This is a genomic window from Streptomyces sp. NPDC006368, from assembly GCF_040612535.1.
In the GTDB taxonomy this organism is placed as follows: domain Bacteria; phylum Actinomycetota; class Actinomycetes; order Streptomycetales; family Streptomycetaceae; genus Streptomyces.
Window position 1 is genome coordinate 285,157 of sequence record NZ_JBEXQK010000003.1, and the last position, 51,721, is coordinate 336,877.

Genomic DNA, 51,721 nt, shown 5'->3' on the forward strand with positions numbered 1-51,721 from the left:
AGCCGGGTGACCGGCGCCGCGCGCGACAAGCTCGCGGCAGACCTGAAGAAGAAGTACGACTCCGGTGCGAGCATCCGGGCGCTGGCCGAAGAGACCGGCCGGTCCTATGGGTTCGTCCACCGGATGCTCAGCGAGTCCGGAGTGACGCTGCGAGGACGTGGCGGCGCGACGCGAGGCAAGAAGGCCCCTTCGGCCTGATATCCGAGCAGGCTCGTCCGGCCCAATGGTTCCGGCAGGGCCACCCGGTCGATCGGTGTATCGGCCGGGTGGTTACTGTGCAGTCACTTATCCGCTGCACCGGACCCGGAGGCGCTCATGACCTCGCTCGACCCAGTCCTCGACGTGCTCGACAAGGACGGCGTACGGCTCACCGTCGAGAACGCCGTCGCCACGGTGACCTTGACCAATCCGGCCAAGCGCAACGCGCAGTCGCCCGCTCTGTGGCGCGCGCTCGCGGAAGCCGGCCGGTCGCTGCCGGGCAGCGTGCGGGTCGTGGTGCTGCGCGGTGAGGGCGTGTCCTTCTCCGCCGGGCTGGACCGGCAGGCGTTCACGCCCGAGGGCTTCGACGGCGAGCCGTCCTTCATCGACCTGGCGCGCGGCTCCGACGAGGACCTCGACGCGGTCATCGCCGAGTACCAGGAGGCGTTCACCTGGTGGCGCCGCAACGACATCGTGTCGATCGCGGCCGTCCAGGGGCACGCCATCGGGGCCGGCTTCCAGCTCGCCCTCGCCTGCGATGTGCGGGTCGTCGCGCAGGACGCGCAGTTCGCCATGCGCGAGACCGGCCTGGGCCTGGTCCCGGACCTGACGGGCACACACCCCCTCGTCGCGGCCGTCGGCTACGCCCGCGCCCTGGAGATCTGCGCCACCGGCCGCTTCGTCCACGCCGACGAGGCCGAGCGCATCGGCCTCGCCAACCTGGTCGTACCGGCGGACGAGCTCGACGGCGCCGTACGCGACCTGGCCGCCGCACTGCTCGCGGCGCCGCGCGACGCCGTCATCGAGACGAAGGCGCTGCTGCGCGGCGCGCAGGAGCGTACGTACGAGGAGCAGCGCGTCGCGGAGCGCGCCGCTCAGGCCAGGCGGCTGCGCGACCTGGCGGGGCTCTCCGACTGACCGACCCCGGTGACCAGCACGGTCACCGGCAACGCCCCACCGACGGCCGCCCGGACCGCCAGCGCCACGTCCAGCGCGCGGTGTTCCGGGGCGGTCGCCAACTCGATCCGGACGTGATCAGCGGCCCGGTGGACCGACGGCCCCAGCACGGACGTGAGCCGCGCCACCCCCGGCACGCCCACGGCCACGACCCCCGCGGGGTCGGCCACCCCGGGGTCCGCGGGATCCGACGCGCCCGCGACCGCGTCACCGGGATCCGCCGCCCCGTCCGCGGCGGCTGCCGGGCCGGCCGCGAGCGGGGAGCCGGACGCGGCGCCCGGCAGCGGGGTCTCCCGTGGATCGTCGGCGCTCGGGGCGCCGTTCCCCGCGGGCGTCACCTCACCGTCCTCCGGTGCGTCCGGTGCCGTGTCGAGCAGGGCCGTCACCCGCAGGTCCACCTCCGTCACCTCCAGGCCCAGCCGGTCCTCCGCCGCCGCGAGCAGGGCGGCGCGCAGCCGGGCGGCCAGGTCCGGGAGCGGTACGTCACCGCTCGTCGCGGCGAACTCCGCCTCGACGCGCAGCGGGCCGGGCGGCAGGGCGCCCGGTGGCGGCGGGACCAAAGGTGCCGGAAGCGCCCCCTCCTCCGTATCCGCCAGGCCGACGCGCAGCCGGCCGGGTGAGACACCCGGCACCCGCCACGCCGTGCCGCGCAGCACCGCGTCCGCCGCACGCTCCGCCAGCCAGGCCCCGTCCGCCGGGCCGCCCAGCGGGAGCAGCCGGCCGAGGCCGAGCCTGCTCCGCACCACCGTCGTCCATCCGTCAGCCGTCATCATTCCTCCAGCCTGCCGCATTCCTGGCGCATAACGGGCGAACCGCACTTAGTGTGGTCAACAGAGCCCAAACCCATCCGGAAGGGGCAAGCGGCGATGAGTGACACATCAGAGAGCGCACAGGGCGCACAGGCGGCGAAGGCCGCCCAGATCAGGGAGCCCGCCGCGGAGGCGTCCCGAAGGACCTCGTCCGTCCGGCGGGGCGGTGGCGGAGATCCGGCCTCACGCGGCCGGACCACCATCGCCGAGGGCGTGGTCGAGAAGATCGCCGGGCTCGCGGCGCGGGACGTCGAAGGCGTCCACGCCATGGGCAGCGGGGTGTCCCGTACCTTCGGCGCCGTGCGGGACCGGGTCCCCGGAGGCCGGGCCAGCGTGACGCGGGGCGTGAAGGTCGAGGTCGGAGAGGTGCAGACGGCACTCGACCTGGAGATCGTCGTCGAGTACGGCTACTCGATCCTCGATGTCGCCGGGGACGTCCGGGAGAACGTCATCTCCGCCGTGGAGCGCATGACCGGACTGGAAGTGGTCGAGGTCAACATCGCCGTGAGCGATGTGAAGCTGCCGGAGGAAGAGGAAGAAGAGCCGGAGACACGGCTCCAGTGACGACAGTTCGGCTGAGGAGCGCACGATGAGCATGTCGGTGGTCGGCCTGCTGGCCGGGATGGCGCTCGGATTCGCCGGTTACTTCGGCGGTTTCGGCGCGTTTGTGCTGGTCGCCGCGTTGGGGGCGGTCGGCTTCGTGGCCGGGCGGTTCATCGACGGAGACCTGGAGCCCGGGGACTTCTTCCGGGGCCGTGACCGCGACGACCGGCGGCGGTGACGCGGTGGCGGGGGCGACGGACACGCGCGGCACGGGCGAGGACGGCGGCACGGGCGCCGGCCCCGGCGACCCGGCCGGCCGCACCGAGGCGGCGGAGCGCGGAGCCACCGGCATCGCCGACCGGGTGGTGGCGAAGATCGCCGCGCGGGCGGCGCGCGAAGCGCTCGACGAGGTACCGGACGGCGGTGTGCCGGACGGCGGCGGTCCGCCGCACGCGTCGGTCGTCGTGCACCGGAACAGCGCCCGCGTCCGGGTCAGCCTGGAGCTGGGCTACCCCTCGGACATCGGCGGGCAGTGCGGGGCGGTGCGCCTCCATGTCGCACGGCGGGTCAAGGCGCTCGCGGGGATGGACGTGCCGGAGGTGGCGGTCCAGGTGGAGCGGCTGCACTCGGCGTACGCGGGCACCGGGGAGAAGCGCGGGAGGGTCCGATGAACGGGCGTTTCTGGTCCGCACGACGCGTCCCGGCCGCGCTGGTCGCCCTCCTGGTACTGGGCGGTGCGGGGGTGCTGCTGTACGACGCCGCGGCGGTGCGGGCCGGACGGCCGGGCATGCGCTGGCGGCGTGTGCTCTCCGAGGAGCTGGCGCGGCGGCCGCTCGACGACGGGTGGGTGCTCGTGGGCGCCGGGGTCGCGATGGCCCTGGGCCTGTGGCTCCTGGTGCTGGCCGTCACGCCCGGGCTGCGTTCCCTCCTGCCGATGCGGCGCGACGCCACGCCCGTACGGGCCGGCCTCGACCGGTCGGCGGTGGCGCTGGTGCTGCGCGACCGGGCGCAGACCGTGCCCGGGGTGCAGTCCGTACGGGTACGGTCACGGCGCCGCAAGGTCGCGGTGCGTGCCGTGGCCCACTTCCGTGAACTCCGGGCCGTGCACGCCGAGGTGAGCGCGGCGCTCGACGAGGGCATCGCCGAGCTGGGCCTGCAACGGCCCCCCGCCCTGTCCGTACGCGTCAGCCGCCCCGCGAAGAGGAGGTGACCGGCATGCTCCGTACCGTCAACCGCGTCCTGGTCGGTCTGGCCGGGCTCCTGCTGCTCTGCGTCGGCGGGGCGGTGCTCGCGGCCGGCCTGGACCTGGGCGTGCCGTCGTGGTGGCCGTGGCGCGGCCCCGACGCGGTGCTGCTCGGCGAGGCGCGGCGCGGCCGGGGCGAGTGGCGGTGGCCGGCCGCCGTCGCCCTGCTGGCGGTGCTGCTGGTGCTCGCGCTGGGCTGGCTGGTGGCGCAGCTGAGGCGGCGCCGGCTGACCGAGGTGCTGGTCGACACGGGCGACGGGGAGGGCGCGGTGCTGCGCGGCCGGGCACTGGAAGGCGCGGTCGAGTCCGAGGCCGCGACGCTGGAGGGGGTGTCCCGCGCCAGTGTCCGGCTCACCGGCCGCCGCACCGCCCCCGCCGCCCGGCTGTCCCTCCTGCTGGAACCCCACGCGTCCCCGGCCGACACGCTGTCGCACCTGACGACCGGGGCGCTCGCCCACGCCCGCACCTCGGCGCACCTGCCCGCCCTGCCCGCCGAGGCCCGTCTGCGCGCCGCCAAGCGCCGGCCCGGCCGCGTGACCTGAAGGCCCCGCCCCGTTGACGGGCGGCGGGGCCGGGGTCCGGTCAGAAACCGTGCCGGGCGCCGCCGTCGATCGGGACCATCACACCGGTCACATAGGACGCCGCCGGGGACAGGAGGAACACGGTCGTGGCGCCGAACTCCTCCGGGGTGCCGTAGCGGCGCATCGGGATGCGGGACTCACTGCCCGCGCGCGCCGCCGCGGCGTCGCCCGACAGGGCGTCCAGCTCGCGGACGCGGTCGGTGTCGATCCGGCCGGGCAGGACGCCCACGACGCGGATGCCGCGCGGGCCCACCTCGTTCGCGAGCGACTTGGCGAACCCCGCGAGCCCCGGACGCAGGCCGTTGGAGACCGTCAGGCCCGGGATCGGCTCGTGAACGGAGCCGGACAGCACGAAACCGATGACCCCGCCCTCGCCCAGCGACGCCGCTGCCGTGCGGGCCATCCGCACCGCGCCCAGGAACACCGCGTCGAACGCCGCCCGCCACTGCTCGTCCGTGGTGTCCGCCGCCGAACCCGGCGCCGGGCCGCCCACGCTGACGAGGATGCCGTCGAAGCGGCCGAAGTGCGTGCGGGCGGCGTCGATGAGACGCTCGGCCGCCGCCGGGTCGGCGTTGTCCGCGGCGACGCCCACCGCCCCGGGGCCCAGCTCGTCCGCGGCCAGGGCGATGGCCTTCTCGTCGCGCGACGACACGACGACCTTCGCCCCGTCCGCCACCAGCGCCCGCGCCGACGCGTTGCCCAGCCCTCGCGACGCACCGGTCACGACGTACACACGGTCCTTCAGTCCAAGATCCATACGCCTATCCTGCCGTGTCCTCCCGTGAGAACGCGAGGGCGGACCCCACCAGCCCGATATGGCTGAACGCCTGCGGGAAGTTCCCCAACTGCCGCCGCGACACGGGGTCGTACTCCTCCGCCAGCAGCCCCACGTCGCTCCGCAGCGTCAGCAGCCGCTCGAACAGCTCCCGCGCCTCCTTCCCGCGCCCCGTCATCCGCAGCGCGTCGGCCAGCCAGAACGAGCACACCAGGAAGGTCCCCTCACCGCCCGGCAGGCCGTCGACCGCGGGCCCGTCCGTGCTGTACCGGCGGATGAACCCGTCATGGCTCAGCTCGCGCCGCACCGCGTCCACCGTGCCCACCACCCGCGGATCGTCCGGCGGCAGGAAACCGACGCGGGGGATCAGCAGCGTCGCCGCGTCCAGGTCCCGCGAACCGTACGACTGCGTGAAAGTGTTCCGCTCGGGGTCGTACCCCTTCTCGCACACATCCCGGTGGACCTCGTCCCGCATCGCCCGCCACCGGTCCGGGTCACCGGGCAGCGACGGGTTCTCCTCCAGGGTGCGTACGGCGCGGTCGGCGGCGACCCACGCCATCACCTTCGAGTGCACGAAGTGGCGCCGGGGCCCGCGGACCTCCCACAGCCCCTCGTCGGGCTGGCGCCATGTCGACTCCAGGAACCCCAGCAGGCTCAGCTGGAGGTTCCAGGCGTGCGCCTGCGAGGGCAGCCCCGCCTCCCGCGCCAGATAGAGCGAGTCGATGACCTCCCCGTACACATCGAGCTGCAGCTGGCGCACGGCCGCGTTCCCGGTGCGTACCGGCCGTGACCCGGCGTACCCGCGCAGCCAGGGCAGTTCCGTCTCCGGCAGCCGCCGCTCACCCGCCAGCCCGTACATGATCTGGAGGTCCTTCGGATCGCCCGCCACCGCCCGCAGCAGCCAGTTCCGCCAGGCCGCCGCCTCCTCCAGGAACCCGGCCGACAGCAGCGCGCCGAGCGTGAGCGTCGAGTCGCGCAGCCAGCAGTAGCGGTAGTCCCAGTTGCGTACGCCGCCGATCTCCTCGGGCAGGGAGGTCGTCGGCGCGGCCACGATCCCGCCCGTCGGGGCGTACGTCAGGGCCTTCAGCGTGATGAGCGAGCGGAGCACCGCCTCCCGGTAGGGCCCCTCGTACGTGCACTGTCCCGCCCACGCCTGCCAGTCCTCAAGGGTGTGCTCCAGCGACTCGTGCGGGTCGATGAGTCCGGGCCGGGGCTGGTGCGACGGGTGCCAGGTCAGGACGAACGCCACCGTCTCGCCCGCGCCGACCGTGAAGGACGAGCGGGTGCTGTACTGCTGGCCCCACGTCTTGACCTCCGGCTCGCTGCGCAGCCATATCGAGTCGGGCCCGGCGATGGCGACCCGGTGCCCGTCCGTCCGGCGCATCCACGGCACGACCGACCCGAAGTCGAAGCGCAGCCGCAGCACCGCCTCCATCTCGACCCTGCCGCTGACCCCCTCGACGATCCGCACGACATCGGGCGCCTGGTCCCGCTGGGGCATGAAGTCGAGGACCTTGACCGTCCCTGAGCGCGTCTCCCACAGTGACTCCAGCACGAGGGAGTCGCCCACGTACCGCCGTCGCGTGCACGTCTTCGCGCCCGCCGGGGCGATGCGCCAGTGGCCGTTGTCCTCGTCGCCGAGCAGGGCGGCGAAACAGGCGGGCGAGTCGAAGCGCGGCAGGCACAGCCAGTCGATCGAACCGTCCTTGCCCACCAGCGCGGCCGTCTGCAGATCGCCGATGAGGGCGTAATCCTCGATGCGTTGCGTCACGCTCTGGCGTCTTCCCGCACCGACGATCGGCCAATCAGCGCCGGGGCCGACGCCCGGTCAGCGCGGGAGGGCGGAGTGCTCGGCCGGGGGAGCGGTGGCCGGCGTCCCGGCGGCGGCCGTGGCACGGTCCCGCTTCTCGCGGCGGACCAGCACCACCCAGCCGACCGGCACGCCCGCGGCGAACAGCCACCACTGGACCGCGTACGCCATGTGCGCGCCGATGGAGTCGTGGTCGGGCTCGGGGATCAGCTCGGGGAGGTCCCCGGACGGCTCGGGCGCGGTCTGCTCCACATAGCCGCCGAGCACCTCGCGGCCCAGGCTCCGCGCCTGCTGCTCGCTGTTGATCAGCATGACCTGGCGGTCCGGCAGACCGCTGAGGTCCTTGATGCCGCTGGCGCCGGACGTCTCATCGGCCTTGAGCCGGCCCGTGACGGTCACCTCGCCCCTGGGGGCGGGCGGTACGTCGGGGAAGGACATCTGGTCGGCGGCGGCCGGGACCCAGCCCCGGTTGACCAGCAGCACCCGGCCGTCGGTGAGGAGGAGCGGGCTCAGGACGAAGACGCCGACCTTGTCGTCGGCGTTGGTGCGGCGGCGTACGACGACCTCGTGGGCGGTGTCGAAGGTGCCCGTGGCGGTCACCTGGCGCCAGTAGTCGGAGCGCGGGACGGTGTGCCCGGGGGAGGTGAGCTCCGTCACCGGTACCGGCTTCGCCTTGAGGTTGTCCGCGATCAGGGCGTTCTGGGCCACCCGGTGCTCGTGCCGGTGGAACTGCCAGAAGCCCAGCTCGATCATCACGGGGATGAGGACGAGGGCGATGAGGGTGAGGATCACCCACTGCCGGGACAACAGGAAGCGGTACACGGCTTCGACCGTACCTCCTGGTGCCCGGGGCCGGGATGGCGGGTCCCGCCCGGGCCGGGTGCGACGGCCGTCGGCGCGGAGCCGGGTCCCGCCCGTACGGCCGGGGTGGCCAACGGGGGCCACGCCCGCGCCGGCGGGGAGCGTGCGCCGCCGGGCCCGCCCGCCGCCGGGGCCGGACCCCGCTCGTCGCCGGGGCCCGCTCGCGGTCACACTTTGTCGACGATGCCCACCTGGCCCTTCTCCGCGCGGGCGCAGTGCCCGCCGCAGAACCACTGACCGTCGACCTCGACGCCCTGGCCGATGATCTGAACCCGGCAGTGTTCACAGATGGGCGCCATGCGGTGGATGGCGCAGGCGAAGCAGTCGAAGACGTGCACCGCGCCCTGCGCGTGCACCTCGAAAGACATGCCGTAATCGTTTCCGCAGACCTCACAACGTGCCATGCGCCACAGGGTGCGACGCGCGGCGGCGCAACGGGCGACGCAACGCCCGGGCCGTCACTCGTCTGCCGACTCCCCGGCGGGTGCCACATCCCGCAGCAGATGGGTGAAGGCCGCCTCGTCGACGATCGGCGTGCCGAACGACTTGGCCTTGACCGTCTTCGACGTCGTCGCGTCCGGGTCGTTGGTGACCAGAAGACTCGTCAGACGCGACACGCTGGACGCGACGTGCAACCCCGCCTCGACCGCGCGGTCCTCCAGCAGCTCCCGGTCCACGGACGTATCGCCCGAGAACGCCACACGCATCCCCTGCTTGAGCGGTTTGTCCGCTTCGTATCGCCCGGGGTTCGGGTACGGGCACGCCGGCCGCTTCCGGGAGGGCCGCCAGCTGTTCTGCCGGTACGGCCCCGTCGCCTGGTGGCCGATGCGCGGCACGGGCGGCGCCGGCGACCACTCGGTGAGCGGGCGGCACTCCAGCAGCGGCAGCCGTACGCCCCGCTCGGCCGCCGCGTGCAGACTCGGCCGGAACGCCTCGGCCAGCACGCGCGCGTCGTCCAGCGCGTGGTGCGCGCGCTGCTGTACGACACCGAAGTGGGCGGCCAGCGACTCCAGCTTGAGGTTCGGCAGCGGGAGCGCCAGCTCCTTGGCGAGTGCGATCGTGCACAGCCGCTGGCGCACCGGCGCCGTGCGCTCCGCGCGCGCGTACTCCCGGGCGATCATCGACCAGTCGAACATCGCGTTGTGCGCGACGAGCACCCGGCCGTCGAGCCACTGCGAGAACTCGGCGGCGATGTCCGAGAAGAGCGGCGCCCCTTCCAGGACGTCGCTCGTGAGCCCGTGGATCCACACCGGGCCCGGATCCCGCTCCGGATTGACCAGCGTGTACCAGTAATCCTCGACGTCGCCCTGGGCGTCGAGCCGGTAGACGGCAGCCGACACTATCCGGTCGTCGCGGGCGAGGCCGGTGGTCTCCACGTCGACGACCGCGTACCCCTGCGGGTAGGCGGTCGGCCACGCTGCTGCTGTCATACGGTCATCAAGCATGGTCACTGAGAATAGAGGCCGCCACTGACAACGCCGCCCCCGGCATCCCCCGCGGGGGCGCCGTGTTGACGCCGGGCGCCCCGACCGCGGCCCGCCGTACGGGCGTTGACGCGGCCCCGCGCCCCGCCCGCGGTGGTCAGCCGAGCGGTGTGACCAGGTCCCCGGCGGAGGCCGGTTCCAGGCCGCAGCCGTCGACCGGCCCCGGCAACAGCCGGTAGACCGTTCCCGACGCGCCCTCCGGCGCCACCGTGCCGTCCACGAGCGCGAGCAGCACGTGCTTGCCGGCCGCGGCCTTCGCGGCGAGCGCGGCGGGATCGTCCGCCGCCCGGCGCACGTCCGGCGCCCGGTTCGCGCGGATACGCCGCGCGTAGTTCCCCGTCGTCTCACCGAGCCGCCGCGAGAAGTACCGCAGCTCGCCGTCGCCCACGACGACCGTCTCCTCCGCCCGCGCGGCGGCGTGCCAGACCGCCAGGTCCCACAGGGTGGTACGCCCCGCGGCGAAGTACTGGAACAGGTCCCTGCCGATCCGGCCCAGGTCGGCGCCGTGCCGCGCGACACTGTGGTAGCCACCGGCCGGCGGCAGGTGCAGGTCCGTCCACAGGAACGTGCCCCGCTCCAGGTCGACCAGCATCGGCACATGGATCCGCGAATCGCCCACCAGGTCGTAGCGCTGGCGTACCGTCCTCGGGTCGTACCGCGAGCTCCTGGCTTCCTTCGATCCCGGCGCCATGAAGCCCGCGAACACGTCGACGAGCCGGTTGAACGGGATGTCGTTGAAGCTGAACACGATGGGCACGGCGAACCGCACCCCCGCCCGCGCGAGCCCCGCCCGGTCGAGGTCGACGTACTCGGTCGCCCCGTCCGGCGCCGGAGCGGACGTCAGGTCGCCGGAGTGTACGGCGGCCCGCCCGCCGTACACCAGGCGCGTGTAGTCGCACAGGCCGACGTACGTCCAGTCCGCGTCGAACAGCGCGACCGACAGGTCCAGGTCGACCCGGGTCGCGGGCGGCTCCGTCCAGTGCAGGAACAGGCGCAGCACCTCCCCCTCGGGCAGCGGCTGCGTGCTGCCGCGCGGAACCGACACCAGGGCCTTGGCCGCCGCGCCCTCCGCCGACGGGACCATCAGCCCGGAGAGGCCCGCGTCCAGCACGGCCAGCCGGAACCGGGACCGGGTGGACAGGCGGCGCAGCGCCTCGCCCTCCAGCAGCCCGCCGACCCGCTCGGTGACGGCGGCCGGCAGGGGCGCGCGCGTGTCGTCGACCGCGTACGAGTGGGTGACCCGGCCGCGCGGGAAGAACACCCGCCGCTCGCCCGGAAGATGGCGGGCGCTCAGCTGACCCAGGGCGGCGAGCAGCGGACCGGGCCCGGCGCCGGGCAGCGCACGCCACAGCGTCGCGGCGAGGTCGTCGCAGACCTCCCCGGGCGCGCGGTCCCCGCGCAGGCCCTTTTCCGGCGCGCCCTCCAGGCGCAGCAGGTGGTCCAGACGGCGCAGCAGCTCGCCGGGGCGCTGCGCGAGCAGCCCGAGCGCCGCCTTGCCGTCCTTCGCGCGCAGCGCCTCCTCGACGCGCCCGCTCCACGTGTTGCCCTTGACGCGCGTACCGTCCAGCCGTACGGCGCGCGGGTGTTCAGCGGCCGTGCGCCGCAGCTCCTCGCCGAAGGAGACCGCGGAGGTGTCGGTGGCGCGCAGCACCGCGAACGCGAGCGCCGCCTTCGGGTGGCGGCCGTGCTCCTCGTACGGGTGGAGCGTCTCGGCCGCCCGCTTCCACAGGCCCGGGTGGCGCAGCACATCCTCGACCAGCGACTCCGCGGCCAGCCCGTCCAGTACGGACAGCAGCAGGCGGCGCAGGGCGCGCGGCAGCGAACGGAAGCGGCACCGCTCCAGCAGGTCCGGCTCGCCCCCGGACAGGACGGCCAGCAGCCGCAGCACATCGGTCGCGGTGGTCAGCCAGGTCTCCAGCAGCGGGCGCACGGTGTCCCGGGTACGCGGATCGAGCAGCAGCCGGCCCAGGAGCAGCGCTTTGGTCTCCCGTACGGGGATGTCGTCCGGCAGCCGGTCGAGCTCGGGCGGCGCGTACGCCAGGAGGACGTCCAGGTCGTCCCTGTCCTGCGGCGGCAGCGGTGTACGGCGGGCCAGCAGGGTGTCCAGCGCCGCGGCGGCGTCGGCGGACCGGTCGGTGCCGAGGTCCAGCAGGCGCAGCGGGCCGGACGGCACGTCGGGTGCCCCGCCGGCGTCCTTCACGCGCGCGTGGTGCGGCTGAGTCGGCATCAGGAAGGGGTCGGCCGGGTCGATACGGCGGTGGCAGACCGGGCAGCCGGAGTAGTCGGTGCCGTCCCAGCAGAGGTGGCACACCAGGTGGGCGCACGGCGCCACCGGGTGGACGGCGCCGACCCGGCCGCACAGCACGCACGGCTGGTCGGGCCACTGGAGCAGCAGCGTGAACACGCGGTCCACGAAGAGCTGGAACGTGTCGTCCGGGACGGACGCCGGGAACCCCCGGAACAACGGCATATGGGTGCGGTCCGCGCCCAGTTCGGCGTCGATGAGGCCCAGCAGCTCCTTGCCCGCGTCCGCGAGCCCGGTCGGTCCGAGCCCGCCGAGGGCGGCGCGCAGCCGGGCCGTCGGGGCGAACCCGCGCTCCAGGAGCTCGGCTTCGAGGGCGACGAGACCCCGGGCGGTCGCGGTGTCGGCCGGGCGTGGCCCGGACCCGTCGACGTACACCGTACGAAGGCGGCGGAGCAGAACGGGCGTCAGCGACGACTGCACGGACAAACACATCCCCCGGAAAGACTGAAGACCGGAGCCGGAACCGGCAACCGGAATCGATGAAGCGGGGACGGAGAGTGAACGCGCTACGGATTCTTCTGGAGAGAAAGAGAGAAGGAAGCACGGTTGCGGAGCCGTCCCCGCTGATCACGACTCTAGGGAACGTCCGTACGGCGCCGCCACCGAATTGGCTGTTCCGCCGCCCGTCGACCGATGCGCCCCAGGCGGGTCGGTGCCCCTCCGGTGAACACCCGGGTGAGACCCTCCCGCGGTGACCGACACAGCGCACGCGGAGGACCACGGCGGAGGCCTCGGCACCCGCCTCAACTGGCTGCGCGCCGCCGTCCTCGGCGCCAACGACGGGGTCGTCTCGACCGCGGGACTCGTCGTCGGCGTCGCGGGCGCCACGGACGACCGCGCCGCACTGCTGACCGCGGGCCTGGCCGGCCTGTTGGCCGGGTCCATGTCCATGGCGGCCGGGGAGTACGTCTCCGTCTCCACGCAACGCGACTCGGAGAAGGCCGCCCTCGCCGTGGAGAGGAGGGAACTGCGCGAGCAGCCGGAAGCCGAACTCGACGAACTCACGGACCTGCTGGAGGCTCGTGGCCTGTCCCGCGACGTCGCCCGCGAGGCCGCCGAACAGCTCACGGAACGCGACGCGCTGCGCGCCCACGCGCGCGTGGAGCTGGGTATCGACCCCGACGAGCTGACCAACCCCTGGCACGCGGCGGCGGCCGGCTTCGTGGCCTTCACGGCCGGCGCCCTGCTCCCGCTCCTCGCGATCGTCCTGCCCCCGTCCCCGGCCCGCCTGTACGCCACCGTGGGCTCGGTCCTCGCCGCCCTCACACTCACCGGCTGGTCCGGCGCCCGCCTCGGCGACGCCCCGCCCCGCCCGGCGATCCTGCGGAACGTCGGCGGCGGAGCGCTCGCGATGGCGGTGACGTACGGGGCGGGGTCGCTGCTGGGTGCGGCGGGCGTCTAGAACCGGACGACCCGGTCGGGCGGGAACCGCTCGGTGCCGGTGACCGGGGTCCGGCGGCTGATTCCGATGGTCAGCTGGTCCATGTCCGCGAGCGGGCCGAGGTCGATCGGGCGGTTGGGCTGGCTGTTCAAAACCCACAGTGTTGTCAACGAGGGCAGGTCCCGCAACGAGTCCAGAGCATTCGGAGCTTCGCACTCCTGCAGGAAGAGTTCCTTGAGCCGGGTGAGGCCCGCGAGCAGGTCCAGCCGGAGCGGATCCACCTGGTGGAGAGTGAGCCTCTCCAGTACGGCCAAGGAAGGTATCCGGGACAGCCGGCGGAGCTGGGTGGTACCTGTGAGGGTGAGTGCGGTGAGCCCGGGCCACCGCTCCAGCCCGTCAAGATCGATGTAACGGGCCTGCTGGAACAGCGCGAGTTCGGTCAGCTGCGGGCCGATCGGCAGTTCGTCCACGCTCTCGATAAGCAACGGGTGGTTGAGCACGAAGGTCCGCAGATCGGGCATGTCGATCAGGGGTTCCACGCAGACGTCCGGATGAACGTTGAAGATGCCCAGCGCTTCGAGTCCTGGTCTGGCGAGGTGGCTGATGTCACGCACCTGGGGACACGAGCTGAGCCTGACGTCCTTGAGCTGTGGGAGGGAGGTGAGCGGGGACAGATCCGTGAGCACCTGGTTGGCGTAGAGGAAGAGTCCCTCGGGATCTTTCAGCACAAGGAGAGGGGTGAGATCGGCATGTGGACCGTTCACACTCACGCGGCGGGCGTGGGCCACGTGCCGCAGGGCGTCGAGCTGTTCAGGGGAATGCACGTGCAGGTAGCTGTTGTCCCACGCGTGCGCCGTCAGCACCTCGCGGGCGTACGGCTCCGTGTCGAAGGAGCCCCAAGCCTGTGATAATTGGAAAGCGACCCGGAGACGGTGATCCCCCCGGAACCGGGAGACGACCGCGAAGGCCGCGTCCCCCTTGAAGCACGCCGCCGTCCGCACCACCGCCGCCGCTGTCTCGTCGTCCAGCCCCTCCGGTCCCGGAAGCAGCTCCAGCACCAGCTCACCGGCCTTCGCGAGCTCCTCCGCGTCCTCGATCGAACGCGGCGGCACCAGCTCCGTGGCGCGGGCTTCCACCTCCCGTCGCACCTCCGGATCGAGCTCTGGGGCGTGCTCAAGGCTCGCCGCGGCCAGGAGGACCAGCCGGTGGCGCAGGCGCGGCGCCCGGTCGGCGCGCCGCAGGAGCTGCCGCAGCAGCCGGGCGCGCTCTTCCACGCGTGCGTGGCCCACGGCCATGCGTACGACGTCGTCCCACTGGTCGTCGTGCGCGTTGCGCACCAGCACGCCGAAGTCCCGGGACTCCACCGCCGCCTTGGCTCCCAGGTAGTCCTGGAAGGTGCGGTGGACGAAGTCGACCGCGTGCGGTACCGGTTCGCGCAGGAGCCCGCTGCGGATCAGCAGATGGCCGAAGACGGTGTCCGGGTCTGCCGTCACCTGCGGCATCGTGGTGAGCCACTCGCCCAGCATCTCGACAACCTCGGATCGGTGCGCCTGCGCCTGGCCGTTGCGGATCAGCCAGTACGCCAGCCGTTGCAACAACGCCGTCTGTTCGTCCCGCGTGAGTGAGACGCCCTCCACACAGGTGATCTCCCGCTCCATGTCCCGCCGGACCAGCAGCATTTCCAGCGCCGCGTCGTACAGCTCCTTGCGGGCTCGCGGCAGATGCATGCGCCGGTCCCGGTTCAGCGCGCAGAGCAGGGCGCACATGAGCGGGTTGGTGGCCAGCCGCCCCAGGTCCCGCCGGGTCGTGACCGCTTCGACGAGGGACTGTTCGTAGGTGTCGAGGAGTGTGGCCTCCGCCGGGTTCTCCAGGCGTGCCGACGCGTGCCAGTGGGCGACGAACGCCCGGGTGTCCTCGCGCTCCATGGGCAGCAGCGAACGGGCCACGAAGCCCTGGGCCGCCAGCCAGTCCTCCGGTACCGCCGACGGCCGCGTGGTGACGACGTACCGTGCCGCCGGGAACGCGGCGATCAGCGACTTGAGCCATGCCTCCGTACGGTTGCGCAGCCGCATCGGCACCTCGTCGACGCCGTCGACCAGCACCAGCGCTCGCCCGGACGCCATCAGCGACTCCGTCCACCCCGCCGGTGCCGAGCCGTGCAGCGGCACGCCCGCCGCGCGCAGGAAGTCGTCCGGCAGGGGCAGTGCCTCCGACGCGGCGAAGGCGCGCAGTCGCAGCACGAACGGTACGCACCGGTTCCAGTCTGCCAGCTCGGCGGGGAAGGTGCGCCGCGCCGCGTTGAGCGCGAGCCACTGCACCAGCGTCGACTTGCCGGAGCCCGCCGGGCCGCGCAGCAGCACCCGATCGGACTCGGCCAGCGCTTGCTCGGCCGTGACCCCTGCGCGGCCCGTGCGCGGCAGGTCCATGCCCTCCCGCCGGTCGGGCGACGCGTTGCTCACCGCCAGGCTGAGGTAGGCCGTGTCCAGCGGCCACTCGCTCGCCGACCGCCCCAGCGTCAGCCCGAACAGCTCCAGCCGCCCGTGCGTGACCGCCACGTAGTCCGCGTACCGCTGCTCGAAGTCCAGCGCCACCGCGTTCGGACGACGGGCCCCGGCAGCCAGGTCCGCCACCAGGGCGTGCGTACGGCCCGCCGCGCGGGACTGCTCGACCGCCGCCCGGGCGGGGAAGGACGGGTGGGCCGTCAGCTGTTCCACCACGTGCGCGCAGCACAGGGACAGCAGCTCCTCGTACAGGTCCAGCGCCCGTGAACTCAACCCGGCTGCGGGGGAGCGCAACTCGTCGCGCAGCCGCTCCGGGTCTAGGTCCAGCCGGAAGAGCCGGTCCGCGTCGATCTCGCCCGCCGCGGCGAAGCTGCCCCGTACCGCGTCGGCCGCCGCCAGCCGCTCGTGCTCGGGCAAAGCGCCGTACGTCTCCGTCAGACGGCCGGACAGGACCTTCACCAGCCGGTCGGGCCCGGCCGGCCGGGGGAGGGGCCGCAGCGGGCGGTCGACCAGGCCGGCCCCGGTTCCCGACCGGGGCGTGATCAGCGACTTCGCGACCGCGCCCAGCACCGCGCCCGCGAGCCGGGTGACGACAAGTTCCATACTCTGCACGGTGGTTGCTCTCCCCATGGACGGCCCGATGGGATCGTACGACGCCGTGACCGGCGCGCACCGCCGAAAGCCCTGACGCGGTGCTGGTCAGGCCCTGAGCCACTCGGCGCGGTCCGCGCCCCACAGCCCGGGCGGCCGGGACCAGTCCGCCGGGCCGCCCTCGTACGCCACCGGGGGCAGTGCGTACCGCAGACGTCCCATCGGGCTGTCCCGCTCCGCCAGCCGGTGCTCGGGGTGGTCCGGAGAGCGATCGTCCGGAGCGCCCGCCGCTGTCGGTGCGTCCGGGGCCCTGGTGAGGCCGTACATCAGCCAGTGGGCGGTCTGCGTCAGGGCGAGCCGGGTCAGCCACGTCCCGCCGGCGCGGTGTCGCTCGGTCAGCGCCCGCAGCACGGCCGCGGCCATCAAGTAGCCGGTGCCGTGGTCGAGGGCCTGCGCGGGGAGGGCGCCCGGCTCGTCGGCCGAGCCCTCCAGCGTGGCGATGCCCGTCGCCACCTGGACCAGGCTGTCGAAGCCGCGCCGCTCGTGCCAGGGGCCGTACCGGCCCCACGCCGAGACCTGCGCGACGACCAGGCCGGGGCGGCGCTCGGCCAGCGCCTCGGGGGCGAGTCCGAACCGGTCCAGCGCGCCGGGCCGGTAGCCGGTCACCACGACGTCGGCGTCCGCGAGCAACTTCTCGAACACCCGGTGGTCCGCGCCGCGCCCCAGGTCCAGGGTCGTGGACCGCTTGCCCAGCCCGGTGTCGTTGTGCGCCTCCTGACTCTCGGGCAGCTGCGGGGCGTCGACGCGCAGGACGTCCGCGCCCAGCAGGGCGAGGGTCCGCGTGGCGACCGGACCGGCCAGGACGCGCGTCAGGTCGAGCACCCGCAGCCCTGAGCAGGGCAGAGGCACGTCGTGGGGGGCCAGGGCCGGGGCGTCACCGATGCGCTCCAGGGTCAGCAGCGGCTGCCGCGCCACCAGGGCGCCCTGGGGGTGCGCGGCCCACTCCTCGGCCCCGCGTGCCGCGACGGCCAGCCCGCCCGCCGCGTACACGGTGTCCTCCACCGCCATGGCCGGCCGCGCGGCGATGGCGCGGGCCACCGCGTCCACCCCGGCGTCGTCCGGCAGGCCGAGCGCGGCGAGCAGCCGGGCGCGGTGGTGCGGGTAGTTGGCGTGGGTACGCACCCACCCGTCGGCCGCCCGCCAGAACCGCGACAGGGGTGCGAACGCCGTCCACGCCTGCCCGTCCAGCCGTACGAGCCGGTCGCTGCGGAAGGCCGTGGCGACCGCCCCGTCGTCGATCCGCACGCGCGGTACGGCACGGCCGCCGCGTACGGCGGTGAGCTCGGCCGCCGCCAGCGAGCACACGGCGACCGTGGCGCGGGCCAGCTCCATGACCGGTAGCCGCGCGGGCAGGCCGCCCGCCGGACCTCCGTACGAGATCCGGTCGAGCAGTGCGGGTTCGGCACCGAGTGCCATCCAGGCGGATGCCTCCGCCCCTGGCCGGAGAGGGGTCATCACCTCACTATGGCACCCAGTGTCACAGGGTGGAAGAGGTCGCTACTTCCGCACCGCGTCCAGGGCGTCGATCATGCCCCTGCCGTAGAACCCGTTCTTGTGCGGGCCGCCCTCACACACCGCGTCGGTCTTTCCGTCCTTGTCGATGTCGTACGGATCGGTGCACGCCATGTCGTCGGCCTGGGCGTACAGCAGCGCCTTCACCTCGGCGGGCGTGGCGTGCGGACGGGCCGACTTGATGAGCGCGGCGACACCGGCGGCGTGCGGGGCGGCCATCGACGTACCGCCCTTGTAGTTGTACGTGTGGCCGCCGACGAACGTCGTCGACAGGATCAGCCCGTTGGTGGCCGGCGCCTGCGGCGGCTGGTACCCCGTCCGGTCGCCGCCCGGCGCCGTGACGTCGACGACACCGAGGCCGTAGTTCGAGTACGACGCCTTCACGCGCTGCGCGCCCGTCGCCGAGACCGTGACGACACCCGGCAGCTGCGAGGGGATGTCCAGGCAGTCACGCGTGTTGATGACCCGCTCGACCGGTGTGGTGTCGTCCGGGCTGGTCTTGTCGGTGAGCGTCTCGGACGCCAGGTCGGTACGGGCGTTGCCGGCCGCGGCCACGTTCACCGCGCCCTTGCGCTCGGCGTAGCGGGCGGCGCGCGACACCGCCTCGACGAGCGCCTTCTGGTCGGCGTCCGTCTTGCAGTTGAACAGCCACGGGTCCGTGTAGTAGCTGTTGTTGGTCACGTCGACGCCGTGCTCCGCGGCCCACATGAAGCCACAGACGACCGCCTCCGTGTAGTACAGGCCGGTGGCGGGCTCCGCCACCTTGAGGCTGGAGACCTTCACCCCCGGGGCGACACCGGTGACACCGGTCCCGTTCTTCGCCGCGGCGATCGTGCCCGCGACGTGCATGCCGTGATCGCTCTCCTCGGCCACCGGCCGCCAGGCGTTGTCCTTCTGCACCGGCACTCCGCCCAGGCAACTGGCCGACGCCGCGCGGTCGAAGTTGGGCGCGATGTCCGGGTGGGTGTCGTCGATCCCCGAGTCGAGCACGGCGACCGTGACGCTCCGGCTGCCCAGGGTCCGCAGGTGCGCCTTGTCCGCCTTGATCGCGGGCAGGTCCCACTGCAGCGGCTGCAGGGGGTCGTCATCGGCGACCGACGCCGCGGCTTGCGCGGCCGCGGCCCGCGCCTCCGCGGCGGTCAGTGGCTTCTCCGTCGCGATGTCGTCGCTGGTCTGGGCCGCCAGCGGAGCGGTCCGCGTCGCACCGGCCGACTCCACGCCCCTCGCCGCCCGGATCTCCTTCGCGAAGCCCGGGTTTCCGGAGTGGACGACGATGACGCCTATCCGGTCGTACGCGATGACCACCGTGCCGCCGGCCCGGGCTATCGCCTTCTTCACCGAAGCGGCGGTGCCGTGCCCGCTTCGCACATTGACGACGTACGACATCGCGGGGCCGTCCGCGGCGGGAGCGACCGCTGCCGGTGCCTCCTGCGCCGATGTCTCCCGCGCGGGTGCTCCCTCCGCCGGAGCGGCCGAAGCCGCCCCCGCAGGGAACAGGCCGAGCGAGGCGGTGAGCGCCAGACCGGCGGGCAGCGCGCGTACACGCCCACGTCCGGATCCCAGATGAGCCATGGGTTCTCCACATCATCCGTGACAGCCGCCCGCACACCGGTGTGTGCGCGGGCGGGTACATGACGAGCGAAGCTATCGCCGATCATCCCGGCTCATCAATGAGTTGGCGCAGTTCGCCCCCCCCCGGGTCCTCCCCCGACCGGGGCCGCGAAGAAAAGACGGCCGAAGGTGAACCGCTTCGCCACGCTCTCCGTGACGTTGTCAGGGGAGGAGCATCACCGCTCCCCACCGTGAGGATTTCCTGTCCCTGCCCAGCTCATCCGCGTCGCGAGGAGTTATTCGTGGCTACCGAAGCACCGCCGCCCCCGGGCGGTACGGACACCAGCCCCATCCAGCCCACGACGGAGTCGTTCGTCGAGGCGCAGGGGAGCGCTGAATTCGGCGAACTGCGCCGCACGTACCGCTCCTTCGCCTTCCCCCTGACCGTCGCCTTCATCGCCTGGTACCTGCTCTACGTGCTGCTGTCCAACTACGCGGGCGGGTTCATGGGCACCAAGCTGTTCGGCAACATCAACGTGGCCCTGGCCCTGGGCCTCGCCCAATTCCTCACCACGTTCCTCATCGCCTGGTTCTACTCGCGGCACGCGGCCGAGAAGCTCGACCCCAAGGCGGAAGCCATCAAGTCCCGTATGGAGGCCGACCTATGAGCGCCGCTCACACCACCGTCCTGCTGGCGGCCGGGTCCGACGCCTCGGAACACCGGCCGCTGATCATCACCCTCTTCGCGTGCTTCGTCGTCGCGACCCTCTTCATCACCGTCTGGGCCGGCCGCCAGACCAAGAGCGCCGCCGACTTCTACGCGGGCGGCCGGCAGTTCACCGGCTTCCAGAACGGCCTCGCCATCTCCGGCGACTACATGTCCGCCGCGTCCTTCCTCGGCATCGCCGGCGCCATCGCCCTCTTCGGCTACGACGGTTTCCTGTACTCCATCGGCTTCCTCGTCGCCTGGCTCGTCGCCCTGCTCCTGGTCGCCGAACCACTGCGCAACTCCGGCCGCTTCACCATGGGCGACGTCCTGGCGTACCGCATGCGCCAGCGTCCCGTCCGCACCGCCGCGGGCACGTCGACCATCGTCGTGTCGATCTTCTACCTGCTGGCGCAGATGGCCGGTGCGGGCGTGCTCGTCTCGCTGCTGCTCGGCATCACCTCCGACGGCGGCAAGATCGCGATCGTCGCCCTCGTCGGCCTGCTGATGATCGTCTACGTCACCATCGGTGGCATGAAGGGCACCACCTGGGTCCAGATGGTCAAGGCCGTCCTGCTCATCGCGGGCACGCTGCTCATCACCTTCCTGGTGCTGCTGAAGTTCGACTTCAACATCTCCGACCTGCTCGGGAAGGCCGCCGAGAACAGCGGCAAGGGCGCGGCATTCCTGGAGCCCGGCCTCAAGTACGGCGCCACGGGCACCTCGAAGCTGGACTTCATCTCGCTCGGCATCGCCCTGGTCCTCGGCACCGCCGGCCTGCCGCACATCCTGATCCGCTTCTACACCGTGCCCACCGCCAAGGCTGCCCGTAAGTCCGTCAACTGGGCCATCGGCATCATCGGCGCCTTCTACCTGATGACCATCGCCCTCGGCTTCGGCGCCGCCGCGATCGTCGGCCCCGCCGACATCATCGCCTCCAACAAGGCGGGCAACACCGCCGCCCCGCTCCTCGCCCTGCACATCGGCGGAGTGGACTCGGCGGGGGGCGCGATCCTGCTCGCGGTGATCTCCGCCGTCGCCTTCGCGACCATCCTGGCCGTCGTCGCCGGCCTCACCCTCGCCTCCTCCTCGTCCTTCGCGCACGACATCTACGCCAATGTCATCCGCAGGGGACAGGCCACCGAGAAGGAGGAGGTCCGCGCCGCCCGCTGGGCGACCGTCTTCATCGGCGTCGTCTCCATCGCGCTGGGCGCGCTCGCCCGCGACCTGAACGTCGCCGGCCTCGTCGCACTGGCCTTCGCCGTGGCCGCCTCCGCCAACCTGCCGACGATCCTCTACAGCCTGTTCTGGAAGAGGTTCACCACCCAGGGCGCCCTGTGGTCCATCTACGGCGGCCTGATTGCCTCGGTGACGCTCGTGCTGTTCTCGCCGGTCGTCTCCTCCAAGCCCAGCTCGATGTTCCCGGACGCCGACTTCGCCTGGTTCCCGCTGGAGAATCCCGGCCTGGTCTCCATCCCCCTCGGCTTCCTGCTCGGCTGGCTGGGCTCCGTGCTCTCCAAGGAGGAGCCGGACAAGGGCAAGTACGCGGAGCTGGAGGTCAAGTCCCTCACCGGCGTCGGCGCGCACTGACGGCACGCGCTGACGGCCCGCGTGGACGGCGCGCGCTGACGGCCCGCACGGACGGGCGGCTCCACCGGGTCGCCCTCCGTGCCCCCACCGACCGCACCCAGCGACCGCACCCACCGACCGCACTCGGTCGGCAACCGTACGGAACCACACCACGGCCGCGTCGTAGATCCCTACGACGCGGCCCTGCCGCTCCTGTGGACAATGGCCCGTGTCGTTGTCGGAGGTGTCGCGTAGGCTCCCTGGTATACGGATCCCAGCGACCGCTGGTATACGGATCCCGGCAACCGGGGAGGGGGCCCAGTGCTCATCGACACCTACGGCCGTGTGGCGACCGACTTGCGGGTCTCGCTCACCGACCGGTGCAACCTGCGGTGCACGTACTGCATGCCCGAGGAGGGCCTGCAGTGGCTCGCCAAGCCCGACCTGCTGACCGTCGACGAGATCGTCCGCCTGATCCGCATCGCCGTCACCGACCTCGGCATCACCGAGGTCCGCTTCACCGGCGGCGAGCCGCTCCTGCGCCCCGGCCTGGTCTCCATCGTGGAGCGGTGCGCCGCCCTGGAGCCGCGCCCCAGGATGTCACTGACCACCAACGGCATCGGACTCAAGCGCACCGCGACCGCGCTCAAGGCCGCCGGCCTCGACCGGGTCAACGTCTCGCTCGACACCCTGCGGCCCGACGTCTTCAAGACCCTCACCCGCCGCGACCGCCACCAGGACGTACTGGACGGCCTCACCGCCGCCCGCGACGCCGGCCTCACCCCGGTCAAGGTCAACGCCGTGCTCATGCCCGGGCTCAACGACGACGAGGCCCCCGACCTGCTCGCCTGGGCCGTCGCCCATGACTACGAGCTGCGCTTCATCGAGCAGATGCCGCTCGACGCCCAGCACGGCTGGAAGCGCGACGGCATGATCACCGCCGGGGACATCCTGGAGTCGCTGCGCACCCGCTTCACGCTCACCCCCGAGGCGGACGAGGCACGCGGCTCGGCGCCCGCCGAGCGCTGGCTCGTCGACGGCGGACCGCACCGCGTGGGCGTCATCGCCTCCGTCACCCGCCCGTTCTGCCGGGCCTGCGACCGCACCCGGCTCACCGCCGACGGGCAGGTCCGCACCTGCCTGTTCGCCCGCGAGGAGACGGACCTGCGCGCCGCGCTGCGCTCGGACGCGCCGGACGAGGAGATCGCCCGGATATGGAAGGTCGCCATGTGGGGGAAGAAGGCCGGCTCCGGTCTCGATGATCCGAGCTTCCTGCAGCCCGACCGCCCGATGTCGGCGATCGGCGGCTGAGCCTCAGCGATCGCCGCCCGGACCCGAGCCCCACTCGGCGAGCGTCACCACGTCCTTCAGGAAGCCGCGCACGCCCAGGAACTGCGACAGGTGCTCCCGGTGCTCGTCGCAGGCCAGCCACGTCTTGCGCCGCTCCGGTGTGTGCAGCTTCGGATTGTTCCAGGCCAGCACCCACACAGCGGGCGCGCGGCAGCCCTTGGCGGAACAGATCGGAGGGGTCTCGTCGCTCACCACACGTCCCAACACGCAGCCACCACACACAGCACCGACACAACACCCCACACAAAGGCGACGCCGAGCAGCCACGGGGGGAGCTGCCCGGCGTCGGTCCGTCGCTCCGACGGGGGATGCGGAGCGCCTACGCAGTATGTCACGGAGACCCAGCTGTGGTGCACCGGAACGTCATGATTGATCTGAGCATTTCTTGAGCTTGGCGAGACTTCGACGGCGGCTCCGCAGCGCGCCGCCCGGCCGCGCCACGCCTCCGCGCAGCCGTGCCGGCGTCGCCCTCTCGGCGTCTTCGCGTCATCTCTGCTCGTACTGACGCGCCTGCCGCGGCGCCTGCTCCGGATCCTCCGTCCGCTCCCGCCCCTGCTCCGCCGCGGGTTCCGCTCGCCCCTCCGCCCGGGCCTGCGGCGCCTCCAGCATCGGCTGCACCGGGGTCGGGGTGACGATGAACGACTCGGGCGCGGCCGGCGCGCTCTCCCGTCCGGCGTTCGCGACCACCACCGCGACGTACGGCAGCACCGCCCCCAGGACCAGCGCCACGATCGCGACATGCCGCTCGACGTTCCACAGCGTGGCCGCCGCGATGACCGCCGCGGTCCGCACCAACATCGAGATCACATACCGCCGCTGCCGGGCCCGGACGTCGTCGGCCAAGCCCTGGCGGGCTCCGGTGATCCGGAAGACCTCGTCCTGACCGTGCTTCCGCATCGCGTTCCACCACCCGACCATCTCCACCGGACGCTCCCCGGACCGGATCTGCTCCCACGGTACGCCCGCCCCGCGCCCGATTCGAGAGAGGGCCCCCACCAGGGCACACGGACGCCGGCGTACCGCCCATGTCACCGCCCCTCACACCGCTCGGCACGCCCCTCGCACCGCCCGACATGCGCGGCGCGACCCGAGCCCGCACACTGTCGATGACCGCTCACGTAGATCTGTACCGCTATGCAGCGAGGAGGCAGCCATGGGCTGGTTGTGGGCAATTATCGTGGGACTCGTACTGGGCCTGCTGGCCAAGGCGATCCTGCCGGGCAAACAGCACAGCCCGCTGTGGCTGGCCACCATCTTCGGCATCCTCGGCGGAATCGTCGGCAATGCCCTCGCCCGGGCGTTCGGCATCGACGCCACCCCCGGAATCGACTGGGGCCGGCACGCCCTGCAGGTCGTGGCGGCGGTCGTCATCGTCGGCGTCGGAGACATGCTCTACATGGCCATGCGCCGCAACAAACAACGCGCCTGACCAGGCCGCACGGCACCGCGCACCGGCCGCACGGCACCGCGCACCCAGCGCGGAGGGAGGCGGCCCGGGTACCTCTTCCCCGTACCCGGGCCGCCTCCGACACGCCGTGCCGGCGGGGCCGGCCCGCACCCGGTTGGACCCGCTACGCGGCGACCTCGATCGCCGCCAGGTTCTTCTTGCCGCGGCGCAGCACCAGCCAGCGCCCGTGCAGCAGGTCATCGGCGGAGACCATTGCGTCCTCGGCGGTCACCTTGACGTTGTTCACGTACGCGCCGCCCTCCTTCACCGTGCGGCGGGCGGCCGACTTGCTCGGCGCCAGGCCGACCTCCGCGAAGAGGTCCACCACCTGGCCCAGCTCGGTGACCCGGGCGTGCGGCAGCTCCGAAAGCGCCGCGTCCAGCGTCGCCGCGTCCAGCTCACCGAGCTCGCCCTGGCCGAACAGCGCCTTCGACGCGGCGATCACCGCCGCGCACTGCGCGGCGCCGTGCACCAGCGTCGTCAGCTCCTCCGCCAGCGCGCGCTGCGCCGTACGGGCCTGGGGACGCTCCTCGGTGAGCTTCTCCAGCTCCTCGAGCTCCTCACGGCTCCTGAAGCTGAGAATGCGCATGTACCCCGAGACGTCCCGGTCGTCCACGTTCAGCCAGAACTGGTAGAACGCGTACGGCGTGGTCATCTCCGGGTCCAGCCAGACGGCCCCGCCCTCGGTCTTGCCGAACTTGGTGCCGTCCGCCTTGGTCATCAGCGGCGTCGCCAGCGCGTGCACCGTGGCGTCCGGCTCCAGCCGGTGGATGAGGTCCAGGCCGGCCGTCAGGTTGCCCCACTGGTCGCTGCCGCCCTGCTGGAGGACGCAGCCGTACCTCCGGTACAGCTCCAGGAAGTCCATGCCCTGGAGCAGCTGGTAGCTGAACTCGGTGTAGCTGATGCCCTGCTCCGACTCCAGGCGCCGGGCGACCGAGTCCTTGGTCAGCATCTTGTTGACTCGGAAGTGCTTGCCGATGTCGCGCAGGAACTCGATCGCGGTCAGGTTCGCGGTCCAGTCCAGGTTGTTCACCATGATCGCGGCGTTCTCGCCCTCGAAGGACAGGAACGGCTCGATCTGCTCCCGCAGCCGGGTCACCCACCGCGCGACCGTCTCCGGGTCGTTCAAAGTGCGCTCCGCGGTCGGGCGCGGGTCACCGATCTGACCCGTCGCCCCGCCCACCAGCGCCAGCGGCCGGTGCCCGGCCTGCTGGAGCCGGCGGACGGTGAGCACCTGCACCAGGTGCCCGACGTGCAGGCTGGCCGCGGTCGGGTCGAAGCCGCAATAGAACGTGATCGGACCGTCCGCGAGCGCCTTGCGCAGGGCGTCCTCGTCGGTGGACTGGGCGAACAGCCCGCGCCACTTCAGCTCGTCGACGATGTCCGTCACGATCTCGTGTCTCCTTGATCGGTTCTCGGTCCGGGGCCCTGGCCAGGGCCCGGGCCAGTCTATGCGGGGGTCACACGCCGCGGCTGACCGAACTCATGTTGAAGTCCGGCACCCGCAGCGGGGGCATGGCGGCCCTGGTGAACCAGTCGCCCCACTCGCGCGGCAGCGTCTTCTCCGTCCGGCCTGCCTCGGTCGCCCGGGACAGCAGGTCCACCGGCGACTCGTTGAAGCGGAAGTTGTTCACCTCGCCGACGACCTCGCCGTCCTCGACCAGGTACACGCCGTCCCGGGTCAGCCCCGTCAGCAGCAGCGTCGCCGGGTCGACCTCGCGGATGTACCAGAGGCAGGTCAGCAGCAGCCCGCGCCCCGTGGAGGCGACCATCTCCTCCAGCGACAGCTCCCCACCGCCGTCCAGCACCAGGTTGCCGATCACCGGAGCCACCGGCAACCGGGTAAGACCGGCGCTGTGCCGGGTGGTGGCCAGCCGCTCCAGGCGCCCCTCGCGCATCCAGTCGGTCGGCGCCAGCGGCAGCCCGTTGTCGAACACCGAGGAGTCGTCGCCCGAGGAGTGCGCGATCACGAACGGCGCCGACTCCAGACCCGGCTCGTTCGGGTCGCTGCGCAGCGTCAGCCCCAGCGGCGACAGCGTCTCGCCGACCCGGGTGCCGCCGCCGGGCTTGGAGAAGACGGTGCGCCCCTCCGCCGCGTCCCGGCCCGCCGACGACCACAGCTGGTAGATCAGCAGGTCCGCCACCGCGGTCGGCGGCAGCAGCGTCTCGTACCGCCCGGCGGGCAGCTCGATCCGGCGCTCCGCCCAGCCCAGCCGCCGCGCCAGCTCCGCGTCCAGCGCCGTCGGGTCCACGTCCTTGAAGTCCCGGGTGGAGCGCCCCGCCCACGCCGAGCGCGTCCGGTCCGGCGACTTGGCGTTGAGCTCCAGCGTTCCCGACGGCTGGTCGTGGCGCAGCCGCAGCCCCGTCGACGTACCGAGATACGTCGACGTCAGCTCGTGGTTCGCGAACCCGTACAGCTCGCGCCCCCCGGCGCGGGCCCGCCCGAACGCCTCGCCCAGGGCGGGCGCGAAGTCCGCGAAGACCGCCGACGACGTCTCGGCCGGCGCGTCAGCGAAGTCCGGCGACGCCTCCCCGCCGGACACCAGCGGCTGGGCGTCCTCGGCGGGACCGGCGGCCCGCGCCGCGGCCTCGGCGGCCCGCACGAGGGGCTCCAGCTCGTCGACGGTGACCGCCGACCGCGACACCACACCCGACGCGGTGCCCTCGGCGCCGTCGACGGTGGCGACGACGGTCAGGGTCCGTCCCCGGGTCACGCCGTTGGTCGTGAGCGCGTTGCCCGCCCAGCGCAGATTGGCGGAGGACTGCTCGTCCGCGATCACCACACAGCCGTCCGCGCGGGACAGCTCCAGGGCGCGCTCGACGATCTCGTACGGCTTGGCTACGCGGCTCATCGGCCACCCTCCTGCGCGGTGTTGAGGATGTTCACGCCCCGGAACAGGGCCGACGGGCAGCCGTGCGAGACCGCCGCGATCTGGCCCGGCTGGGCCTTGCCGCAGTTGAAAGCGCCACCCAGGACGTACGTCTGCGGGCCGCCGACCTTCTCCATCGAGCCCCAGAAGTCCGTCGTCGTCGCCTGGTACGCGACATCGCGCAGCTGGCCGGTCAGCCGCCCGTTCTCGATGCGGAAGAACCGCTGCCCGGTGAACTGGAAGTTGTACCGCTGCATGTCGATCGACCACGAGCGGTCGCCCACCACGTAGATGCCGCGCTCCACGCCGCCGATCAGGTCCTCCGTCGACAGTCCGCCCGGCTCCGGCCGGAGCGAGACGTTCGCCATCCGCTGCACCGGCACGTGCCCCGGCGAGTCGGCGAACGCGCACCCGTTGGACCGCCCGAGCCCCGTCAGCTTCGCGATCCGCCGGTCCAGCTGGTACCCGACCAGGATCCCGTCCTTCACCAGGTCCCAGCTCTGCGCCTCGACGCCCTCGTCGTCGTACCCGATGGTCGCGAGCCCGTGCTCGGCGGTCCGGTCACCCGTCACGTTCATGAGGGGTGAGCCGTACACCAGCTTGCCCAGCTGGTCGAAGGTGGCGAACGACGTGCCCGCGTACGCCGCCTCGTAACCCAGCGCCCGGTCCAGCTCCGTGGCGTGGCCGATCGACTCGTGAATGGTCAGCCACAGGTTCGACGGGTCGACGACCAGGTCGTACCTCCCCGCCTCCACGCTCGGCGCCCGCATCTTCTCGGCGAGCAGCTCCGGGATCCGCTCCAGCTCGCCGTCCCAGTCCCAGCCGGTGCCGGTCAGGTACTCCCAGCCGCGCCCCGCCGGCGGCGCGATGGTGCGCATCGAGTCGAACTCACCGGTCGTGCCGTCCACCGCGACCGCCGTCAGCTGCGGGTGCAGCCGCACGCGCTGCTGCGTGGTGACGGTCCCGGCCGTGTCCGCGTAGAACTTGTTCTCGTGAACGGTCAGCAGGGAGGCGTCCACATGCGCCACCCCGTCCGCGCGCAGCAGCCGCGCGCTCCACTCCGCCAGCAGCCCGCTCTTCTCCGCGTCGGGCACGGTGAAGGGGTCGATCTCGTACGAGGAGATCCACGTCCGGTCCGCGTGCACCGGCTCGTCGGCGAGCTCCACCCGCTCGTCCGACCCGGCCGCCGCGATCACCTGGGCCGACAGCTTCGCCATGGCCACGGCCTGCGAGGCGACCTTCGCCGCGGCGTCCATGGTCAGATCCACCCCGGACGCGAACCCCCACGCCCCGCCGTGCACCACCCGCACCGCGTATCCCAGGTCCGTGGTGTCGGACGACCCGGCGGGCTTGGCGTCCCGCAGCCGCCAGGAAGCGCTGCGCACACGCTCCAGCCGGAAGTCGGCGTGCTCGGCGCCCAGCGCCCGGGCCCTGGCGAGCGCCGCGTCGGCGAGCGCCCGCAGCGGCAGCGCCGTGAAGGCTTCGTCGATGGAATGAGGCACGAATTGTCTCCTGTCGTATGCGACCGGTCGCTCCCGATCATGTCGCGCCGCACTGCTCCGTGCCCAGTGCTTTCTGTAGGGATCCGACAGCGACTCACGTACGCCACTGTCAGGGACCGATTCCCTTTCCCCACGACCGGAACGATAGGTTTTCGGGGTACCACACCGTGCAAGGGAAAGGGTGATCCGTTGAGCCGCTCGGTTCTTGTCACCGGAGGAAACCGGGGCATCGGCCTCGCCATCGCCCGCGCCTTCGCCGAGGCCGGCGACAAGGTCGCGATCACGTACCGGTCCGGTGACCCGGCAGACCTCGCCGGGGAGGGCTTCCTCGCCGTGCGGTGCGACATCACCGACGCCGAGCAGGTGGAGCAGGCCTACAAGGAGATCGAGGAGAAGCACGGTCCCGTGGAGGTGCTGGTGGCCAACGCCGGCGTCACCAAGGACCAGCTGCTGATGCGGATGTCGGAGGACGATTTCACCTCCGTACTCGACACCAACCTCACCGGCACCTTCCGCGTCGTCAAGCGCGCCAACCGCGCCATGCTGCGCGCCAAGAAGGGCCGCGTCGTCCTCATCTCCTCCGTGGTCGGGCTGCTCGGCTCGGCCGGGCAGGCCAACTACGCCGCATCCAAGGCCGGGCTGGTCGGCTTCGCGCGCTCGCTCGCCCGTGAGCTGGGCTCGCGCAACATCACGTTCAATGTCGTCGCGCCCGGTTTCGTCGACACCGACATGACCAAGGCGCTGACCGAGGAACAGCGGAAGGGCATCGTCGCCCAGGTGCCGCTCGGCCGCTACGCGCAGCCCGAGGAGATCGCCTCCACGGTCCGGTTCCTCGCGTCCGACGACGCCTCGTACATCACTGGAGCCGTCATCCCGGTTGACGGCGGATTGGGCATGGGTCACTGATCATATGAGCGGAATTCTCGAGGGCAAGCGCGTCCTGATCACCGGTGTGCTGATGGAGTCGTCCATCGCCTTCCACACCGCCAAGGTGGCTCAGGAGCAGGGCGCCGAGGTCATCCTCACGGCCTTCCCGCGGCCCACCCTGACCGAGCGCATCGCCAGGAAGCTGCCCAGGCCCGCCAAGGTCATCGAGCTCGACGTCACCAACGACGAGCACCTGGCCCGCCTCGCCGACCTGGTCGGCGAGGAGCTCGGCAGCCTCGACGGCGTCGTCCACTCCATCGGTTTCGCGCCGCAGGACGCCCTCGGCGGCAACTTCCTCAACACGCCGTTCGAGTCCGTGGCCACCGCGATGCACGTCTCCGCCTTCTCGCTGAAGTCGCTGACGATGGCCTGCATGCCGCTGATGCAGAACGGCGGCTCGGTCGTCGGTCTGACCTTCGACGCGCAGTTCGCCTGGCCCCAGTACGACTGGATGGGTCCGGCCAAGGCCGCGCTGGAGGCCACCAGCCGTTACCTCGCCCGTGACCTGGGCAAGCAGAACATCCGCTGCAACCTGATCTCGGCCGGCCCGCTCGGCTCGATGGCCGCCAAGTCCATCCCGGGCTTCTCGGATCTGGCGAAGGTGTGGGACGAGCGCTCCCCGCTGCAGTGGGACATGTCCGACCCGGAGCCGGCCGGCCGCGGTGTGGTCGCGCTGCTCTCGGACTTCTTCCCGAAGACCACCGGCGAGATCGTCCACGTCGACGGCGGCGTGCACATCATGGGCGCCTGAGCCCTCGCACACAGCACGCGGGCGTCACGCACGCGACGTACGGTCACGGCCGCGCACTGTCCCCGGACGGTGCGCGGCCGTCCTGCGTCCCGCGACGTGCCGTGCGTCCCCCGAGTCGTAGAGTCACGGCGGGCACGGCACACTGGGTCAGAACGGACATTCGCGTCCGTGGCTCGGAACCCGGGGGTTGACCCCGGCGCCCGGGATGAACGGGGAGGAGGTGTGGCTGTGCGTACGAAGCACCTGGCCCTGGCGGCCGGCTCGGCCCTCCTGATGGGGCTCACGGTCAGCGCCCAGGCATACGCCGACGAGGAACGCGACGCGTACACGGCCTCATGCCGTACGTCGGTGAACGGATCCCGTGTCACCGCGTACTGCCACAACCCCTACCCCCACACGGATCGCGTCCAGCTGCACGTCGAGTGCGACCGGTGGTGGGACATCGACTCCGACAGCGCGCCCGTCGAGGTCGCCCCCACCGCCTACGCCGAGCTGACCGAGCGCTGCTGGAAAGAGGTACGCACCGCCTGGATCACTCACGAGTCCGTACCGGACTGACGCAGGCACACGAAGGGGTAACCCGCCGCCTCCGACGCCGCCGCGTCCGCGTCGCCCGCCCGGATCGCCTCCACCAGCCGCGCGTGGTCCATGTGGTTCTCCGGGCGCAGGTCCCCGCCCACGTCCTCACGCAGCCAGTCCCGTACGAGATGGCCCAGGTCGGCGTAGAGCTCGGTCAGGACGTCGTTGTGCGAGGCGGCCACCACCGCGAGGTGGAACGTCGAGTCCGCCGCCACGAACCGCTCCGCGTCGCCCTGCTCCCACGCCTCCTCGCGCCGCGCGAGCAGTGCGTCCAGCTGCCTCATGTCCCGGTCGGTGCGCCGTTCCGCGGCCAGCCGCGCGGCGGACGACTCCAGGGTGGAGCGCAGCTCGGCGATGTGCCGCGGGTCGGCGCCCGAGAAACGGCGGTGCATCACCCCGGCCAGCTCGCTGGTCGCGATCACATACGTCCCCGACCCCTGACGGATGTCCAGCAGGCCGTTGTGCGCCAGCGCCCGGACCGCCTCGCGGATCGTGTTGCGGGCCACGCCCAACTGCTCGACCAGCTCCGGTTCGGTGGGGATACGGGAGCCGACCGGCCACTCGCCCGACGTGATCTGGTTCCGCAGCTCGGCGATCACCTGATCGGAAAGCCCGGAGCGACGGGGTGAGCTGAGCGCCATGGTGCTCCTTGTCGTGCCGGTGGACGGCGGATTGGACAGCCAATCATCCCATGATTCTATGATGGGTGCATGTCCGACGAGCCGAAGACCCTCACCCAGACGCAGATTCCGGCCCCAACCCCCGCCCGGACACGCCCCTCGGACACGAGCGCCGACCCGGCCGAAGCGATACGGACGAGCGCCGGGCCCGTGCGCGCGCCCGCGGTCTGGCTCACCCGGCTCCTGATCCTCGGACTCGTCCTCGCCGCGCTCAACCTCCGCCCCGCGATCACCAGCCTCGGCGCCCTCCTCGAAGAGGTACGGGTCGGGCTGCACATGAGCGGCAGCGTGGCCGGCGTGCTCACCTCGGTACCGCCGCTGTGCTTCGCCGTCTTCGGGATCACCGCGCCCCGCCTCGCCCGCCGCTTCGGGCCCGCCACCGTCGTGTTCGCCGGCATGGCCGCCATCACGGCCGGCCTGGTCATCCGCCCCTTCACCGGCGGCACGGCCGCCTTCCTCGCCGCCAGCGCGCTGGCCCTCATGGGCATCGCCGTCAGCAACGTCCTCATGCCGGTGATCGTCAAGCGGTACTTCCCCGACCGCGTCGGCTCCATGACCGGCCTCTACTCGATGGCCCTGGCGCTCGGCACCTCCCTCGCGGCCGCCGCGACCGTCCCCGTCACCGACGCGCTGGGCGGCAGCTGGCGCGCCGGCCTCGGCGTGTGGGCCGCCCTCGCCGCCGTCGCGGCGCTGGCCTGGCTGCCGCTGGTACGCGACCGGGGGCGCCGCGACGCGACGTCGCCGACGGGCGCCACGGCCTCCGAGGGGGGAGCGTCCGGCGCCTCCGGCGGGCGCGAGAGCGCCGCCCCCCGGATCACCCGGAGCCGGACCGCCTGGGCGCTGGGCTGCTTCTTCGGGCTCCAGGCCACCGGCGCGTACATCACCATGGGCTGGATGCCGCAGATCTTCCGCGACGCGGGCGTCTCCGCCGGTACGGCCGGGGTGCTGCTCGCCGTCACCATGGTGATGGGCGTGCCGCTCGCGTTCGTCATCCCGCGGCTGGCCGGCCGGATGAAGAACCAGGGCCCCATCGTCGTCGCCCTCGCCCTCTGCGGACTCACCGGGTACGCCGGCCTCTTCTTCGCCCCCGCGAGCGGAGCGTGGCTCTGGGCGGTCCTGCTCGGCGTCTCGAACTGCGCCTTCCCGCTCGCCCTCACCATGATCGGCATGCGGTCGCGGACGGGCGGCGGTGTCGTGCGGCTCTCCGCCTTCGCCCAGAGCGTCGGCTACCTCATCTCCATCCCCGGACCGACGCTGGTCGGAGCCCTGTACCAGCACAGCGGCGGCTGGGGGACCCCGCTCGCCCTCATGGCCGGGCTGATGGTGCCGCAGATGATCGTCGGGATCGTCGCCGGACGGGACCGGACCATCGAGGACGAGATCTGAGGTGCGAGACTGGGGGCATGCAGCAGCCTGTGCTCGACCCGAACCCCCAGAACGGTCAGAAGAAGCTCCTCATCGTGCTCGGCGCGATGCTGGCGATCGGCGTGATCATCGGCATCATCGCGTCCGTCGTCTCGCCATGACCCCGCACGCGGGCGCCGGGGGAGGGGCAGGCGCCCCCATCCCCTAGGGGGCCGGCCTCAGGGTGAAGTGGGTGGATCACCGGATGGGCAAGCGGGGGCGATGATCCGTAGCGTCCGGGGTACATCGACCCACACCCCGGATCTCCACGGAGGCGACCATGGCGGCCCGTACGCACACCCGGACCCGGCCCCCGGGCGGCGTCGACGCCCGGCTGCCGTGGTGGGCGCTGGCCCTGCCCGTGCTCGCCTTCGCCGCCCTCCTTGTTTTCATCACCGGGGGCGGTGAGGCGCACGCGGCGGGTGGTGACCCGGCCGTCGGGCGGATCCTCGAACAGATCCGGCAGACCCTCTCGCGCTGACCGATCCCGGCCCTCACCTCTGCGGGGTCGGGGTGGTCAACACCCTGCGCCCGGTGGCGCGTTTCATGCGAAGCTGGTGAGCATGAGCGTCGATACACCCCGCAGGATCGTGCTACTCCGGCATGCGAAGGCCGACTGGCCCCAGGTGTCCGACCACGAGCGGCCGCTCGCCGACCGAGGCCGCATGGACGCGCCCGTGGCCGGCCGCCGGCTCGCCGAGACCGGAATCACCTTCGACCTGGCCCTCTGCTCGACCGCCGCCAGGACCCGCGAGACATGGAAGCTGGCGGTGCACGAGCTGCCCCGGCGCCCCAGGACCGTGTACGACGAGCGGCTGTACGATGCCTCTCTCGGCGACCTTCTCGCGCTGCTCAACGAGACCCCCGACGAGGTGAACGACCTCCTCGTCATCGGCCACAACCCCGGCATGCACGCCCTCGCCGACGCCCTCGCCGGCCGGGCCGAGGGCGACACCGTGGCCCGGATGAGCCGGGGCGGCTTCCCGACCGCGGCGTTCGCCGTGGTCGAGTTCAGCGGCTCCTGGAAGTCCGTGGAGCACGGCGTCGGCACACTGACCGGGTACTGGGCGCCGCACGAGTAGGTCTTCGGCTCTCTCCCGGCTCCGCACAGGGGAGGGCCCGGACACCGGACCGTTCGATCGGTCGGTGTCCGGGCCCTTTCCTGTTCACGTCTTCCCGTGCACGTCCCGCACTGCTCACGTCCTCCGCTGCCCGGCCGGCGGTCGCGGCCCGGGCGCGGTCTGGATCACCTCGGTGTCCGCCGCCTCGACCTCTTCGCGGGTGATGCCCAGCAGGTAGAGCACCGTGTCCAGGAACGGCACGTTCACCGCCGTGTCGGCGGCGCGGCGCACGACCGGCTTGGCGTTGAAGGCCACGCCCAGACCGGCCGCGTTCAGCATGTCCAGGTCGTTGGCTCCGTCACCGATGGCGACGGTCTGCGCGAGCGGTACGCCGGCCTCGGCGGCGAACCGGCGCAGCAGCCGCGCCTTCCCGGCCCTGTCGACGATCTCGCCGGTCACCCGCCCGGTCAGCTTGCCGTCCACGATCTCAAGCGTGTTGGCGGAGGCGAAATCGAGCCCGAGCCGCACCTGAAGGTCGTCCGTGACCTGGGTGAACCCGCCCGACACGACACCCACCTGGTACCCGAGCCGCTTGAGCGTACGGATCAGGGTGCGGGCACCCGGGGTCAGCCTGACCTCGGAGCGCACCTTGTCGACGACGGACGCGTCCAGTCCGGCGAGCAGCGCCACGCGCGCGTGCAGCGACTGCTCGAAGTCCAGCTCGCCCCGCATCGCCGCGGCGGTGACCTCGGCGACCTTGTCCTCGCAGCCGGCGTGCGCCGCGAAGAGCTCGATCACCTCGTCCTGGATGAGCGTCGAGTCCACGTCCATGACGACCAGCCGCTGGGCCCGGCGGTGCAGACCCGCCGACACGACCGCCACGTCGACCCCGATCTCGTGGGCCCGCGGCGCGAGGGCGGTGCGCAGCGGCTCCGTCTCCGTACCGGACACCGCGAACTCCACTGCCGTCACCGGGTACTTCGCCAGCCGGAAGATCCGGTCGATGTTCCCGCCCGTCGAGGTGATCGTGGCCGCTATGACCGCGGTGTCCTCCGCGGTCAGGGGGTGACCGAGCACGGTGACATGGGAGCGGCCGACGCCGCGCGGCCGGTTGTCACCCGTACCCGAGATGATCTCGGCCTGCAGCTTCAGCGACTCCGCCCAGCTGTGCACGGTGGCCCGCAGCTCACCCTCGGTGCTCACGGTGGGTTCGGTGACGAGCGCGCACAGGACGATGCGGCCACGGGTGACGACCTGCTCGATGTCGACGACGTCGACGGAGAAGGCGGCGAGGGTGTCGAACAGCCCGGCGGTGATCCCGGGCCGGTCCTTCCCGAAGATCTTGACGAGAAGGGTGGGTACGTCGGAGGTCTGCGATGCGCTCATGGTCCCTCCACCGTATCGGCCCACCCGCTCCCGAGCTCCCCCTGTCCCGCGTACCGGACACCCCCGGCGACGCGGCCCACCCGGCCTCGGGCCTCCACCCGGATTCGGGGCCCGCCGGGGCGCACCCGCCGGCGGACCGGCATGCCGCTTCCGGCGGGGCGACCCGGGGTGCGCCGCCGGGCCGGTCACGGCCGGCGACGGGCGGTCATGGGCATGGCGGCGCGTTTTCCGGCGCCCGCCGCCTCGGCGGGGGGCGGGCCCTTACGCTCCGGGCGCCCGTTCCCGCGCGGGCCGCCGTCTGCCGGGGAGAGCCGGTGGTGCGCCGTCACCCACCAGGACCGGGCGGGCCACGCCCGCGACCGAGGCCGGGATCACATCGCTCCACCGGACGCGGGGACCACCCTCACCCCCGTGCCCGCCCGCGTACACCCGGACCCCGCGTGGAGGGCGAAGGTGCCCCAAAGGCCCCCGGAAAGGCCCCGGAAAGGCCCGGCGCGGAAGCCGAGTTGCCCGAGCCGCGCACGATCCATCCGCACTCATGGTTGGTTGAGGGCTTCCGGATCCATTTGTCCTCCGCCCGCCGGCGCAGGGACGCAACGCCCCGCGCGGGCCTGCCCGCTGTCTTCACATCGCCCGACTTTCGAATACGGGACCGGGCCTGAAATAGTTCCCCACTGATGTTCACCATCCCTAGACTCCCCGCGACGGGGGTCACTCGGGGGACAACTAGTGGGGCATGGAGTGCCGGAACTCGTACTGGAATTGAACGGAAGGACCTGGACCCTCGATCCGTCCAGGTCGTACACCCTCGGCCGCGATCCGCAGGGTGACCTGGTGATCGACGACGCACGGGTCTCATGGCGGCATGCCACGATCAGCTGGGGCGGCCGCAGTTGGGTCATCGAGGACCACGGCTCCACCAACGGCACATACGTGCAGGGCCAGCGGATCCACCAGATGGAAATCGGCCCGGGGGCGGCCGTGCACCTGGGCAACGCCACGGACGGCCCGCGGCTGAATCTCACCGGTGCCGCGGCCGCGGCGGGGGCCGGAGCCGGCGCGTACAGCGCGCAGGCCGCCGGCGCTCAGGCCCCGCAGCCCCACGGCTGGCCGCAACAGCAGCCGCCCCAACAGCACGCGCCCCAGCAGCAGGTCCCGCACCAGCAGGCCCCGCAGCCTCACGGCTGGCCGCAGCAGCAACAGCCCCACGCGCAAGGCGGGCAGCACCCCCACGCCCAGGTCCCGCACCAGCAGTCCGGCCACGGCCCCGGGGCCGGCCCGGCCGAGCAGTACGCCCGGCAGGCGCAGGGCGCCGCCGCCCCGCCGGTCTACGGCGACCGCAGCCCGACCACCTTCCACCAGCTGGCCCTCGGCCGCGTGATGCGCATCGGTCGTGCGCTGGAGAACGAGCTGGTCGTCTCCGACCTCCAGGTCTCGCGCAACCACGCCGAGTTCCACGCGACGCCCGACGGCCGCTTCGAGATCCGCGACCTCGGGTCCCACAACGGCACGTACGTCAACGGCCAGCCGCTCGCCAAGTCCGGCACCGCCCTCATCGGCCCGAACGACATCGTCGGCGTCGGTCACTCGACCTTCCGGCTCGTCGGGGACCGCCTCGAGGAGTTCGTCGACACCGGTGAGGTCTCCTTCTCCGCCCGCCACCTCACCGTCACGGTCGACGGCGGCAAGCAGATCCTGAGGGACGTCTCCTTCGGTGTGCCGGAGAAGTCGCTCATCGCCGTCATCGGCCCCTCCGGTTCCGGCAAGTCCACGCTCCTCAAGGCGCTCACCGGTTACCGTCCCGCCAACCAGGGTGACGTCCTCTACGACAACCGGAACCTGTACAAGCAGTTCGCCGAGCTGCGTCAGCGCATCGGCCTGGTCCCGCAGGACGACATCCTGCACAAGGAACTGACCGTCCGTACCGCGCTCAAGTACGCGGCGAAGCTCCGCTTCCCCGCGGACACCACCGTGCAGGAGCGCGAGGCCCGCATCGACGAGGTCCTGCGCGAGCTCAAGCTGGACGTCCACAAGGAGAAGAAGGTCACCTCCCTCTCCGGCGGCCAGCGAAAGCGCGTCTCCGTCGCCCTGGAGCTGCTGACCAAGCCCTCGCTGATCTTCCTGGACGAGCCGACCTCCGGCCTCGACCCGGGCATGGACCGCGACGTCATGCAGCTGCTGCGTGGCCTGGCCGACGACGGCCGCACGGTCCTCGTCGTCACGCACTCCGTCGCCGAGCTCGCGCTCTGCGACAAGCTGCTCGTCATGGCCCCCGGCGGCTCGGTGGCGTACTTCGGCCCGCCGGAGGAGGCCCTCAACTTCTTCGGCTACGACACGTGGGCCGACGTCTTCTCCGCCTTCGAGAACTACCGCGACTACGACTGGGCGGGCCGCTGGAAGGGCTCGCAGCACTACCAGATGTACGCCGCGGACATCGACGCCGTCGCCCCGCAGTCCGTCCAGATGCCGCCGGCCCAGGCGATGCGCCCGCCGAAGCCGCAGGGCTGGGGCGCGCAGCTGTGGACCCTGATCCGCCGCTACACCTCGGTGATCGCGTCGGACAAGGGCTTCCTGGGCCTGATGGTGATCCTCCCGGCCGTCCTCGGCCTGGTCTCGGTCGTCATCCCGGCCGACTTCGGGCTCGCGCGGCCGAAGCCGCCGTCCCGCTTCAACGGCGACGCAGGCACGATCATGCTGATCCTCGCGGTCGGCATGTGCTTCTCGGGCGCCGCCAACTCCGTACGAGAGCTGATCAAGGAACGGGTCATCTACGAACGGGAGCGGGCCACCGGCCTGTCCCGCTCGGCGTACCTGATGTCCAAGGTGATCGTCCTCGGCGTGATCACGGCCATCCAGGGCGTCATCATCTGCGGCATCGGCTTCGCGACCCGCGAGCTCCCGGAGGAGGGCCTGATCATGCCGCCCGCCGTCGAGCTGTGCGTCGTGATCATCGCGCTCGGCTTCACGTCGATGATGTTCGGCCTCGTGATCTCGTCCCTGGTGAAGACCGCCGAGAAGACCATGCCGCTGCTGGTGATGTTCGCGATCGTCCAGGTCGTCTTCACCGGCATCCTCTTCCAGGTGTACGGCTCGCCGGGCCTGGAGCAGTTCGCCTGGCTGATGCCGTCCCGCTGGGCCATCGCGGGCGCGGGCTCGACGCTCGACCTCGCCCACCTGATGCCCCCGTGGGACCCGAAGGACCCGACCAACCTGGACCCGCTGTGGGACCACACCGCGGCCCAGTGGGGCGTGAACGTCTCCGTCCTGTTGCTCATCGGCATCGCCTGCGGCTTCGCCGTGGCGCGCCTGCTGCGCCGCCACGAGCCGGAGGTCATGCGCAAGTGACGCGCGCCGGAGCCGCACGCACGCGTGCGTGACGCGCGCCGGACGCGGACGAGGGCGGCACCCCGCGCAGGGGTGCCGCCCTTTCCGTCATCGTGGCGAGCGGTACGACTCAGTACGCGCTGTTGACGTTGTCCATGGAGCCGTAGCGGTCGGCCGCGTAGTTGCACGCGGCGACGATGTTGGCGACCGGGTCCCACTGGCTCTTCTTGGTGCCCGGGACGTGGTAGGCGTCGAAGGTCGGCTTGATGACCTGGAGCAGACCGATCGACGGGACGCCGTTGATGGCGTTGATGTCCCAGTTGTTGATCGCCCTCGGGTTACCGCTGGACTCCCGCATGATGTTGCGGTGGATGCCCTCGTAGGTGCCGGGGATGTTGTGCTTCTTCATGATGTGGAGCGCCTCGCGGATCCAGCCGTCGAGGTTGTTCGCGTAGACCGGCTTGCGGGCGGCGGCGCGGCTGGCGGCGGCCTTCTCGGCGGCGCGCTTCTTCGCGGCGGCCTCGGCCTGGGCCTTCGCCTTGGCGGCGGCAGCGGCCTTGGCCTTCGCGGCGGCCTCGGCCTTCACCTTGGCCGCGGCGGCGGCGTCGGCCTTGGCCTTCAGCTCGATGGTGGTCGCCTGCTCGTTGATGCCGAGCTGCAGCGGGGCGGTCTTGGCGCCGCTGAAGGCGACCGGTGCTGCGGCGACGACGGCCTGCGGCTCGATCTCGGTGGAGGCGTTGCTCGGAACGGCCGAGAACGCGATGGCGGCGGCGCCGAGGGCGGCCACGCCGGCCAGCGAGAGCTTCTTGTGGTTCTTGTTGAGACGGCTGAAGCCGGGGCGGTTGCTGAACGCGGACATGCAGTCGTACCTCTTCGAATCGCGGAACGTCGCCTGGCCGGGTGGCGCTGCGCCTGCTCGGCGGGCAACGGTTGCAATTCTTAGCGGCAGCAAAATGCTGTGGCAAAGGTGTGACGTACGAAGCCGGGTAGTGGATCAGGACGTGGCGACAAGCGCTCCAAAACACCCCACTAACGGCCTGCACCAGTACTGATGTGCTTCTTACGCATCCACTACAGGGCTTCGTAAGTGACCTGGGTCCTATGCGCGGCCTCACATCGGGCGAGTAACGAACTCACCATCTGTTGCGGCAGCAATGCGTTCAGTGAGGGCCCTCATCCGGCAGGAGGAGATGGACGTCGCCGGACTCGTGCCAGAGGTGGAGACGCCGTAGCGCCTCGGTACAAGCCCTGCTCAGCGCGGCCCTTCCGGCGATCGCTCCCGGCGTCAGCAGGTGCGAGGCCTCCGGCTCGTGCAACCGTGAGCAGCCCGTCGACGGCCCCCACCCCACGCCGGCGTGACCACCAGGTCCGTCCACCCGGACGTCTCCCGTACGACGCCGTCGTCGTCCGCCGCCGCGGACTCCAGCGCCCGCACCGCGGTCGTCCCCACCGCGATGACCCGGCCCCTCCCGGCTTCCGCTCCCCTTCCGCCCCCGCGGAGCCGGGGCGGAAGGGGAGGCGGTACGCCGCCCCTCACGCGCCCCGCCCGCTTCGCCGCCGCCCCCATCACCCCGCGCCGCGTTCACCGGCCGCGCCGTGGCCGCCTCAACCGAGAAGCGCTCCGGGTACGGCGGCTCGTGCGCCTCGGTCAGCCACCCCCGTGTGCAGAGTCACCGGCGCGAACCACACCCCCCGGCTCACCAGCTCGGCGACCATCCCCGCCGTGAAGGGCCGCGCCGCGCTCGGCTCCACGGAGCCGGCGCCGTCGGGCGAGGGGCGCGCGAAGACCGTCTGGTACGCGGCCAGAGGCTGGTCCCGCTCGGTGTATTCGTACGGATGGGCCGCCCGTGGAGCGCCGGCAGCCCCGGCACGCCGACCGACACCGACGCCCACCACAGCCGCGCGGCGCCCCGGGTGAGCGGCTCCTCCAGTACGAGGCGGGCGCCCCCGGGCAGCCGTACGGCCGCCCCCACCGGGTCCCCGGCGCGCGGCCGGGTGGCGCCCCGGCCGTCCGGCGTGCGCAGCTCCACGCCCCGGGTCCCGTACGCCTCCGCCGCCGTCCGACTGACCGCGATCACCGTCCCGGCCGCGCTCGCCCGGAGCAGCGGCAAGGACTCCTGCGCGAGCCCGAGCGCCGCCACCAGGTTGGTCTCCAGCGCCGCCCGAAGCCCGTCCAGCGGCAGGGCGTCCAGCCGCACCAGCGGCTCGGCACCCAGGGCGCTCGCGTTGCTCACCCGCAGGTCGAGCCCGCCCAGCTCCCGCGCGGCGGCCACCAGCCGGGTCCGGCGCGCCGCGTCCGTCACGTCCCCGGGCAGCGCCACCACCGCGTCCCGTGCGCCCGCGCCCGGCGCGCGCTCTCCTCCTACGTCCGCCGTTCGGGCGTCCGGGGCCAGGTCCCACCCTTCCTCGCCGAGCGCCGCGGCCTGGAAGCCCGCCCCAGCCCCTTGGAAGCCCCCGTGACGATCGCGACAGCCCTGCCGCCCATCCCTTGCGGCCGGTTACCGGGCCCGGCGCCCCGGCATGACCCCAGCCGCGACCGCGACCGCGACCACCGCCTCATGTGAGAGCCCCGGCCGCGAGGGGAACATCGACCTAGGCCCCAAGCCCCAGCCGCAGCCGTCCCCGGTCCGATACGGACCGTCACACCCCACCGGTAACGTGAACACATGACCGATCGACCGCCCCGCTCCGGCCTCGCCGCCGTCAGCGCCGCCCTGCTCGCGATGAGCAGGCACCTGGAGGTGCGCGACGTCCTCAAGACGATCGTCGCCTCGGCCCGCGAGCTGCTCGACGCCGAGTACGCGGCGCTGGGCGTCCCCGACGACCACGGGGGCTTCGCCCAGTTCGTCGTGGACGGCGTCAGCGAGGAGCAGTGGAAGGCGATCGGCCCGCTGCCGCGTCAGCACGGCATCCTCGCGGCGATGCTCCGCGAGGCGAAGACGGAGCGCCTCGCCGATGTCCGCAAGGACCCCCGGTTCGAGGGCTGGCCCGCAGCCCACCCCGAGATGTCGGACTTCCTGGGCCTGCCCATCAGGGACGACGACGAGACCATCGGCGCGCTGTTCCTCGCCAACAAGCGCTGCCCGAAGCCGGCCGAGGGAAGGTGCGGCTTCACCGAGGACGACGAGGCGCTGCTCGGCATCCTCGCCCAGCACGCCGCCATCGCCCTCACCAACGCCCGGCTGTACGAACGCAGCCGCGAGTTCACCATCGCCGAGGAGCGCTCCCGCCTCGCCCACGAGCTGCACGACGCCGTCAGCCAGAAGCTGTTCTCCCTGCGGCTCACGGCCCAGGCGGCGGCCACCCTCGTCGACCGGGACCCGGACCGCGCCAAGGGGGAGCTCCAGCAGGTCGCCGTGCTCGCCGCCGAGGCCGTGGACGAGCTGCGCGCCGCGGTCGTCGAGCTGCGCCCGGCCGCACTCGACGAGGACGGCCTCGTCCACACCCTCCGTACCCACGTCCAGGTTCTGGACCGCGCCCACAGCGCGCACGTCACCTTCGAAAGCCGCGGGATACGCGCCCTGCCGGCCGCCCAGGAGGAGGCCATGCTCCGGGTCGCCCAGGAGGCCCTGCACAACGCCCTGCGCCACTCCGGCGCCGGCCATGTCGCGGTCTCGCTGGTACGGCGCGGCCAGGGCGCGCTGCTCACCGTCACCGACGACGGCAAGGGATTCGACCCCCGCTCGATCCGCCGCGCCGGCCGTCACCTCGGGCTCGTGTCCATGCGTGACCGGTCGAGCGGCATCGGCGGCTCGCTCACCATCCAGTCCGCGCCCGGCAAGGGCACCACGATCGAGTTGGAGGTCCCCGGTGGCTGAGGCTGCGCCCGGTTCAAGGACTCGGATCCGCGTTCTGCTGGTCGACGACCACCAGGTGGTCCGCCGCGGGCTGCGCACCTTCCTGGAGGTCCAGGACGACATCGAGGTCGTCGGAGAGGCCGCCGACGGCGCCGAGGGCGTTGCCCGCGCCGAGGAGCTGCGCCCGGACGTGGTGCTCATGGACGTGAAGATGCCCGGCATGGACGGCATCGAGGCCCTGCGCAAGCTGCGCGAACAGGCCAACGCGGCCAAGGTGCTGATCGTCACCAGCTTCACCGAGCAGCGCACCGTGGTCCCGGCCCTGCGCGCGGGCGCCGCCGGGTACGTCTACAAGGACGTCGACCCGGACGCCCTGGCCGGCGCCATCCGCTCCGTACACGCGGGACACGTCCTGCTCCAGCCCGAGGTGGCCGGTGCGCTCCTCAGCCAGGACGACGGCAACGGCGGTACGGGCCGTGGCACCACCCTCACCGAGCGGGAGCGCGAAGTCCTCGGCCTGATCGCCGACGGCCGCTCCAACCGTGAGATCGCCCGCGCGCTGGTCCTCTCCGAGAAGACCGTCAAGACCCACGTCTCGAACATCCTGATGAAGCTGGACCTCGCTGACCGCACCCAGGCAGCGCTCTGGGCCGTACGCCACGGCCTGACGAGCTAGTCAACCGGACCGGCGGTACCGGTGTGAGATTCATACCGTCGTGTGGATGTCACCCACTCGGCGCAACCTGGGTGGCGTGCGGGCGTTCTCCATGGCGTGCTGCGGCGACCGCCGCAGCGGAATCCAACGGAGGATCAAGAAGTGAAGAACCTGAAGAAGGCCGCCGCCGTCACCATGGTCGCCGGTGGGCTCGTCGCCGCCGCCGCGGGCGCCGCCTCCGCGACCTCCGGCGCGCACGCGCACGGTGCCGCCCTGGGCTCCCCGGGCGTCGCCTCCGGCAACCTGATCCAGGCCCCGGTCCACGTCCCGGTGAACGTCAGCGGCAACAGCGTCAACGTCATCGGCGCCCTGAACCCCGCCTTCGGCAACGCGGCCGTCAACCACTGACGCCCTGTGGCCCCCAGTCCCCCTACCTGGGGGCCACCCCCTTCCCGGGCAACCGTCAGCCGTCCCACGCGCCCCGCTCGGCCGCGGGTTTTAGGCCAGGGGCGTGAGCATGTCGTCGGCCGTCTCGCCCGGCCCGAGCAGCACCGGGACGACCAGAGAGACGACCTTGCCCCCGCCGGGCTGACTGCGCAGCGCACGGCCGAGGGCCTGGACGAGGTCGGGCATGGAGCCGCGTGCGTCGGCCCGGTAGACGCAGTGGTGCGGGCGTGGCCGGAGAAGTCCCCGGCAGGCCGATTACCTTCCGTACGCCGCCCGTGCGGGCACTGAGGCCGCCCGCGCGCGCACACGCGTACAGGGGCCGACGGTCAGCCGCACCCCCTCGGGCACACCCGGCGCACGCCGCTCCTCCGCGTACGCGATCAGCGGCACAGGACGGATGGCGCCGCCGGTCGCCCCGGCGCGATCGCGTTCACGCGGGAACGCGGCGTCACCCCGAGCGACTTCCGGACAGCCACGGCGCCCCCGCGACCGGACGGGAACCCGGCGTACCCCCGGACCGGAAGCCGGAGACCGGAAGCCGGAGGCCGGCGGCGACGGCCCTGGCACGCCCCCGCGATGCCACCCACGTCGGCCGGCCCCCGCGGCGGAGCCGCCCGCGAGCCACCCGGCCCCGGGCCCCCGCAAGCGCCAGGCCTCACCCCCGCTCCCGTTCCTCCACATACGCGTTGAACGCCGCCACCTGCGCCCGGCGCGCCACCCGCTCCACCGGCCGCAGCGCCTCCGCCCGCGCCGCCATCTCCGACGCGCTGACCGCCCCGCCATGCCCGTTCCCGTAGGCCAGCGAGATCAGCAGCCCCACTCGCTGCGCCAACTCCAGCACCCGCACCGCCCGCGGCGGATACCCCGGCGCCAGCACCTCACGGCCGGACCCCTCCACCCGCGCCCGGTACGCGTCCAGCGCCGCGTCCGCCACCGGCCCCGACGCCGCGACGTCCAGCCGCGTCAGCACCGTCGTCGCCTCGCGCAGCGCCTCCGCCAGCTCCCGCTCCGCCTCCCCGAGGGACGGCACATCGGCCGGCGGCGCCTCCCGCACCGGCAGGCAGTGCCACAGGACCTCCACATGGACGTCCCCGGCCGGCCCCGCCTCGTACACCTCGGGGACGAGCCCGAAAGGCGCCCCGTACCCGAGCACCGCCTCCTCCGCGTCCAGCGCCCGCGCGTTGAACTCCGGCGGCCCGCTCAGCCCCAGCGGATGCCCCGGCGCCGGCAGCGCCACCCGCCACCCGGACACCCCCAACCCCCGCAGCCGCCCCAGCGCCAGCGTCAGACCGACCGGACCCGCCTCACCCGGCAGCCCCTCCACCCGGTGCACCGCGTCGTCCCCGACAATCGCGAGCACGGCCTCATCCGGCGACACCAACCCGGCCAACAGGGCGTTCCCCCATGCGGCCAACCGTCCTGAACGTGGTTCCGAAAGCATGCCCCCCACCCTAGGCACTGGGCCGGCCACCGCACCGAACCGGACCTAAGGACGGGACCGCGCCACCGGTGGCGTAGGTTTTCCCTGGGAGCTGCGCCCACAGGCGCACGCGACGACAAGACCCGACAGACCGCATAGGGGAGACAACGCGCTCATGAGCGATGTACTGGAGCTGGTGGACGTATCCGTGGTCCGCGACGGACGCGCTCTGGTGGACGAGGTCTCCTGGTCGGTCAAGGAGGGCGAGCGCTGGGTCATCCTCGGCCCCAACGGCGCGGGCAAGACGACCCTCCTCAACGTCGCGTCCAGCTACCTCTTCCCGACCGCCGGAACCGCCCGCGTCCTCGGCGAGCGGCTCGGCGGGGTCGACGTCTTCGAACTGCGCCCCCGCATCGGCATGGCCGGCATCGCCATGGCGGAGAAGCTGCCCAAGCGCCAGACCGTCCTGCAGACCGTCCTCACGGCCGCGTACGGCATGACCGCCACCTGGCACGAGAACTACGACGCCGTCGACGAGGAGCGCGCCCGCGCGTTCCTCGACCGCCTGGGCATGAGCGACTTCCTGGACCGCAAGTTCGGCACCCTCTCCGAGGGCGAGCGCAAGCGCACCCTGATCGCCCGGGCGATGATGACGGACCCCGAGCTGCTGCTCCTCGACGAGCCGGCCGCCGGCCTCGACCTCGGTGGCCGTGAGGACCTCGTCCGCCGCCTGGGGCGCCTCGCCCGGGACCCGTACGCGCCCTCCATGGTCATGGTCACCCACCACGTCGAGGAGATCCCGCCGGGCTTCACCCACGTCCTGATGATCCGTCAGGGCAAGGTGCTCGCGGCCGGCCCGATGGAGATGGAGCTGACCTCCCGCAACCTCTCCCGTTGCTTCGGTCTCCCGCTCGTCGTCGAGCACGTCGGCGAGCGCTACACCGCGCAGGGCCTGCCCCTCTCGTAACCCCAACGCCCCTCCCACCGCGCCCTGTCGGCGACGGGACCCCCGGAACTACCATGACCGCGTGGACATCGACGCATGGGTCTGGTGGTTGATCGGCGCGGTGGGACTCGGCATCCCGCTCGTCCTGACCGCGATGCCGGAATTCGGAATGCTGTCCGTCGGCGCGATCGCCGGAGCCGTCACCGCGGCCCTCGGCCTGGGCGTGGTGGCCCAGGTCGTGGTCTTCGCCGTCGTCTCCGTCGCGCTCATCGCGGTGGTACGCCCCATCGCCGCTCGCCACCGCGACGGCCGGCCCCCGCACGCCACGAACGTCGACGCCCTGAGAGGACGACAAGCCGTCGTGCTGGAACGGGTGGACGGCACCGGCGGCCGCATCAAGCTCGCCGGCGAGATCTGGTCCGCCCGCGCCCTCGACGCCGACCAGTCCTTCGAACCGGGACAACAGGTCGACGTCGTCGAGATCGACGGAGCGACCGCCGTGGTCATGTGACGTAACCGGTCAACCCCACGGAACGGCGCACGCGACACTCCGCCGTCTGGGAAACTCGATCATCGAAAGCAGCCAGCAGCGAAGGGCACGGGGAACACGATGCCATCAGTCATTATCGTCCTGGTCATCCTGGTGGTGCTCGTCTTCATCGCCCTGATCAAGACGATCCAGGTCATTCCGCAGGCCAGCGCCGCCATCGTCGAGCGCTTCGGCCGTTACACCCGCACCCTCAACGCGGGCCTGAACATCGTCGTTCCGTTCATCGACTCGATCCGCAACCGGATCGACCTCCGCGAACAGGTCGTCCCCTTCCCACCCCAGCCGGTGATCACCCAGGACAACCTCGTCGTCAACATCGACACCGTCATCTACTACCAGGTGACCGACGCCCGCGCCGCCACCTACGAAGTCGCCAGCTACATCCAGGCGATCGAGCAGCTCACCGTCACCACCCTCCGCAACATCATCGGCGGCATGGACCTGGAGCGGACCCTCACCTCCCGCGAGGAGATCAACGCGGCCCTGCGCGGCGTCCTCGACGAGGCCACCGGCAAATGGGGCATCCGCGTCAACCGCGTCGAACTCAAGGCCATCGAGCCCCCGACCTCCATCCAGGACTCGATGGAGAAGCAGATGCGCGCCGACCGCGACAAGCGCGCCGCGATCCTCACCGCCGAGGGCATTCGCCAATCGCAGATCCTGACCGCCGAGGGCGAGAAGCAGTCCGCCATCCTCCGCGCCGAGGGTGAGGCCAAGGCCGCCGCCCTGCGCGCCGAGGGCGAGGCCCAGGCCATCCGCACCGTCTTCGAGTCCATCCACGCCGGAGACCCCGACCAGAAGCTCCTCTCCTACCAGTACCTCCAGATGCTCCCGAAGATCGCCGAAGGCGACGCCAACAAGCTCTGGATCGTCCCCAGCGAGATCGGCGACGCCCTCAAGGGCCTCTCCGGAGCCTTCGGCAACCTCGGCAACGGCACCCCGGGCTTCAACACCGGAGGCGCCGCCAAGGACCGCCCCGCGCAGCGCCGCGAAGAGCCCCCGGTCGACTGACGGCCCGCCCCTTCGTGCATGATCGGTGCACAAAGCACCGATCCCGCAGCACCGATCCTGCACGAGGGGCACAGCGTGACAATCTGGGAGATGCTCGCCGTCTTCGCCGCGGGTGTCGGCGCCGGCACCATCAACACCATCGTCGGCTCCGGAACACTGATCACCTTCCCGGTGCTCGTCGCCACCGGCCTCCCGCCCGTCACCGCCACCGTCTCCAACGCCCTCGGGCTCATCCCCGGCTCCATCAGCGGTGCCATCGGCTACCGCGCCGAGCTCACCGGCCAGCGCCGCCGCATCCTGCGCCTGAGCATCGCCGCGGCCACCGGCGGCCTCTGCGGAGCCGTACTGCTGCTCCTGCTGCCCTCCACCGCCTTCGAGACGATCGTCCCCGTCCTCGTCGCCCTCGCCCTCGTGCTCGTCATCCTGCAGCCCCGTATCTCCCGGGCGGTTCAGCGGCGCCGTGAGCGCGAGGACACCCAAGGGGACCCCGCCGGCGGCCCGCTCCTCTTCGTCGGCCTGCTCCTCGCCAGCGTCTACGGCGGCTACTTCACCGCCGCGCAGGGAATCATCTACCTCTCCCTCATGGGCATGCTGCTCCATGACACCCTGCAGCGCCTCAACGCCGCCAAGAACATCCTGGCGGCGGTCGTCAACAGCGTCGCCGCGCTCTTCTTCCTCTTCGTGGCGCACTTCGACTGGACCGCCGTCCTGCTGATCGCGGTCGGCTCCACCATCGGAGGCCAGATCGGAGCCAAGGTCGGCCGCCGCCTCCCCCCGGTGGTGCTGCGCGCAGTGATCATCGCCGTTGGCATCGTCGCCATCGTCCAACTCACCACCAGGGGATGACCCCCGGCGCCGGACAGCGGGAAGCCCGCCTCGCTATCCCCGGGACGGGCTTCCCGCGCATACGCGCGAGCCGAGCCGACGAGCAGAGCCCGAGCATGACCCGGCGAGGGCCGAGCGGCGTTACGCGGCCGCCGACTGCCCCAGCCAGTCCGGCAGTTCCGTGCGATCCCGCACCCCCAGCGCGAGCAGCATCGCGTCCGCGGGGCTCGGTACGAACGGCTGGTGCAGCAGCGGCATCCCCGCCTGCTCCGGCGTACGGTCGGCTTTGCGGTGATTGTCCTCGGCGCAGGACGCCACCGTGTTCAGCCAGTTGTCCCCGCCACCCTGCGCCCGCGGCACCACGTGGTCCACGGTCGTCGCGCGCCTTCCGCAGTACGCGCACCTGTGCTGGTCCCGCACCAGCACACCCCGCCTCGACCACGGTGCCTGTCTTCGGAACGGCACCCGGACGTACCTGCACAGCCTGATCACCCGCGGCACCGGCAGCTCCACGGCCGCGGCACGCACCCGGAGACCCGGATGGGACTGCTCGACGACGGCCTTGTCCTGCAGCACCAGCACCACCGCGCGGTTGAGTGTGACCGTCGACAGCGGCTCAAAGCTCGCGTTGAGTACCAGCGTGTCCCGCAAGGTGCCCACCTCCCGTGTGCCGGCCCACCCCCCTGGCGGGCTTGGAGCAACTCTGGCCGGGCCGACCGGGCGGGACAACGCAATATCGTGCTCACCCGGGCTGTGACAGCAGCGGCTGCCGCCGTGGGCCCCCGGACCCCCGGCAACAAAAGATGCCCGCTTCTGATCTCTCCAAGACCAGAAGCGGGCAAACAGCAAACGAATGATCAGGACTCCGCGGGAGCCGCGTACTCCCCGATCAACTGAGCACGCCCCAGCGTGTGGAACCGCAGGTTGAAGCCGACCACGGCGGGCGACGCCTCAGCGTCCGGCCCCAGCTTCTCCTGATCCACCGCGTAGACGGTGAACACGTACCGGTGCGCCGGGTCCCCGGCCGGCGGGGCCGCGCCGCCGAAGTCCTTCGACCCGTAGTCGTTGCGGACGTGGACCGCCCCCTCGGGCAACCCCTCGAACTTCCCGCTGCCCGCACCCGCCGGCAGCTCGGTCACCGACGCCGGGATGTCGAACAGCACCCAGTGCCAGAACCCGCTCCCGGTCGGTGCGTCCGGGTCGAAGCACGTCACGGCGAAACTCCTGGTCTCGGCAGGGAAGCCCTCCCACCGCAGGTGCGGCGAGGTGTTCCCCTTGTCGTGGACCTGTGCGTCCGCCAGCACGGCTCCCGGCTCGATGTCGTCGCTCACCACCGTGAACGACGGCACCGGCGGATGGAAGTCGTGAGGGAGCGGCGCCCTTTTCCCCTCGGCCATGCGATGACCCTCCCTTTCGCTGTTCCAACGGTCAGAGCCAGTTGCGACGACCGCCGACGTCGGCGAGCCACTGGTTCAGGTAGGCAGTCCAGTCCGTGTTCCCGAAGTCGTGCAGCCCGACCGTGAAGGCCCGGTACGAGTCGCTGCTCTCGCTGAAGAGCCCCGGCTTCTTGTCCATCTCCACGACGACGTCCATCTCACGCTCGTCAGCGACGAACGACACCTCGACCTGGTTCAGCCCCCGGTACTGCTGGGGCGGCAGGAACTCGATCTCCTGGTAGAACGGCAGCCGCTGCCGCGTCCCGCGAATGTGCCCGCGCTCCATGTCGGCGCTCTTGAAGCGGAACCCCAGCTGGACGAAGGCGTCGAGAATCGCCTGCTGGGCGGGGAGCGGGTGGACGTTGATCGGGTCCAGGTCGCCGGAGTCCACGGCCCGCGCGATCTCCAGCTCGGTCGTGACACCGATGTCCATCCCGTGCAGGTGCTGCCCGGCGATCATCGTCACCGGCGTCTCCCACGGGATCTCCAGACCGAACGGCACCACGTGCACCGCCCCGGCCTTCACCTCGAAGGCCCCACCGAGCCGGACCTTCGTGAACTCGATGTCCTGCTTGACCTCCTGGTCGCCGCCCTCGACCTCGACGCGCGCCTGCAGACCGACCGACAGCCCCTCGATCTGCTGATCCACCGTGCCGCCCTGAATCCGCACCTCACCCTGGACGACCCCACCGGGCACGACATTCGCCTCGGTGAGCACCGTCTCGACGGACGCCCCACCCGCCCCCAGGCTCGCGAGCAGCTTCTTGAACCCCATGTTCACTCCTTCTGGATCCTGACCCCTACATACGCGCGACGACCGTAGCCGGTTCCCCAGTACGCTCGTACGACATGATCGAGAGCCTCGACCGTACGCCGCTTCCGCGGGACTTCTTCGACCGCCCCGTACTGGAGGTCGCGCCCGACCTGCTCGGCCGCACCCTCGTACGCCTGACGGACGACGGACCCATCGAACTCCGTCTCACCGAGGTGGAGGCGTACGCGGGTGAGGTCGACCCGGGGTCGCACGCCTTCCGTGGCCGCACCGCCCGCAACGCCGTCATGTTCGGCCCGCCCGGACACGCGTACGTCTACTTCACCTACGGCATGTGGCACTGCCTCAACCTGGTGTGCGGCCCGGAGGGCTCCGCGAGCGGTGTCCTGCTCCGTGCCGGCGAAATCAGCGTCGGCCACGAGCTCGCCCGCAAACGCCGTATCTCGGCCCGCAATGACCGAGAACTGGCCAAGGGCCCGGCCCGCCTCGCCACCGCCCTGGACGTCGACCGCACCCTGGACGGCACCGACGCCTGCGCCGGCCCGCGCTCCCCCCTCTCCATCCTGACCGGCACCCCCGCCCCCGCCGACCAGGTCCGCAACGGCCCCCGCACCGGCGTCAGCGGCGACGGCGCCATCCACCCCTGGCGCTTCTGGATCGACGGCGACCCCACGGTCAGCCCGTACCGGCCCCACGTGCCGCGCCGGAGGAGGGGTTGACACGGGGGACACAAGCGCCTAACGTCATTCGAGCTGCAAGAGCTGGGCCTGCCGTTCGTGCACCCCCAGCGCAGACATCCACTACCAACGATCGTCTCCCCGTCCGGGGTTCGAGTTCCGGCATGCCGGAATTCCTCCTCAGAGGCTCGATTATGAGTCGGCGAGGAAATGGTCTAAAGTGGCGGAAGCCGAAAGGAAAAGGCCCTCCAACGGCCACCGGAAACAGAATCCGAACCGGAAACGGAACGGAAAACGGATCTGGTAAGGTTGGAAACACGAAATACCGAAGGGAAGCGCCCGGAGGAAAGCCCGAGAGGGTGAGTACAAAGGAAGCGTCCGTTCCTTGAGAACTCAACAGCGTGCCAAAAATCAACGCCAGATATGTTGATACCCCGGTCTCCAGTGATGGAGATTGAGGTTCCTTT

At 72.0% G+C, this 51,721-nt stretch carries 51 protein-coding genes and 1 pseudogene (1 of these 52 cut by a window edge); 28 read left to right on the forward strand and 24 right to left on the reverse strand.

Features of this window, described 5'->3' with window-relative positions; translation table 11 throughout:
* On the forward strand, nucleotides 1-198 hold the 3' portion of the coding sequence (locus tag ABZZ38_RS04810; protein ID WP_043439149.1) for a helix-turn-helix domain-containing protein. 24 nt of this gene lie to the left of the window's left edge; 198 of the gene's 222 nt are visible here — the last part of the coding sequence; the start codon falls outside the window, past its left edge; its stop codon occupies nucleotides 196-198.
* Between the two features lie 117 nt (nucleotides 199-315).
* Nucleotides 316-1,116: an enoyl-CoA hydratase/isomerase family protein gene (locus tag ABZZ38_RS04815; protein WP_356735761.1), complete on the forward strand. Its 801-nt coding sequence runs from the start codon at nucleotides 316-318 to the stop codon at nucleotides 1,114-1,116.
* Here the strand turns inward: ABZZ38_RS04815 and ABZZ38_RS04820 are convergent.
* Entirely contained in the window at nucleotides 1,074-1,925 is an 852-nt protein-coding gene (locus ABZZ38_RS04820) for a hypothetical protein (protein ID WP_356735763.1), read from the reverse strand. The two genes, ABZZ38_RS04815 and ABZZ38_RS04820, sit on opposite strands and share 43 nt — an antisense overlap.
* A 96-nt stretch (nucleotides 1,926-2,021) precedes the next feature.
* Between ABZZ38_RS04820 and ABZZ38_RS04825 the strand changes: the two genes are divergently transcribed.
* The 5 genes from ABZZ38_RS04825 to amaP all read left to right on the forward strand — a co-directional run bounded on the left by ABZZ38_RS04825 (nucleotide 2,022) and on the right by amaP (nucleotide 4,292).
* On the forward strand, nucleotides 2,022-2,528 hold the full coding sequence (locus ABZZ38_RS04825) for an Asp23/Gls24 family envelope stress response protein (RefSeq protein ID WP_356735765.1): 507 nt from the start codon (nucleotides 2,022-2,024) through the stop codon (nucleotides 2,526-2,528).
* Nucleotides 2,529-2,553: 25 nt separating this feature from the next.
* A complete protein-coding gene (locus tag ABZZ38_RS04830; RefSeq protein WP_356735767.1) occupies nucleotides 2,554-2,745 on the forward strand; it encodes a hypothetical protein in 192 nt (63 codons plus the stop codon).
* A gap of 112 nt (nucleotides 2,746-2,857) precedes the next feature.
* Nucleotides 2,858-3,178, forward strand: coding sequence for a hypothetical protein (locus ABZZ38_RS04835; protein ID WP_356735873.1), 321 nt, complete (start codon nucleotides 2,858-2,860; stop codon nucleotides 3,176-3,178).
* On the forward strand, nucleotides 3,175-3,717 hold the full coding sequence (locus tag ABZZ38_RS04840; protein ID WP_356735769.1) for a DUF6286 domain-containing protein: 543 nt from the start codon (nucleotides 3,175-3,177) through the stop codon (nucleotides 3,715-3,717). Before ABZZ38_RS04835 ends, ABZZ38_RS04840 begins: the two co-directional genes overlap by 4 nt.
* A gap of 5 nt (nucleotides 3,718-3,722) precedes the next feature.
* Nucleotides 3,723-4,292, forward strand: coding sequence for an alkaline shock response membrane anchor protein AmaP (gene amaP / locus ABZZ38_RS04845; protein ID WP_356735771.1), 570 nt, complete (start codon nucleotides 3,723-3,725; stop codon nucleotides 4,290-4,292).
* 40 nt (nucleotides 4,293-4,332) lie between these two features.
* On the opposite strand, the gene ABZZ38_RS04850 is transcribed toward amaP, so the two are convergent.
* From ABZZ38_RS04850 to ABZZ38_RS04875, 6 genes are all read right to left on the reverse strand, one after another.
* On the reverse strand, nucleotides 4,333-5,088 hold the full coding sequence (locus ABZZ38_RS04850; protein ID WP_356735773.1) for an SDR family oxidoreductase: 756 nt from the start codon (nucleotides 5,086-5,088) through the stop codon (nucleotides 4,333-4,335).
* A gap of 4 nt (nucleotides 5,089-5,092) precedes the next feature.
* Nucleotides 5,093-6,877: a glycoside hydrolase family 15 protein gene (locus ABZZ38_RS04855; RefSeq protein ID WP_356735775.1), complete on the reverse strand. Its 1,785-nt coding sequence runs from the start codon at nucleotides 6,875-6,877 to the stop codon at nucleotides 5,093-5,095.
* Nucleotides 6,878-6,934: 57 nt separating this feature from the next.
* Entirely contained in the window at nucleotides 6,935-7,738 is an 804-nt protein-coding gene (locus tag ABZZ38_RS04860) for an SURF1 family protein (RefSeq protein WP_356735777.1), read from the reverse strand.
* Between the two features lie 206 nt (nucleotides 7,739-7,944).
* Entirely contained in the window at nucleotides 7,945-8,181 is a 237-nt protein-coding gene (locus tag ABZZ38_RS04865) for a hypothetical protein (protein WP_078887695.1), read from the reverse strand.
* Nucleotides 8,182-8,235: 54 nt separating this feature from the next.
* Nucleotides 8,236-9,228, reverse strand: a complete 993-nt coding sequence (locus tag ABZZ38_RS04870; protein WP_356735779.1) for a DEDDh family exonuclease — start codon at nucleotides 9,226-9,228, stop codon at nucleotides 8,236-8,238.
* Between the two features lie 130 nt (nucleotides 9,229-9,358).
* Nucleotides 9,359-11,986 (reverse strand): MXAN_6230/SCO0854 family RING domain-containing protein, encoded by a 2,628-nt coding sequence (locus tag ABZZ38_RS04875; RefSeq protein WP_356735781.1) that lies wholly within the window; start codon nucleotides 11,984-11,986, stop codon nucleotides 9,359-9,361.
* 271 nt (nucleotides 11,987-12,257) lie between these two features.
* On the opposite strand from ABZZ38_RS04875, the gene ABZZ38_RS04880 reads away from it, so the two are divergent.
* The gene (locus ABZZ38_RS04880) at nucleotides 12,258-12,968 is read left to right on the forward strand and encodes a VIT family protein (protein ID WP_356735783.1); all 711 of its coding nucleotides are present in this window, start codon (nucleotides 12,258-12,260) and stop codon (nucleotides 12,966-12,968) included.
* Here the strand turns inward: ABZZ38_RS04880 and ABZZ38_RS04885 are convergent.
* The 3 genes from ABZZ38_RS04885 to ABZZ38_RS04895 all read right to left on the reverse strand — a co-directional run bounded on the left by ABZZ38_RS04885 (nucleotide 12,965) and on the right by ABZZ38_RS04895 (nucleotide 19,183).
* Nucleotides 12,965-16,051, reverse strand: a complete 3,087-nt coding sequence (locus ABZZ38_RS04885; protein ID WP_356735785.1) for an NACHT domain-containing protein — start codon at nucleotides 16,049-16,051, stop codon at nucleotides 12,965-12,967. The two genes, ABZZ38_RS04880 and ABZZ38_RS04885, sit on opposite strands and share 4 nt — an antisense overlap.
* Nucleotides 16,052-16,147: 96 nt before the next feature.
* Nucleotides 16,148-17,554 (reverse strand): CoA transferase, encoded by a 1,407-nt coding sequence (locus tag ABZZ38_RS04890; protein WP_356735787.1) that lies wholly within the window; start codon nucleotides 17,552-17,554, stop codon nucleotides 16,148-16,150.
* 42 nt (nucleotides 17,555-17,596) lie between these two features.
* Nucleotides 17,597-19,183 (reverse strand): S8 family serine peptidase, encoded by a 1,587-nt coding sequence (locus ABZZ38_RS04895; protein ID WP_356735789.1) that lies wholly within the window; start codon nucleotides 19,181-19,183, stop codon nucleotides 17,597-17,599.
* A gap of 281 nt (nucleotides 19,184-19,464) precedes the next feature.
* Here ABZZ38_RS04895 and ABZZ38_RS04900 point away from each other — a divergent pair, with 281 nt between their 5' ends.
* From ABZZ38_RS04900 to moaA, 3 genes are all read left to right on the forward strand, one after another.
* A complete protein-coding gene (locus ABZZ38_RS04900) occupies nucleotides 19,465-19,830 on the forward strand; it encodes a DUF485 domain-containing protein (RefSeq protein WP_356735791.1) in 366 nt (121 codons plus the stop codon).
* Nucleotides 19,827-21,458 (forward strand): cation acetate symporter, encoded by a 1,632-nt coding sequence (locus ABZZ38_RS04905; RefSeq protein ID WP_356735793.1) that lies wholly within the window; start codon nucleotides 19,827-19,829, stop codon nucleotides 21,456-21,458. Before ABZZ38_RS04900 ends, ABZZ38_RS04905 begins: the two co-directional genes overlap by 4 nt.
* Nucleotides 21,459-21,758: 300 nt before the next feature.
* Nucleotides 21,759-22,748, forward strand: a complete 990-nt coding sequence (moaA, locus tag ABZZ38_RS04910) for a GTP 3',8-cyclase MoaA (RefSeq protein WP_356735795.1) — start codon at nucleotides 21,759-21,761, stop codon at nucleotides 22,746-22,748.
* Nucleotides 22,749-22,751: 3 nt separating this feature from the next.
* Here moaA and ABZZ38_RS04915 read toward each other — a convergent pair whose 3' ends face one another.
* Both ABZZ38_RS04915 and ABZZ38_RS04920 read right to left on the reverse strand, forming a co-directional pair.
* The gene (locus tag ABZZ38_RS04915) at nucleotides 22,752-22,979 is read right to left on the reverse strand and encodes a hypothetical protein (RefSeq protein ID WP_356735797.1); all 228 of its coding nucleotides are present in this window, start codon (nucleotides 22,977-22,979) and stop codon (nucleotides 22,752-22,754) included.
* A 294-nt stretch (nucleotides 22,980-23,273) separates the two neighbouring features.
* Nucleotides 23,274-23,705 (reverse strand): DUF3099 domain-containing protein, encoded by a 432-nt coding sequence (locus ABZZ38_RS04920; RefSeq protein WP_356735874.1) that lies wholly within the window; start codon nucleotides 23,703-23,705, stop codon nucleotides 23,274-23,276.
* Between the two features lie 235 nt (nucleotides 23,706-23,940).
* On the opposite strand from ABZZ38_RS04920, the gene ABZZ38_RS04925 reads away from it, so the two are divergent.
* On the forward strand, nucleotides 23,941-24,216 hold the full coding sequence (locus ABZZ38_RS04925; RefSeq protein ID WP_356735799.1) for a GlsB/YeaQ/YmgE family stress response membrane protein: 276 nt from the start codon (nucleotides 23,941-23,943) through the stop codon (nucleotides 24,214-24,216).
* A gap of 142 nt (nucleotides 24,217-24,358) precedes the next feature.
* Here the strand turns inward: ABZZ38_RS04925 and tyrS are convergent, their stop codons facing one another.
* From tyrS to ABZZ38_RS04940, 3 genes are all read right to left on the reverse strand, one after another.
* Nucleotides 24,359-25,624 carry a tyrosine--tRNA ligase gene (gene tyrS / locus ABZZ38_RS04930; protein ID WP_356735801.1) on the reverse strand — a complete coding sequence of 422 codons (1,266 nt, stop codon included), beginning with the start codon at nucleotides 25,622-25,624 and terminating at the stop codon, nucleotides 24,359-24,361.
* A 70-nt stretch (nucleotides 25,625-25,694) separates the two neighbouring features.
* Nucleotides 25,695-27,086, reverse strand: a complete 1,392-nt coding sequence (locus ABZZ38_RS04935) for a metallopeptidase TldD-related protein (protein WP_356735803.1) — start codon at nucleotides 27,084-27,086, stop codon at nucleotides 25,695-25,697.
* Complete coding sequence (locus tag ABZZ38_RS04940) at nucleotides 27,083-28,606, reverse strand: TldD/PmbA family protein (RefSeq protein ID WP_356735805.1); 1,524 nt, start codon at nucleotides 28,604-28,606, stop codon at nucleotides 27,083-27,085. The genes ABZZ38_RS04935 and ABZZ38_RS04940 overlap by 4 nt, the downstream gene beginning before the upstream one ends.
* Nucleotides 28,607-28,795: 189 nt before the next feature.
* On the opposite strand from ABZZ38_RS04940, the gene fabG reads away from it, so the two are divergent.
* From fabG to ABZZ38_RS04955, 3 genes are all read left to right on the forward strand, one after another.
* Entirely contained in the window at nucleotides 28,796-29,512 is a 717-nt protein-coding gene (gene fabG, locus ABZZ38_RS04945) for a 3-oxoacyl-[acyl-carrier-protein] reductase (protein ID WP_356735807.1), read from the forward strand.
* Nucleotides 29,513-29,516: 4 nt separating this feature from the next.
* Complete coding sequence (fabI, locus tag ABZZ38_RS04950; RefSeq protein ID WP_356735809.1) at nucleotides 29,517-30,284, forward strand: enoyl-ACP reductase FabI; 768 nt, start codon at nucleotides 29,517-29,519, stop codon at nucleotides 30,282-30,284.
* Nucleotides 30,285-30,557: 273 nt separating this feature from the next.
* On the forward strand, nucleotides 30,558-30,842 hold the full coding sequence (locus tag ABZZ38_RS04955) for a hypothetical protein (protein WP_356735876.1): 285 nt from the start codon (nucleotides 30,558-30,560) through the stop codon (nucleotides 30,840-30,842).
* On the opposite strand, the gene ABZZ38_RS04960 is transcribed toward ABZZ38_RS04955, so the two are convergent.
* The gene (locus ABZZ38_RS04960) at nucleotides 30,821-31,504 is read right to left on the reverse strand and encodes a FadR/GntR family transcriptional regulator (protein WP_356735811.1); all 684 of its coding nucleotides are present in this window, start codon (nucleotides 31,502-31,504) and stop codon (nucleotides 30,821-30,823) included. The genes ABZZ38_RS04955 and ABZZ38_RS04960 overlap by 22 nt on opposite strands.
* A 69-nt stretch (nucleotides 31,505-31,573) precedes the next feature.
* On the opposite strand from ABZZ38_RS04960, the gene ABZZ38_RS04965 reads away from it, so the two are divergent.
* From ABZZ38_RS04965 to ABZZ38_RS04980, 4 genes are all read left to right on the forward strand, one after another.
* Nucleotides 31,574-32,929, forward strand: a complete 1,356-nt coding sequence (locus ABZZ38_RS04965) for an MFS transporter (RefSeq protein WP_356735813.1) — start codon at nucleotides 31,574-31,576, stop codon at nucleotides 32,927-32,929.
* A gap of 17 nt (nucleotides 32,930-32,946) precedes the next feature.
* Nucleotides 32,947-33,069 (forward strand): SGM_5486 family transporter-associated protein, encoded by a 123-nt coding sequence (locus tag ABZZ38_RS04970; RefSeq protein ID WP_356735815.1) that lies wholly within the window; start codon nucleotides 32,947-32,949, stop codon nucleotides 33,067-33,069.
* A gap of 158 nt (nucleotides 33,070-33,227) precedes the next feature.
* Entirely contained in the window at nucleotides 33,228-33,428 is a 201-nt protein-coding gene (locus ABZZ38_RS04975) for a hypothetical protein (protein WP_356735817.1), read from the forward strand.
* An 82-nt stretch (nucleotides 33,429-33,510) separates the two neighbouring features.
* On the forward strand, nucleotides 33,511-34,029 hold the full coding sequence (locus ABZZ38_RS04980; RefSeq protein ID WP_356735819.1) for a histidine phosphatase family protein: 519 nt from the start codon (nucleotides 33,511-33,513) through the stop codon (nucleotides 34,027-34,029).
* A 114-nt stretch (nucleotides 34,030-34,143) separates the two neighbouring features.
* On the opposite strand, the gene serB is transcribed toward ABZZ38_RS04980, so the two are convergent.
* Nucleotides 34,144-35,394, reverse strand: coding sequence for a phosphoserine phosphatase SerB (gene serB / locus ABZZ38_RS04985; RefSeq protein WP_356735821.1), 1,251 nt, complete (start codon nucleotides 35,392-35,394; stop codon nucleotides 34,144-34,146).
* A gap of 729 nt (nucleotides 35,395-36,123) precedes the next feature.
* Here serB and ABZZ38_RS04990 point away from each other — a divergent pair.
* Complete coding sequence (locus ABZZ38_RS04990) at nucleotides 36,124-38,739, forward strand: FHA domain-containing protein (protein ID WP_356735823.1); 2,616 nt, start codon at nucleotides 36,124-36,126, stop codon at nucleotides 38,737-38,739.
* Between the two features lie 109 nt (nucleotides 38,740-38,848).
* On the opposite strand, the gene ABZZ38_RS04995 is transcribed toward ABZZ38_RS04990, so the two are convergent.
* Nucleotides 38,849-39,577 carry a transglycosylase SLT domain-containing protein gene (locus tag ABZZ38_RS04995; RefSeq protein WP_356735825.1) on the reverse strand — a complete coding sequence of 243 codons (729 nt, stop codon included), beginning with the start codon at nucleotides 39,575-39,577 and terminating at the stop codon, nucleotides 38,849-38,851.
* A gap of 301 nt (nucleotides 39,578-39,878) precedes the next feature.
* A pseudogene (locus tag ABZZ38_RS05000) lies at nucleotides 39,879-41,111 on the reverse strand (SDR family NAD(P)-dependent oxidoreductase).
* A 273-nt stretch (nucleotides 41,112-41,384) separates the two neighbouring features.
* On the opposite strand from ABZZ38_RS05000, the gene ABZZ38_RS05005 reads away from it, so the two are divergent.
* From ABZZ38_RS05005 to ABZZ38_RS05015, 3 genes are all read left to right on the forward strand, one after another.
* On the forward strand, nucleotides 41,385-42,536 hold the full coding sequence (locus ABZZ38_RS05005; protein WP_356735827.1) for a GAF domain-containing sensor histidine kinase: 1,152 nt from the start codon (nucleotides 41,385-41,387) through the stop codon (nucleotides 42,534-42,536).
* Complete coding sequence (locus tag ABZZ38_RS05010) at nucleotides 42,529-43,191, forward strand: response regulator transcription factor (RefSeq protein ID WP_356735829.1); 663 nt, start codon at nucleotides 42,529-42,531, stop codon at nucleotides 43,189-43,191. The genes ABZZ38_RS05005 and ABZZ38_RS05010 overlap by 8 nt, the downstream gene beginning before the upstream one ends.
* Before the next feature lie 141 nt (nucleotides 43,192-43,332).
* Nucleotides 43,333-43,578: a chaplin gene (locus tag ABZZ38_RS05015; protein ID WP_356735831.1), complete on the forward strand. Its 246-nt coding sequence runs from the start codon at nucleotides 43,333-43,335 to the stop codon at nucleotides 43,576-43,578.
* Nucleotides 43,579-43,668: 90 nt separating this feature from the next.
* Here the strand turns inward: ABZZ38_RS05015 and ABZZ38_RS05020 are convergent, their stop codons facing one another.
* Both ABZZ38_RS05020 and ABZZ38_RS05025 read right to left on the reverse strand, forming a co-directional pair.
* Nucleotides 43,669-43,803 carry a hypothetical protein gene (locus ABZZ38_RS05020; RefSeq protein WP_356735833.1) on the reverse strand — a complete coding sequence of 45 codons (135 nt, stop codon included), beginning with the start codon at nucleotides 43,801-43,803 and terminating at the stop codon, nucleotides 43,669-43,671.
* 469 nt (nucleotides 43,804-44,272) lie between these two features.
* Entirely contained in the window at nucleotides 44,273-45,058 is a 786-nt protein-coding gene (locus ABZZ38_RS05025) for a hypothetical protein (RefSeq protein ID WP_356735835.1), read from the reverse strand.
* Nucleotides 45,059-45,212: 154 nt separating this feature from the next.
* On the opposite strand from ABZZ38_RS05025, the gene ABZZ38_RS05030 reads away from it, so the two are divergent.
* From ABZZ38_RS05030 to ABZZ38_RS05045, 4 genes are all read left to right on the forward strand, one after another.
* Complete coding sequence (locus tag ABZZ38_RS05030) at nucleotides 45,213-46,004, forward strand: ABC transporter ATP-binding protein (protein WP_356735837.1); 792 nt, start codon at nucleotides 45,213-45,215, stop codon at nucleotides 46,002-46,004.
* Between the two features lie 61 nt (nucleotides 46,005-46,065).
* On the forward strand, nucleotides 46,066-46,494 hold the full coding sequence (locus ABZZ38_RS05035) for an NfeD family protein (RefSeq protein WP_356735839.1): 429 nt from the start codon (nucleotides 46,066-46,068) through the stop codon (nucleotides 46,492-46,494).
* Nucleotides 46,495-46,593: 99 nt separating this feature from the next.
* A complete protein-coding gene (locus ABZZ38_RS05040) occupies nucleotides 46,594-47,544 on the forward strand; it encodes an SPFH domain-containing protein (RefSeq protein ID WP_356735841.1) in 951 nt (316 codons plus the stop codon).
* 75 nt (nucleotides 47,545-47,619) lie between these two features.
* Nucleotides 47,620-48,390 (forward strand): sulfite exporter TauE/SafE family protein, encoded by a 771-nt coding sequence (locus ABZZ38_RS05045; protein WP_356735843.1) that lies wholly within the window; start codon nucleotides 47,620-47,622, stop codon nucleotides 48,388-48,390.
* Nucleotides 48,391-48,510: 120 nt separating this feature from the next.
* Here the strand turns inward: ABZZ38_RS05045 and ABZZ38_RS05050 are convergent, their stop codons facing one another.
* The 3 genes from ABZZ38_RS05050 to ABZZ38_RS05060 all read right to left on the reverse strand — a co-directional run bounded on the left by ABZZ38_RS05050 (nucleotide 48,511) and on the right by ABZZ38_RS05060 (nucleotide 50,580).
* Entirely contained in the window at nucleotides 48,511-49,020 is a 510-nt protein-coding gene (locus ABZZ38_RS05050) for an HNH endonuclease (protein ID WP_356735845.1), read from the reverse strand.
* 206 nt (nucleotides 49,021-49,226) lie between these two features.
* Complete coding sequence (locus tag ABZZ38_RS05055; RefSeq protein WP_356735846.1) at nucleotides 49,227-49,766, reverse strand: YbhB/YbcL family Raf kinase inhibitor-like protein; 540 nt, start codon at nucleotides 49,764-49,766, stop codon at nucleotides 49,227-49,229.
* 31 nt (nucleotides 49,767-49,797) lie between these two features.
* A complete protein-coding gene (locus ABZZ38_RS05060) occupies nucleotides 49,798-50,580 on the reverse strand; it encodes a sporulation protein (RefSeq protein ID WP_356735848.1) in 783 nt (260 codons plus the stop codon).
* Between the two features lie 74 nt (nucleotides 50,581-50,654).
* Here ABZZ38_RS05060 and ABZZ38_RS05065 point away from each other — a divergent pair, with 74 nt between their 5' ends.
* Entirely contained in the window at nucleotides 50,655-51,296 is a 642-nt protein-coding gene (locus ABZZ38_RS05065) for a DNA-3-methyladenine glycosylase (protein ID WP_356735850.1), read from the forward strand.
* The last annotated feature ends 425 nt before the right edge of the window (nucleotides 51,297-51,721 follow it).

What these genes read in the sequence shown, in the direction of transcription:
- ABZZ38_RS04890 (WP_356735787.1), bottom strand. Translation starts at nt 17,554, where the DNA reads ATGACCCCTCTCCGGCCAGGGGCGGAGGCATCCGCCTGGATGGCACTC.
- ABZZ38_RS05025 (WP_356735835.1), bottom strand. Translation starts at nt 45,058, where the DNA reads ATGCTTTCGGAACCACGTTCAGGACGGTTGGCCGCATGGGGGAACGCC.
- ABZZ38_RS05030 (WP_356735837.1), top strand. Translation starts at nt 45,213, where the DNA reads ATGAGCGATGTACTGGAGCTGGTGGACGTATCCGTGGTCCGCGACGGA.
- ABZZ38_RS04955 (WP_356735876.1), top strand. Translation starts at nt 30,558, where the DNA reads ATGGGGCTCACGGTCAGCGCCCAGGCATACGCCGACGAGGAACGCGAC.
- ABZZ38_RS05020 (WP_356735833.1), bottom strand. Translation starts at nt 43,803, where the DNA reads ATGCCCGACCTCGTCCAGGCCCTCGGCCGTGCGCTGCGCAGTCAGCCC.
- ABZZ38_RS04850 (WP_356735773.1), bottom strand. Translation starts at nt 5,088, where the DNA reads ATGGATCTTGGACTGAAGGACCGTGTGTACGTCGTGACCGGTGCGTCG.
- ABZZ38_RS04935 (WP_356735803.1), bottom strand. Translation starts at nt 27,086, where the DNA reads ATGAGCCGCGTAGCCAAGCCGTACGAGATCGTCGAGCGCGCCCTGGAG.
- ABZZ38_RS04960 (WP_356735811.1), bottom strand. Translation starts at nt 31,504, where the DNA reads ATGGCGCTCAGCTCACCCCGTCGCTCCGGGCTTTCCGATCAGGTGATC.
- ABZZ38_RS05065 (WP_356735850.1), top strand. Translation starts at nt 50,655, where the DNA reads ATGATCGAGAGCCTCGACCGTACGCCGCTTCCGCGGGACTTCTTCGAC.
- ABZZ38_RS04840 (WP_356735769.1), top strand. Translation starts at nt 3,175, where the DNA reads ATGAACGGGCGTTTCTGGTCCGCACGACGCGTCCCGGCCGCGCTGGTC.
- ABZZ38_RS04965 (WP_356735813.1), top strand. Translation starts at nt 31,574, where the DNA reads ATGTCCGACGAGCCGAAGACCCTCACCCAGACGCAGATTCCGGCCCCA.
- ABZZ38_RS04820 (WP_356735763.1), bottom strand. Translation starts at nt 1,925, where the DNA reads ATGACGGCTGACGGATGGACGACGGTGGTGCGGAGCAGGCTCGGCCTC.
- ABZZ38_RS04920 (WP_356735874.1), bottom strand. Translation starts at nt 23,705, where the DNA reads ATGGTCGGGTGGTGGAACGCGATGCGGAAGCACGGTCAGGACGAGGTC.
- serB (WP_356735821.1), bottom strand. Translation starts at nt 35,394, where the DNA reads ATGAGCGCATCGCAGACCTCCGACGTACCCACCCTTCTCGTCAAGATC.
- ABZZ38_RS04865 (WP_078887695.1), bottom strand. Translation starts at nt 8,181, where the DNA reads ATGGCACGTTGTGAGGTCTGCGGAAACGATTACGGCATGTCTTTCGAG.
- ABZZ38_RS04905 (WP_356735793.1), top strand. Translation starts at nt 19,827, where the DNA reads ATGAGCGCCGCTCACACCACCGTCCTGCTGGCGGCCGGGTCCGACGCC.
- ABZZ38_RS05005 (WP_356735827.1), top strand. Translation starts at nt 41,385, where the DNA reads ATGACCGATCGACCGCCCCGCTCCGGCCTCGCCGCCGTCAGCGCCGCC.
- ABZZ38_RS04970 (WP_356735815.1), top strand. Translation starts at nt 32,947, where the DNA reads ATGCAGCAGCCTGTGCTCGACCCGAACCCCCAGAACGGTCAGAAGAAG.
- fabI (WP_356735809.1), top strand. Translation starts at nt 29,517, where the DNA reads ATGAGCGGAATTCTCGAGGGCAAGCGCGTCCTGATCACCGGTGTGCTG.
- ABZZ38_RS05060 (WP_356735848.1), bottom strand. Translation starts at nt 50,580, where the DNA reads ATGGGGTTCAAGAAGCTGCTCGCGAGCCTGGGGGCGGGTGGGGCGTCC.
- ABZZ38_RS04980 (WP_356735819.1), top strand. Translation starts at nt 33,511, where the DNA reads ATGAGCGTCGATACACCCCGCAGGATCGTGCTACTCCGGCATGCGAAG.
- ABZZ38_RS04885 (WP_356735785.1), bottom strand. Translation starts at nt 16,051, where the DNA reads ATGGAACTTGTCGTCACCCGGCTCGCGGGCGCGGTGCTGGGCGCGGTC.
- ABZZ38_RS04925 (WP_356735799.1), top strand. Translation starts at nt 23,941, where the DNA reads ATGGGCTGGTTGTGGGCAATTATCGTGGGACTCGTACTGGGCCTGCTG.
- ABZZ38_RS04815 (WP_356735761.1), top strand. Translation starts at nt 316, where the DNA reads ATGACCTCGCTCGACCCAGTCCTCGACGTGCTCGACAAGGACGGCGTA.
- ABZZ38_RS05055 (WP_356735846.1), bottom strand. Translation starts at nt 49,766, where the DNA reads ATGGCCGAGGGGAAAAGGGCGCCGCTCCCTCACGACTTCCATCCGCCG.
- ABZZ38_RS04895 (WP_356735789.1), bottom strand. Translation starts at nt 19,183, where the DNA reads ATGGCTCATCTGGGATCCGGACGTGGGCGTGTACGCGCGCTGCCCGCC.
- ABZZ38_RS04825 (WP_356735765.1), top strand. Translation starts at nt 2,022, where the DNA reads ATGAGTGACACATCAGAGAGCGCACAGGGCGCACAGGCGGCGAAGGCC.
- ABZZ38_RS04830 (WP_356735767.1), top strand. Translation starts at nt 2,554, where the DNA reads ATGAGCATGTCGGTGGTCGGCCTGCTGGCCGGGATGGCGCTCGGATTC.
- ABZZ38_RS05040 (WP_356735841.1), top strand. Translation starts at nt 46,594, where the DNA reads ATGCCATCAGTCATTATCGTCCTGGTCATCCTGGTGGTGCTCGTCTTC.
- ABZZ38_RS04995 (WP_356735825.1), bottom strand. Translation starts at nt 39,577, where the DNA reads ATGTCCGCGTTCAGCAACCGCCCCGGCTTCAGCCGTCTCAACAAGAAC.
- ABZZ38_RS04975 (WP_356735817.1), top strand. Translation starts at nt 33,228, where the DNA reads ATGGCGGCCCGTACGCACACCCGGACCCGGCCCCCGGGCGGCGTCGAC.
- amaP (WP_356735771.1), top strand. Translation starts at nt 3,723, where the DNA reads ATGCTCCGTACCGTCAACCGCGTCCTGGTCGGTCTGGCCGGGCTCCTG.